The following is a 57329-nucleotide window of genomic DNA, read 5'->3' as shown; positions in this document are numbered from 1 at the left end:
CGAATTTCCCGTCCCCCCTGGTTCTGGTCCAGCACATGCCCGCGAGCTTCACTCCGGCCTTTGCGGATCGACTCAACAAGCTTTGTCAGATCGAAGTTCGGGAAGCTGTGGAGGGCGATATGCTCAGGCCCGGGCTTGCCCTGCTGGCACCTGGCGGTAAACAGATGATGATCGAAAACCGCGGTGGCCAGGGCCGGGTGCGTATTTTGCCCGGTGACGAACGGCTCAATTACAAGCCCTGTGCTGATGTCACGTTTGGCTCCCTGGCTCGCAGTTTTCCCGGCAAGACCCTCGGCGTTATATTGACGGGCATGGGAGCGGACGGTAAAGAGGGCTGCCGGATGATGAAGGAATCCGGCTCCGTGGTCTGGTCCCAGGATGAAAAAACGTCCGTCATCTACGGTATGCCGATGGCGGTAGCCAGGGCGGGGCTTTCCGATGAAGTGCTTCCTCTGCAGGAAATTGGCAAGCGGCTGGTGGAAGGCGTCAGCTGATGGATATCCTGAGTCTGCTTGGCATCATTCTGGCTTTCGCGGCCATTCTGGGCGGCAACCTTCTGGAAGGTGGCGCCCTCGGATCACTGTTTAACGGCCCAGCGGCACTCATCGTCATCGGCGGTACTCTGGCGGCTACCTCACTCCAGACCTCCTGGCCGGTGCTTCGCCTTGCGTTTGCGCAGATGCGCTGGGTCTTCCTGCCGCCCTATGTGGGCCTTGAGGATGGCATTGGCAAGGTTATCGACTGGAGCGTTAAAGCCCGGAAACAGGGCTTGCTTGGGCTGGAAGGTCTGGCGGAGCGAGAGCCGGAACGCTTCGCGAGAAAGGGCCTGCAACTGCTGGTGGATGGCGCCGAACCGGAGTCGATACGCAGTATCATGGAGGTCGATCTGGATTCCCGGGAACAGCGGGACCTTGATGCCGCCCGGGTCTTCGAGGCCATGGGTGGCTATTCGCCCACAATTGGCATTATCGGGGCGGTGATGGGACTGATCCAGGTGATGACCAATCTTGAAGACCCGGCCAGTCTCGGCAGTGGCATCGCCACGGCGTTTGTCGCCACCATCTACGGCGTCGCGCTGGCCAACCTGTTGTTCTTCCCCGTAGCCAATAAACTTCGGGGCCTGGTCAGGGTGCGCTCCCGTTATGAAGACATGATGATTGACGGCCTGATTGCCATTGCGGAAGGCGAAAATCCACGTTCCATTGAGTTGCGCCTGCGTGGTTTCCTGCACTGATGCTCCAGGGAATCGACAACGGAACGGGCAAGAGGTGACATGATGCGACGTCGGCGACAATCTGAGGAGGATCTCCATAACAAGGAGCGCTGGCTGATTTCCTATGCCGATTTCATCACGCTGCTGTTTGCCTTTTTCGTCGTGATGTATTCCGTCTCTTCCGTAAATGAAGGCAAGTACAAGGTGTTGTCGGAGACCCTGACCGGGGTATTCAATGCGCCTCAACGAACTGTTAATCCCATTGACGTAGGAGAGCTGCCTTCTGCCAGTGGGACAGGTCAGGGGGACGGCGTTATCCTGCTGCCGGTGATCGAGGCACACCGCAGCCCTGAAAGTGCTCAGCAGGCCAGAAGCGATGCTCTCAGGGTGATGGCGGATCAGCTTGCCCTGGAGTTTGAGGAGTTTATCGAACAGGGCGTGGTCACTCTGGAAACCAGTGATGAGTGGATCGAGCTCAGCCTGAGCAACAGTCTGCTGTTCGGAAGTGGTGATGCAGAACCGCACTTTGATGCCTTTACCGTTCTCGAAACCATAGCCAGGGTGCTCGAAAATGGGGACAACGCCTTACGGGTGGAAGGCTTTACCGACAACCGCCCGATCCGGACTGCAGCCTTTCCTTCCAACTGGGAGCTATCCACCGCAAGAGCGGCAGCGGTGGTGCGGGTGCTGGCAATAGAAGGTATTGAGCCGGCACGAATGGCGGCCATCGGTTACGGCGAATTCCAGCCGGTTGCCCGCAACGACACCGAAGCGGGTCGCAGCCGCAACCGCCGGGTGGTGCTGTTGATATCCCGGGATGCCAGCATTCGCGGCGTCATGCGCTAGAAAAATTCCAAACTGGCATGGATCCTGTACTGCTCTGAATTCAGTGCTGTGCTCGGGCAATAGTTTGCCACCCGGCTATCAAGATAATGCCAGCCGTGCCGATACAGAAAGACAGTGTGTTTTATCAGTCGGAGAACCAGAGTGCGAATTTGGGCAGTAGCCAATCAGAAAGGTGGTGTCGGTAAAACAACGACCGTGGTTACGCTCGGTGGGCTTCTGGCTGCCCGTGGAAAGCGCGTGCTGGTGGTGGATCTGGACCCTCACGGCTCGCTCACGAGCTGGTTTGGCTATGATCCCGATACCCTGCAACACAGTGTCTTTGATTTGTTTCAGCACCAGGGCAAAGTCCCGGATGGCCTGCCTGCCCAGCTGATTACGGAGACGGCCTGTACCGGCATGTCCCTGCTACCGGCGAGTACGGCCCTGGCAACGCTCGAGCGCCGGATGGTGGGTGTAGAGGGCATGGGGCTGATAATTTCCCGGGCGCTGGCGCAGCTGTGGGATGATTTTGACTATGTACTACTGGATAACACCCCGTCCCTGGGCGTGCTGATGGTCAACGCCCTGGCTGCTGCCCAGCATCTGATAGTACCGGTTCAGACTGAATTTCTCGCTATCAAGGGGCTGGAGAGAATGTTGCACACGCTTGAAATGATCATGCGTTCCCAAAAAAGCCAGCTCACCTACACCATCGTACCGACCCTGTTTGACCGGCGTACCCAGGCGTCGGTCAAAAGTCTCAATGCCCTTCGCAAGAGTTATCCGGACACCTTGTGGCGTTTTGCCATTCCGGTTGATACCAAATTCCGGGACGCCAGCCAGGCCGGTGTCGTTCCCTCCGCCCTTGACAACGAAACCCATGGGGTGAGGGCATACCGGCGTTTGTTGGATGACCTGATTGAGCGTGTCAGTGCCCCGGGGAGCCAGTGATGGCAGTCGTCAGATTTTTGACAGCTGCCGGAGGCTTGGCGCCACGGTGCGGCACCAAGCGGGAGACCGGATAGTGAAACCGGGCCGCGACACACAGTTTGCTGATCCGACCACGGCATTGGCCAGCTATCTTGACGATTTGCTACACACAGCCACCAGCGCCGCCCGGGACACTGACTGCTCGGCCGCAGAACCCGCTCGCACCGAATCGCTGACCGCGCCCCCCGCACTGACAACGGTGCTGGCCGAGCCCGAGGTGCGCCTCAGGCCCGAGCCCGCGGTGGCGCCCGCGCCGGTGCAGCGTTCCGAGGAGCCACCCGCAGAATCGCCGCCACTGGAGCGTCCGCTCTGGTCCCAAAAGCCATTCGAGTGTTTGATTTTCCGTGTCGCCGGGCTGCAGCTGGCGGTGCCGCTGGTGTTATTGGGGGCGATCCACAAGATCGAACGCAAGGTCAAACCCATACCCGGGCGGCCGCCATGGTATATGGGTATGCTGCCGGACCGGGATCAGAACCTCCGGATCGTGGATACGGCGGAGTGGATCATGGCCGGACGCGTGCCTGCGGGTGCCCGGGACGGCTACCGCTTTGTCATTCGGCTGGACAACAGTGAATGGGCACTGGCCTGTGACGAGGTTGCACAATCTTTTACGCTGGACCCTGACGAAGTACGCTGGCGCTCTACCCGGAGTAAGCGGCCCTGGCTGGCGGGCACGGTCATAAAACATATGTGCGCACTGATTGACGTTGGCACCATGGCCTCTCTGCTCGCGCGGGCGGAGAGTGAACACCGGTTGGCGCTGGACTAGGCGCCCGGAATTTCGTGTGCCAGCTTCGATTCCGAATGTCGGGATGGGAGGCTGGCACGGTTTGTGCCCTGAACTCTAGTGAAGGGCACTGATGATGGTTTTTTGACGATCAGGTTGCCCCGTTCGGGCAGCCTGCCTAGGAGACAGTGCAATATGGCAGCCCAGAGCGGACAAAAGAAGCAGAGCCAGGACGATCAGGTTCTTCAGTATGTGACTTTCCGGCTTGATGACGAGACCTACGGTATCGGCGTCATGCAGATTCAGGAGGTCTTGAGGTATACCGAAATAGCTCCGGTTCCCGGAGCCCCGGATTACGTTCTGGGTATCATTAACCTGCGCGGCAACGTCGTTACGGTCATCGATACCCGCCGACGGTTCGGCCTTGCGGATCTGGAAGTGACCGACGCCACCCGGATCGTGGTGATGGAATCCGCCAATCAGGTGATGGGTATTCTGGTGGATTCGGTGGCAGAAGTGGTTTACCTGAAGTCCAGTGAAATTGAAACGGCACCGAACGTGGGTAACGAGGAAAGCGCAAAATTTATCCAGGGCGTGTGCAACAAGAACGGCGAACTCATCATTCTGGTTGAGTTCGACAAGATGCTGACAGACCACGAATGGGCTGAAGTTTCATCACTCTGATCTGAGCAAGCGATAGCGCAGACGGAATGAGCGTGATGGCAGCCAGCCAGTGGTCAGAGTGATGAGGAAACCCGATCATGACGGATTTGACCACGCTGGCTCCCTGGGCACTGACCACCGGTGCACTGGTTTTATTATTTATTCAATCCCTGATGTCGCGCCGGGAGGTCGGTCGTCTCAAAGCTCAGCTCAAAGAGCGCTGTGACGCCCTCGGCCGTGAAATTCATGCGACTGGTAGCGGCAGTATGGGTGTCGGGCACCGGGTGGTGGCCTGTGAGCGCCAGCTCCATGAACTGCGAGGTCTGATGGACGAGATGCGGCAGAATGACCCGCTCCGGGTATCCTATGACGAGGCTTCCCGCCTGGTCGATTTGGGTGCCGATATCGATGATCTGATGAACACCTGCGGCATTTCACGACCCGAAGCGGAGCTGGTTTCGGCTTTGAAAAATCGCCGCGCCGCCTGACCCGTCCCCGAGTTCAGCTATCTGATGACTTCACTCCCGCATCTGCGGGAGTTTTACCTTGCAGATTGAAGGCAAACGCCAGAATTTCGGCAATGACCCGATACAGGGTGTCCGGTATTTCCTCATCCAGTTCCAGCCGTGCCAGGATCGTGGCCAGCTCCGGATTCTCATAAAGTGGAACGCCATGCTCGCGGGCAATCCGGATGATTTCATCGGCAATATCGTCAAGCCCGCTTGCGGCTACCGTGGGAGCCCGCTTGCCATCGTACTTGAGCGCCACCGCGGTTTGTCGGAGTGCGTCGTGGGCATCAGCCATGAGAGATATTTTCCCTTGTAATGGTTCCGTTGGATCGTCAGGCACGGGTATCCACCAAACGGTGTTCGAGTTTCGTGGTGGCTGCCTGGGGGTTGCCGCGGCGGCATTCCAGATCCACCACGTCCAGTCCGAGCTCTGTCAGGCGGGTGCGCAGGTCGGTAAGTTCGGTCTGCACCTGCCGAAGGGTGTCTTGCTGCTCGGCCCAAACTCTTGCTGAAACCTGCAGTTCCCGAAGCGAGACTTCGAAGTAAACCAGGCCGGCAGCATCGAGATCCAGCGCCAGGGCGAAACGCCATTCGGCGACTGGCGAAGCTTTCCGATGCCGGTTTTCTTCGCTGTCACCTTTAGTGTAATGCTCCAACCTGAGCTGCGCGATTCTTGGCTCGTTTTGCGGGGTGACCCAGGGCAGCTCGATCAGCCAGGTGGAGGGGGCCGGTGCATCCGCTGTACCCCGGTTAGAGAGCATCTGGCTGTGAAGCTGATTCACTGAAATCCGGTTCAGCATACCGGCCAGCAACCGTAACATCTGGCCGACGGTCACCGGTTCCGTTTGTGATGCTGGCGGTGGAGGCGACAGCTGGTTGGGAAACTGCAACGGCGCCTGCACCAGTTCATGGCTGGCCAGCGGGGTGTAACGGTTGAACTGCTCGGGGCCTGCATTCTGTTGCGACAGCAGAGCAGTGACAATCCGGGTGAGAGCGAGTTTGAGATCGGGCAGGGCGGCATCCGGGGCTCGTGCCAGGCGGGATTCGGCAAACAGCCCGCTTTCATGGATCCAGGCTTTTACCTGGCCAGCGAGATTGCCCGGCAGCGCAGCACGGCTAATGCCAGGGGTGTTGCCAACACCGCCAGCACTGCTGGATTGCGCCGTGATGCCCGGCACAAACACGTCGCTGGCAGGGAGCCGGCTGAACAATTGCTGGATAGCTGCCTGAGCGGCCGCGGATAGCGGCTGGGCCGGAGCGATCGGGTTGCTGGCCTTCGCCCCGGTCGACAAGGCGATCATCAACTGGCCCAGACCGGTATCGAGTCGTTGTTGCCAGGGCAGTCGTTGGGCCAGGGCCTGGGCAATCCGGGACTCCAGAGCCGGCGCCAGCTTTGACATTAACTGAAGCTCGTTACCCGCCCGCATCACCTTGATCCAGTCACCGGGCTCGAGTTTGGCATCGCCCTGGGCCGGCTGAACCAACAGGTTGCGGCCCCTGAGCTCCAACAGCAGACTGTCGGCCTGGCCCTTTTGATTGGTCACCACCTGAGCCACCCGGGCCATTACCGCCTGACGGTTTTCAAGTTCAAGCCGGTCAAGCAACGCGCCGGTGGCTAGTGCGGGTTCCGTTCGTGCGCCGGAGCTGACCGTCGAGCCCTCGTTTTTAGCTGCGCGGGGCGGGTCGGAGGGCGTTGGTGACTGGCCGCTATCGGGAACTTTCATACCGCTCCTTAGCCCATGGTGAGTTCGAAACTCAGGGTGCCAGAGTTGAAACACAACTCTGATGTTTCCAGACAGTAATTCTGTCACGGTTTCGTTATAATACGGCTCGCTGGAGGCTTCTGTCCTCCCCCGTACCCGGTGGTTTGTTGCCGGGAGACCGTTATTCCTGATCCAGGCCAGTGTTTGCCAGGTATTGTCAGCGTTTGGGGCCCCGATGTCAGAGCCACTACAGTCCGCTTCGTTACTTGAGGCAAGGGATTTGTCATGCGAACGTGACGGCAGAGTTTTGTTCCAAGGCCTTGATTTCTCCATAGTGCCCGGCTCCCTGACCCGTGTCGAGGGCCCCAATGGCTCTGGCAAGACGACCTTGTTACGTATTCTGGCAGGACTCCATGACGGGTTTGAAGGGCAAGTGCTTTGGCAGGGCCGGCCCCGGAATGATGACCGTGAATCGTTTTTGCGGAACCTGTTGTTCATGGGGCACCGACCCGGTGTCAAACCCTTGCTGACACCGCTGGAAAATCTCCGGTTTCTGATTTCCGGCCGCCAGGCCATCACCGATGGCCAGCTTTCAGAGGCGCTTGCCCGTGCTGGCCTCGCCGGTTTTGAGGAGGTTTCCTGCCAGCACCTGTCGGCCGGTCAGACCCGCCGCGTTGCGCTTGCCAGGTTGCTGCTGTCCGACGAGCCGTTGTGGATACTGGACGAAGTGTTTACGGCGATTGACCAGCAAGGTGTGGAGGGGTTGGAGCAATTGCTGGTAAACCGTGCCGCCATGGGGGGCGCGGTGATTCTCACCACCCACCATGAACCGGAACTGCCAGGCATGGACCGCCTTCGCCTGGGGCAAGGAGGTGGCCGTGAATTCTGAAGCCCGGCCTGTCATCCGCCCGATGGTGCGGGCGGTTCCGATTTTGCCCGCTATGTGGGCGGTTCTGAAGCGGGATCTGCAGGTTAATTTCCGACAGCTGCAGGATACCCTCAACCCGTTACTGTTTTTCGTCATGGTGGTGTCGCTTTTCCCCCTGGGAGTCAGTCCGGAAGTATCGTTTCTTCAGGTGGCGGGAGCCGGTATCCTTTGGGTGGCAGCGTTGCTTTCGACGTTGCTGTCGCTGGATCATCTTTACCGGCATGATTTTGACGATGGCACCCTTGAGCAGCTGGCTCTGCAGCCTCAGCCACTATACTGGCTGGTACTTGCGAAAACGGTGGCGCACTGGCTGGTAACCGGCTTGCCATTGGTGTTACTGGCCCCGATATTGGGTGTGATGGTGCATCTGGACGGGAACTCTATCGCTGTTCTGTGTCTAACGTTGCTGGTCGGGACCCCGGTGTTGAGCTTTATCGGCTCTATCGGTGCGGCGCTGACTCTGGGCTTGAGGTCGGGCGGGGTGTTGTTGTCGTTGCTGATTATTCCGTTGTATATACCGGTGCTTATATTCGGCACCGGCACCGTGGCCGCCGCGGCAGAGGGCGCCCCGGTTGGTGGTTATCTGGCCCTGATGGGCGCGTTTCTGGTGCTGGCCATCACGCTGGCCCCGTTTGCTTCAGCCGCTGCGTTACGGATCAGTCTGTCCAATAATTGATAAAACGTTGAAAAAGGTATTCGCCTGATGTGGCAATTTTTTCACAAGCTTGGGTCACCAAAGTGGTTTTACGGCATTGCCGGTCGCTGGATGCCCTGGTTGCTCTGGAGCGGACTGGTTCTGGCTCTGGTGGGGATTGTCTGGGGGCTGGCCTTCGCCCCGAAAGATTATCTGCAGGGCAACAGTTACCGGATTATCTTTATCCACGTTCCGACTGCTTTCCTGGCGCAGTCCGTCTATATCATGATGGCGTCCGCCGCGATTGTGACGCTTGTGTGGCGAATGAAGCTGGCGGATGTTTTTGTTAAGTCGGTTGCGCCGGTGGGTGCGGTACTGACATTTCTGGCCCTGTTTACCGGCGCCGTCTGGGGCAAGCCGACCTGGGGAACCTGGTGGATCTGGGACGCCCGGTTGACGTCGATGCTGATTCTGCTATTTCTCTACTTCGGCGTGATTGCCCTGGGTGCAGCGATTTCCGACGAGAAATCCTCGGCCCGGGCGGTTGCGGTGCTGGTGCTTGTCGGCGCCGTGAATATTCCGATTATCAAGTATTCGGTGGAGTGGTGGAATACGCTGCATCAACCCGCCACGTTCAAGCTGACTGAAAAACCCAGCATGCCGGTGGAAATGTGGTTGCCGCTTTTGCTGGTGGTGCTTGGACTGTATTTGCTGTTTGGTTGGCTGGCTTTTGTCAGGATGCAGACTGAAATTCTTTACCGCGAACGCAAGACTCACTGGGTGAAAACACTGATCCGGCCGGAAGGAGCAGCGTGACCATGGCCTTTGATTCTCTTCAGGCTTTTATGGTGATGGAAGGCCACGGCCCTTATGTATGGACCTGTTATATCTCATTTTTTTTATTGTTGGGCTGGCTGGTAGCCTGGTCCTTCAGTCAGCGTCGCCGACTTGAAGCGGATCAGCGCCGTCAGTGGCAACTGGAAGCCCGAAACCGGCAACCGGGAGAACCTGACGGCGGTTCGCAGCGTAAAGTTTCCGGGTTCAACCCGTTAAATTGACATCGAACTTCATCTGTCTGAGTGGACTATGCATCCGAAACGAAAGAAACGATTAACGCTGATTCTGTTTTTGATGGCCGGGCTGAGCATCGCTATCGGTCTCACCACCTATGCGTTGAGGCAGAACATCAGCCTGTTTTACGATCCGAGCCAGATTGCTTCCGGTGAGGCGCCGGGCGACGTGCGTATCCGGGCCGGTGGTATGGTGGAAGAAGGTTCGGTGCAGCGTGACCCGGACTCGCTTCGGGTGACCTTTCGGGTAACGGATTTCGAATCCTCGGTGACCATGGAATACACTGGAATTCTGCCAGATCTCTTTGCGGAGGGGCAGGGCGTGGTGGCAACCGGCAGGCTCAATGGAGACCGACTGTTTGTGGCGGACCAGGTACTGGCGAAGCACGATGAGAACTACATGCCGCCGGAAGTCATGGACTCCCTTGAAAAGGCAGCGGCCCGGGCTGAGAGCAATACTGCCCAGAGCATACCCGAGTACTGATACAGACAAGCATTTAAATCCAGATCCCCTGGGGAGAATTCGATGTTTCCGGAGTTCGGACAGTTTTCGCTGATACTTTCGCTGCTGCTGGCCATCCTGCTGGCGACCGTGCCGCTGGCAGGCTCGCTCGCCGGGCGTGCCAGCCTGCAGGCTTTTGCGCGTCCGCTGGCGGCGGGGCAGTTTGTGTTTGTTGCCATCGCCTTTGGGGTGCTGACCTATGCCTTTATGGTGGATGACTTCTCGGTGGCCTATGTGGCCAACAACAGTAACAGTCTGCTGCCCTGGTATTTCAAGTTCAGTGCAGTATGGGGGGCCCATGAAGGCTCCTTGTTGCTCTGGATGCTGATCCTCGCGGGCTGGACGCTGGCCGTCGCAATATTCAGCCGGCGCCTGCCAGCCGTAATGACTTCCCAGGTGTTGTCGGTGATGGGCATGGTCAGCGTCGGTTTCCTGCTGTTTCTCTTGATGACGTCCAACCCCTTTGACCGCATTCTCCCCAACGTGCCAACCAATGGCGCGGACCTGAACCCGCTGTTGCAGGACTTCGGGCTGATCGTGCACCCGCCCATGCTCTATATGGGCTACGTCGGTTTCTCTGTGGCGTTCGCCTTTGCTATCGCGGCCTTGATCAACGGCCGCCTGGATGCTGCCTGGGCGCGCTGGTCACGGCCGTGGACCACGGTTGCCTGGGCTTTTCTCTCGGTTGGCATCGCGCTTGGCAGCTGGTGGGCCTATTACGAGCTTGGCTGGGGCGGTTGGTGGTTCTGGGACCCGGTCGAAAATGCGTCCTTGCTGCCATGGCTTGCAGGCACGGCACTGATGCACTCATTGGCGGTGACCGAGAAGCGGGGGGTGTTCAAGAGCTGGACGGTGTTATTGGCTATCCTGACTTTCTCGCTCAGCCTGTTGGGCGCTTTTCTTGTGCGCTCGGGCGTCCTGACGTCCGTGCATGCGTTCGCCTCTGACCCCACCCGGGGCCAGTTTCTGCTGGCTCTGCTGGCTATAACCATAGTGTCCAGCCTTACACTTTATGCGTTCCGCGCGCCGGTGGTGCACAGTCGAATTCGCTATGGCTCCGCCTCCCGTGAAATATTCCTGTTGCTGAATAATGTGCTTTTGATGGCCGCCATGCTGCTGGTGCTGGTGGGCACGCTGTATCCGTTGATTCTGGATTATCTCGACATGGGGCGTCTGTCCATTGGTGAGCCTTTTTACAACCTGACCTTCTCGCCGGTGGCGATTGCGGTTGGCCTGTTATTGGGTGCCGGTATCTTCTCCCGCTGGAAGAAAACCGATGGTGGCTGGCTCGCCCGAAAACTGCTCTGGCCAGCGGCCGTAAGTCTGATTGTCGCGGTGCTGGTACCGCTGTGGATGGGCAAATTTGAACCCTGGGCCTTTGCCGGCTGCTTCTCTGCGGCCTGGATCGTGTCGGCAACTGCCCGTGACCTGTTGGACAAATCCGCTTCCCGGCAGGGCCGCTGGCATGGTCTTCGTCGTCAGTCACGGAGCTACTACGGCATGGTCCTCGGGCACCTCGGGCTGGCATTGACCATGGCCGGTGCAACGGTCGTATCCAATTACGGGGTCGAGCGCGACGTGCGGATGTCACCGGGAGACACCGTCAGCATCGAGAATATCGACTTTGCGTTTGTACAGATCGGTGAGCGCCAGGGCGCCAATTTCAGGGCCGAAACCGCCCAGGTCGATATTTCCCGTGATGGCCGCAAAATTGCCACCTTGTATCCTGAGAAGCGCCAATACACTGTTCAGAGAAGCGTGATGACAGAAGCTGGTATCGACGCCGGGCTGGCCAGAGACCTGTTTGTTGCACTCGGCGAGCAGGTGGGTGACAACGCCTGGGCGATGCGGATTCAGTACAAACCACTGATTAGGTGGATCTGGCTGGGGTCCCTGTTTATGGCAGCGGGGGGCATACTGGCCATCGCTGACCGGAGATATCGCATCAGGGAAAAAGTTCCGGTAAAACCGGCAGCGCTCCCGGACCGGGAACCTGACGCCGGCAGAGCGGTTCCTGAGGCCATGTCATGAAACGGCTGTTTCTGTTTATCCCGGTTATGCTGGCGATTACGCTGGGCGTGGTGATGTACGCGGGTATTGGCAAAGACCCGATGCACCTCGAATCAGCCCTTATCGGGAAACCGGTGCCCGCGTTCGAGCTTGCCCAACTGGAAAACCCGGATGTGATGCTCCGGAAGGACATCTTCAATGGCCAGGTGTCGCTGCTGAATGTCTGGGGCACCTGGTGTCCTGCCTGTCGGGATGAGCACCCCGACCTGGTCTGGCTGGCGGAAGAAAAAGGCGTCCCTATTGTCGGCCTCAACTACAAGGACAATCGGGATCAGGCGCTGCAATGGCTTCAGAGCCTTGGTGATCCTTACACCGTCAATCTGTTTGATCCTTCAGGGTCCCTCGGGTTTGATCTGGGGGTTTACGGTGCCCCGGAGACCTACGTGGTGGACGCCGAGGGCATCGTGCGCTACCGGCACGTCGGTGTTGTGAACGAGAAAGTCTGGTATGAGACTCTTGAACCGCTCATTCGCAAATACAGCCGGGAGGGTTGATCAACATGCTACGTCTGCTGACACTCGCACTGCTGTTGACCGGTTCGCTGCTCGCTCAGGCTGCAACGAATGATCTGTACCCGCTGGATTCAGAGGCGGATCGGGAACGTTTCCGTAACCTCACCAAAGAGTTGCGGTGCCCGAAATGCCAGAACCAGAACATTGCTGACTCCAATGCGCCCATTGCCGAGGACATGAAGGACGAAGTTTATCGAATGGTGCGGGAAGGCGCCACAGAGGAGGAGGTGTTTGAGGCCCTGGTCGGGCGCTTCGGAGAGTTTGTACGCTACCGTCCGCAACTGGAGCCCCGCACGGTGATGCTGTGGGCTACCCCTGCCATCGTTGTCTTTGGTGGCGTGCTGATGGTTATTGGTGTTGTCGTCCGCTCCCGCCGCAACACCGAGGGTGCTTCGTCCCTGAGTGATGAGCAGCGGCGGCGCGCAGAGAAAATACTTCAAACCGACGAGCCTGATACCACCGGTGGTTCCGGAACAGGAACCTGATGGTTCCTGCCGGGGCTCTCGCCCGGGTAAGTTCTACCAAACGACATTTACTTCACTGACGACGGGATCGCCGTGTTATGACGACCACCTTCTGGCTTGCTGCGACCGCATTGATGGGTCTGGCCCTGGCTTTTGTTCTGTTCCCCCTGTTTTTCAGCCGGCCCCGGGAGCGTGCTGAAACGGACCTGCGGAATCAGAACCTGCTGGCCTACAGAGGCCGTATGGCCGAACTGGAGGCAGAGCACAAGGCAGGCATTCTGGACGATGAAAACTATCGCCAACTGCGGGACGAGCTTGCAGGCAGTCTGCTGGACGATGTGTCTGAAGAGCCCGTGGCCCCCCCCACCGTAAAAGCGGATTCCCGGCGCACCGGTGCCTGGGTCATCGCCCTGGGCAGCGTGGTTTTGATACCGGCACTGGCCGTGTTTCTCTACCAGCACTGGGGCGCGATGGACGATGTTGAACAGTGGGTAGCTATGAAGGATCTGGCATCCGGCGATGACAGGACGGGACAACTGAATCAGCTCACCACACAGCTGCGGGAACGTCTGGAAGCGAGCCCCGAGAACCCGGAGGGCTGGGCGATGCTGGCCCGGACTTACATGAGCCTGGAGCGTTACCCGGATGCTGCCTGGGCCTTTGAAAGGCTGGCAGAGCAGATGTCGGAGTCGCCGGGGCAAGCCGCCACCGCGCTGGGACTGGCCGCCCAGGCCCGCTTTTTCGAGAGTAAAGGTGACATGAATGCCACTGTGACCGCCGCCATTGAGGCCGCCCGTGCGCTCAACCCGGATGAAGTTAATGCTCTCGGTTTATTGGGTATTCATGCCTTCGATCAGGAGCAGTTTGAACAGGCCATTGGTTACTGGGAGCGCATTGCAGAGGTAGCCCCGAACCATCCGCAACTGCCTTCCCTCCGGCAGGGTATCGAACAGGCCTACCAGCGGCTTGGCCGGGCCGCCCCCGCCGTCGGTGAGGCAGAGGCGGTATCGGAGCGGGGTGTGACGGTGCGCATCGAACTCAGTCCGGCGTTTGACGGCCAGGTGCCGGCCGATACCACGTTGTTCATATATGCCCGCCGACCCGGCGAGCGGTCGGCACCGCTTGCGGTCGCCCGTCGCACCGCCGGTGAGCTGCCCCTGGAGCTGCGGTTAACCGATGCGTTGTCCATGGCGCCGTCGGCAAAAATCTCCGACGCCGAGGAAGTGGTCATTGCCGCCCGGCTTTCAACCGGTGGCACCGCTATGCCACGTCCGGGCGATTGGCAAGGTGTTCTGGAGGTACCCGTGGCAGTAACCGACGTACCTGATGGTCAGCCCATTGAGCTGGTGATTGACCAGCAACTGCGCTAACGGACACCGGGGTTCAGACCGTCGGGATAAAATGGTGGCAGGTCCCCGTCACCTTCATCTTTTGCGGCTGCGTTTTTCCTGAGTTGGCGAAGACGCGCCACGAGTTCACGGCCATCCCAGGGAGAGGATTCGTTGCGCGCTTGTTTGGCACCGAACAAGCGGCTTTCCAGTCGATTAATCTGGGCTTTCAGTTCCGGGTCACCCGCCTTGCGCAGAGCCTCGGAGGCACTGCCGAACACTTCGCCGGGATATCTTGCCGACATCCAGCGCGGCAACAGGTCCAGAGTAGCTGCCTGGCCTTTGTCAGCAGCGTGAACCAAGGCCTCAAACAGGTCTTTTTCCGCTCCGGCAAAGGGATTCTGGGTACCACTCTTGTCGGCGGCTACCCGCTTACGCTGTTGCCGCCAGAGCAGCAACGTAATAATCCAACCCGCTGCCAGCAGGGCTGTCACCCAGGGCCAGTAACGACTTTGATTTTGGTCCGGGTAATCTTGCGGTGGTGTGGTGGCTTCGGCCTCCACAGGCTCGGACTGGACCGACGATGGCGCGGCTGTAACACTGCCGTCTACCGGTAATACCGTGAGGGTGTGGGCGGGAATAACCGCAATCCGTTCGCGGTCTGCCTCGGTGTCCCACCAGGGCACGCGCACTTCCGGTATGGTGAAGGTGCCGGCTTGCACGCCCACCAGCGCAGTGGTTTGGGTCAGGGACCCGATAAGCGTCTCATTGCTGACGGCGGTTTCAGTTACCGGTTGTTCGGGATAGCTGCGCAAGCCGTCTGGTATGCCCGGTGTGAGGGGCGGCAGCGCACTCGCTGGCAGCCCCTCCGCGGTCAGTGCGATGGTTCGGGTCATGCTCTGGCCAATGCTGACCTCGGTGATGTTATCCAGCCCGCGTTCGTCCAGCGTGAGCTCCCGGGCGGGCAGCCAGACATTGCCACTGAACCGGGTGGGTGGTGCCTTGACCGGAACTTCAAAAAGCTGGGCACTGTCACGGAGAAATACCATCTGGCCGCGGGTGCTTCGGGTTTGGCCTTCAAACCGTATCGGGTCGATAGACAACGCTCCCGGGCTTTGGGGGTAGATGGCGTAACGGCGTTCAACGACCCGATAGCGCTGACCGTCGCGGAAGCGGCTGTAATCGGTTTGTTTGCCCAGGGATTCGATGATCGCATCGGGATGCTCCGGCTCCGTAAGGTCGCCGCGAATCAGGTTGCCTGTGTAAAACAGTTTGACGGTCAGGACCAGTTGCTCCTGCACGTAGACCTGGTCCTTGTCAGCGGCCAGTTCGATAAAGGCGTCCCGGGACTCACCTGCCTCATCGCGGGCGCTGCCGGCCTCGACGGTGATGGTAATCGGCTCAGAGCGGGCCGCGTTGAAACTCAGCTCCGGAATGGTCAGTGAACCGGTACGACGGGGTGCCAGTTGGTAGATCCAGGTAATCTCGGCCTGGGTTTCCCCGTTGACGGTGCGCACGCTGTATTTCTGAGTTTTCCCGAGGATCTTGAAGTCGATTTCCAGCCTTTTGATGTCCTGTGCCGGTAACTCCAGGCTGCCGGGATTGAGCAGGGTGTCGAGATTGATAGACAGCTCCATTTCACCCACAACGGTAAGGTTGAAGGCTTCGTTCTCATGCAGGCTTATGCGGTCCGGTTCCACCCGCAAGGTCTGCTGTGCCATCGCTTGCGTGGCAAGGATCGACAGCAGCGCTAGAACCGTTATGAGTCGGGCTACCATGGGGTATCACTCTCGCTGGGTTGAGTTTCGCGTTCACGGTATTGCTGAAGAAACTTGCGCCTTAGCAATCCACCCGGATCATCCGGAATTCGCCTGAGCCAGCGTTCCTGACCCTGGGACAGGGGTGATGTCTCCAGCTCCGGAAGGGCTGGGGTCTGGTTTGCGGACCGGTCCTGCCCGGTTTCGCTTCCGGCAGCGGATGGGGGGTCAGTAGACTCCTGTTCCCGGGGTCTGGCTGCTGCCTCGCTCTCGGCCTGACTTTCGACCTGACCTTCGACCTGACCTGCGCCCTCACTTTCACCCTCGTCTGGCTGGCTTTCGCCGCCCTGTTCACGCTGGTCAGACTCACTGTCTTCGCCCGGGAGTTGTTGGCCGTCTGACGGGCTTTGGCCCCCTGGCTCCTGTGACGGGTTTTGCTGGTTGCTTTCAGCGCTTTCTCCGTCGCTGTTTTCACCCCCTGATTGCTGATTGTTCTGCTGCTGTTCCTGCTGTTGATCCAGCAACTGCTTCACAAGTTCGAGGTTATGGATGGCATCTTCGTGGCCCGGTTGTATCTGCAGGGTTTGCTCGTAGGCGGCAATGGCCGCTTCCAGATCGCCAGCCCGGGCCAGCGCATTGCCCCGGTTATAGGCCGCATCGGCCCCGGCGGATTCGCTGAAGCTACTGGCGGCGGATTCGTAGTCACCGGCGCGATACTGCGCGCTGCCTCGCCAGTCAGGGCGATCAAGTTGTTCAGCCGCGCGCTGGGGGTCTTCTGCAATCAGCGCTTCGCCTCGTTGATCCGGGCGGGACCAGAGATCGTCCCAGCCCAATGCCATGGCCGGGCTAGGAACCATGGGTGCCACCAGCAGCAATACCACCAGTAAAGCTCCCCGTCGCCAGCAGATCAGAAGCAGAGGCAGCGCCAGCCAGAGCAGCCAATAGCCGTCGTCCTGCCAGCGGCTGACAGTAAGCTCCCGGTCGCTGTCCTGCCAGTCATCACTGTCTGCCGCACGAAGGTCCAGGGCCCTGAGGTCGCGGCTGTCGAAGGTCAGACGGTGGCTCTTGCCGCCGGTCCGCTCCGCCACCCAGGTAAGGGCTTCCGGGTCCGTCCGGGTGATCACCACCTCGCCGTTATCACGGATGAAACCGCGTTTTGGCAGTGGGATGGGTCCGCCTTCGGGGGTGCCGACCGCAAGGGTGCTGAGGCTGAAGTTGCTGTCCATCAATGTGTCGCGTATGGCGTACTGATGTTCAGCCCGCACATCGTCACTGATTAGCAAAATCCGCCCGGCGCCGGGTGCGCCCTGGTCCAGCAAGGATTTGGCCAATGTAATCCCAAGGTCAGGGCGGTTGCCCGCGGCCGGCATAATAAGAGGGTCCAACACCCCGAGCAAGCCCAGTACGGTGTCGGTGTCATCGGTCAACGGCGTCACAACATGAGCATCCGCTGCGTAGACCACCAGCCCGGTAAAGGCGCCCTCCCGCTCTTTAAGCAGGTCCCGGATCTTACGTTTGGCGAGCGTCAGGCGATCAGGCTCGACGTCGGTTGCCAGCATGGACAGCGAGAGATCGAGCACGATAACCAGGCTGTCATTCTGCTGCTGCAAGGGCGTTGGCGCCTCTCGCCAGGCCGGCCCCGCCAGGATAACCGCCATCAGGGCAAGCGCCAGGGAAAGCATCACCAGAGGCGATTTACCCGACTCCTTCAAGGCACCGGTTTGGCTGATCAGCGGTCGGAGAAGTGTCTCTGGCATAACTTTCAGCCAGCCGTTCTGTCCTTGCCGGGCGTGCCGGGCAATCAACGGAAGCAGTGGTATGGCGAACAGTAGCAATAGCCAGACTGGGCGGAGAAAGTGGAACTCAGACACGGACCACCTCCTTGCGACCATTAGCTCTCAGGCGAAGCAGCTGCAACATCGCCCACAGGGCCACCGCTGACCCCACAGGCCACACATATAGCTCCCGCACGGGCCGGTAACGCTGGCCCTCCAGTTCAATGGTTTCCAGTTGGTTGATGCTTTCGTAAATCATTTCCAGTTCCGGCAGGCTGCGGGCCCGGAAAAAACGCCCACCGGTCTGTTCGGCGATCCGGGTGAGCAGCGCTTCGTCCAGATCCCGGGACGGGTTGATCCGGCGTGACCCCAGTAAGCCGCCCTGCACCATGGATTCAGCACCAATGCCGATGGTGTAAAAGCGGACTCCGGCGGCTTTGGCAATTTCAGTGGCTTTGTCCGGTGTGACTTCCCCGGCGGTGTTGGCGCCATCGGTTAGCAGGATGACTACCCGTTGTTCCTGGGGCCGGTCGCGCAGACGTTTCACTGCCAGGCCCATGGCATCACCGATGGCCGTCGCCCGTCCGGCCATGCCGATGCCCGCTTCCTCAAGCAGTGTCTGAATAGTTTTATGATCGAACGACAGCGGTGCCTGAATGTAGGGTTGGCTGCCGAACAGCAGTAGCCCCAGGCGGTCGCCGGAGCGCTGATCGATAAAGTCCGAGACCACTCGTTTCACCGCTTGCAGACGATTGATACTGCGGCCGTTAAGGACCATGTCCTGCTCATCCATGCTGGGGGAAATATCGACCGCCAGCAACAGATCACGACCGGTGACAGGTACATTGACCGCCTCTCCAACATGTTGTGGACGCGCCAGGGCTACCACCAGCAACAGCCAGGCAATGGTCAAAAGCAGTGTTTGCCAACGGGGCACAGCGCTGCCGGACTTGCTCACTCCGGGCAGGTCCTGAAGCCAGTGTCCGATCGGTATGACAGGCGCCTCAACCCGGGCGCTGATCCGGCGTTTTAACCCGATCAGGAGCGGCAGCAAAGCAAGCAGCAGGAGCCAGGGATAAGCAAGGTTCAGCATCGTTGCGCCTCAAGCCAGCGCCGTGCTGCACCAAGGGCCTGGCATGGGTCACCGCCCGGATCCGGGCGCCAGCAACTCTCAACCAGCGACCGAAACAGCGCCTGATCCTCGGTGGCCTGTCCGGGTGAGGTTTCCGTCAGGAAACGGACCCAGGCTTCTCCGGACAGGCTCTCTGGTCGCTGCTGCGGAAACTTTACCCGGGCTGCCCGTTTCAGTAACCGGTTCAGTTCGTTAAACCATCCCGGGCCGCGCTGCTCCGCCGCCGCAAGGGTCGTCAATTCAGCAAGGGCGGTCTTTAGCCAGCGATTACGACGGCGTTTTTGGAGTATCGCCAGGGTTCCCCAGACAGTCAGCCCGATCACCAGCGCAAACACTATCCACCAGCCCGGTGCGGGCGGCCAGAAACCACCGGGTTCCGGCAGGTGAATATCCCGCAGTGCGCTGAGAGGGTCCTGTTCCATATTGCTCATTCCGGTTATCCGATCCGGCCGCGCGGGCCGAGGATCAGTCTTAAACTTTGGGCCGGGTCGTCCGCGGTACTGACCACCTGATCAAGCACCCCTGCCATTCTGAAGCATCGCTCAACGGATTGTTCGTGGGCCCTTACCCGAGCCTGGAATGCCTCCTGAAACCGGCGATCGGCACCATTGAACCATACCGGGCCATCTGGCCCCGCCACTGCAAATTGACCGCTGGCGGGTAGCTTTTGTTCCAGTGGATCGACAATTCTCAGAGTGCTGACACTGTTGTGTCGGGTAAGGGCCCCCAATAATCGGGAGGTTTCATCGGTCAGCGCCAGGAAGTCACTGAGAACAAAGATCCGGCTGCCGGTATGGGCGACCCGGCGAGCTTCCTGCATTGCTATATCAAGGTTATGGGAGCGCTCCCTCTGTAAGCTCGCGCGGGTTTGGGGCGAGTGCTGAAACCGCGCGAGGGCATCGAGCAGTTGCAGGACCGCTTTCTTGCGCCGGGCGGGCCGCTGCACCAGGAAACCTTGTTCCGAGAATACAATACCACCCACCTGATCTCCCGCGGCCAGCGCCAGCCAGGCGAGAATGCCTGCCAGTTGGGCACAGCGTACCTGCTTGTAGGCACCCTGACTGCCGAAGAACAGCGTCGGTCCGAGATCACAGATCAACAGCACCGGCCGTTCGCGCTCTTCTTCATAAAGTTTCGTGTGGGGGCTCTGGCGCCGGGCGGTAACGCGCCAGTCGATACTCCGGATGTCGTCGCCGGGCTGGTACAGTCGCACCTCGGCAAACGCCATGCCCCGGCCACGTTGGGGTGATCGTTGCAGACCAGCCTGGCGGGTGCGCACAGGCCGGGCGCCGGGCAGGCGCAGTGCCCGGGCGTCGGCCTGCAAACGGATCAACCCGGGCAGTCCGATCTGGATTGCAGTGTCATCGGTTTCCATCATGGGTTCAAGGTCAGTCTCAAGCGGACACCGGCACGCAATCGATCAGCCGTTGGATGATCGCATCCGGTGTCATGCCTTCGGCTTCCGCTTCGAAGGTCAGCAGTAACCGGTGCCGAAGCACGTCAAAAGCAATGGCCCGAACATCGTCTGGGCTGACAAAATCGCGGCCGTCGAGCCAGGCCATGGCTCTGGCACAGCGATCCAGTGCAATAGTACCACGGGGGCTGGCGCCGAAAGCCATCCAGCGGCCCAGTTCCGGGTCCAGTTTGCCAGCATCACGGCTGGCTAACACCAGTGCCAGTAAATACTCCTCGACTGGTTCTGCCATATAGATTTCGCTAATCGCCTGGCGGGCTTCGAACACTTGCGCTGCGGTGACTTTGATGGCGATTTCGGGCTGGCCCTGCCGGTAATCGTTCCGCGCCAGATGAAGAATGTCACGCTCCGCGCCGGCAGAAGGGTAGTCGATGGTCACGTGCATCAGAAAGCGGTCAAGCTGGGCTTCTGGTAACGGGTAAGTGCCTTCCTGCTCGATCGGATTCTGGGTAGCCATCACCATGAACAACCGGTCAAGGGGGAAGGTTCGCATGCCTACACTGACCTGGCGTTCGCCCATGGCTTCGAGCAGGGCGGACTGAACTTTGGCCGGCGCCCGGTTGATTTCATCCGCCAACACCAGGTTATGGAAAATCGGGCCTTTCTGGAAATCGAACTGACCGGTTTCCGGGCGGTAGATCTCGCTGCCGGTAACGTCGGAAGGTAACAGGTCGGGCGTAAACTGGATGCGGTGAAAGTCGCCTTCCAGGTGGTCTGCCAGGGCTTTGACGGCGGTGGTTTTTGCAAGGCCCGGAGCACCCTCCACCAACAGGTGGCCATCGGCCAATAAGGTAATCAGCAAACGCTCAACCAGTTTTTCCTGACCAATTATCCGTTTCGCTAACTGAGCTTTTAGTTCACCAAACGTATGCTGTAGGGACATTGGCAGATACTGCTCCTGAACTGGGGCTGTTGTAAGTAATTACCGGCCCAGTTTTTGTGTCAGAGGGACAAAAATCAAGGGTTTGACTATGCTGGTGTGATAGTAACTGCGTTTAGCGCGACCGATGTAACTTAAAGAAAGACTCAAAGGGCCTGCGGTGACCGGAACAATGTCCCAACCCGCCTTTTTTATTACGATTATTTCACACAGATAGAGGGTGTCTATGAATGCGCTGACAGTGTCCAGCAAGGACCAGTTTTTCGAACAGCTGGCGGAAGCGTTTGGCCAGAAGATCGAAAAAACCGAAGCTAAAAAAATCAGCGATTTTGCGGTTCAGCATTTTACCCATCTTCCGTTGGATGAGCTTCTGAGTCGTCGCTTTTCCGATGTCTACGGTTCGGCACTGGCCGCCTGGCAGTTTATACAGAAACGCCGGGCGGAGGAGACCCCGGTCTCCGTGTTCAATGCCGATCTGGAAAGTGACGGCTGGCAATCGACGCACTCCGTGATATTCATTCTGCATCCGGACATACCGTTCCTGATCGATTCTATCCGCATTGCCATTAACCAGATGGAGATTGGTACTCACACAATTCACCACTCCATCCTGCCGATCGAGCGGGACCGCTCCGGCAAATTGAAAAAACTTTACGCCAGTAATAGCAAGTCCTCCAAGGCGTCGCCGGAAGCGTTGATTGTGATGGAAATCGACCGTCACAGTGACGACAAAGATCTCAAACATCTGGAGGAAGTGCTGCAGGAAGTACTCCATGAAGTCCGGATAGCGGTGGCGGATTTCCCCGTTATGAAGGGCAAAGCAGAAGAAATTGTCAACGAACTCACTGAGTCCAAGGCTAATATCAGTGAAGCAGATGTCGCCGAGGCACTCAAGTTCGTGGGCTGGCTTCAGGAAGATAACTTTACCTTTCTGGGGTACGACGAATACAATTTCGTAAAAACCAAGCAGGGCATACTGGTACAGCGGGTTGCCGGCTCCGAGCTCGGCATTCTCCGGGTGAACAACGAGCGGCCTGACAAGGTCCGGCTGAATGAGCTGCCGCAGCGCACGCGGCAGGAAATGACCCGCACTGATGAAGTGTTCATTTTTGCCAAATCGGCCCAGCGGTCCCGGGTACACCGGCCGGCTTATCCGGACTACATCGCGGTCAAGAGGTTCAACGAAAGGGGCGAGGTGGTCGGTGAGCGGCGTTTCCTCGGTTTGTATACCGCCCGGGTTTACCATGAACATCCGGGTAAGATTCCGTTGTTGCGCAGAAAAGTGCGTTCGGTGCTCGAGCGTTCAGGCTTTATCGAAGACGATTATGCTGGCAAGGCTCTGGATCAGATTCTGGCAGTTTACCCCCGCGATGAATTGTTCCAGATCGATTCGGAGGAACTGCTCCGCACCGCCCTGGATATTCTCTACATCCAGGAACGGCGAAAAATCCGTCTCTTCATGCGAGAAGACGTCTATGGCGAGTTTGTGACTTGCCTGGCGTTTTTCCCCCGTGACATCTACAACACCGAACTGCGCCTGAAGGTAGAGCGGGTGTTGGTGAGCAGGCTGATGGCGGAAGATGTCGAGTTTGTGACGCACTTTTCCGAGTCCGTACTGGCCCGGGTGCAGTTCACCATCCGCGTGCCTCAAGCCGAAAATCGCCAACTACCGGTTTCTGAGATTCAGGAACAGATCATCGAGCTGGCGCAATCCTGGCGCGACGGCCTGGAAGAAGCCCTGCACGAAAGCTTTGGCGAAGAGCGGGGCAACGATATTTTACGGCTGTACGAAACTGCATTTCCGGCCAGCTATAAGGAAATATTCTCACCCCGGCTTGCTGCAATTGATCTTCATCACATCATTGAGGTAGCGCGCTCGGGCCGGCTCGCCATGAGCTTTTATCGGGCCCTGGAGGAAGATGAAAACACACTTCACTTCAAGTTATTCCACCCGGACGAGCAGTTGCCGTTATCCGATGTGATGCCGATTTTCGATAAGCTCGGTTTTCGTGTCATCGGCGAGCACCCGTTTGAAGTCAAAGACCGGAACGGTAAAACGGTCTGGATTCATGATTTCTCGCTTCAGGCCGCCAGTGGCAAAATTATTGACATCCACCGTCTCAAGCCCATCTTTGAGGAACTGTTCCAGCGGGTCTGGTATGGCGAGGCCGAGAACGACAGTTTCAACCGGCTGGTGCTGGCCTCCTATCTGAGCTGGCGTCAGATTGCTGTGCTGCGGACTTATGCCCGGTACATGCGGCAGATCCGCATTTCCAACAGCCAGACGTTTATTTCCAATACCCTGGTCAACCATGTGGCGCTGGCGCATTTGCTGCTCGATTTTTTCGAAGCCCGTTTCAATCCGACCCGCGCAAAGAGTGAGGGCAAAAGCAGGGCAGCCCAGCAAAAGCTTGAAATCGAGTTCAATGCCGGCCTGGATGCCGTTGAAAATCTCAGCGAAGACCGGGTTCTGCGGCTTTATCTGGAACTTATGCAGGCGACCCTGCGGACCAACTACCACCAGCCTGATGTGAACGGGGATGCGAAACCCTACATCAGTCTGAAGTTCGATCCGGCCCGTATCCCAGAAATGCCGCTTCCGAAACCGATGTTTGAAATATTTGTGTATTCTCCACGGGTGGAGGGTGTGCACCTGCGAGGCGGCAGGGTTGCCCGGGGTGGTCTGCGGTGGTCAGACCGGTTCGAGGATTACCGCACGGAGATCCTGGGCCTCGTCAAGGCCCAACAGGTCAAGAATGCGGTGATTGTGCCGGTGGGTGCAAAGGGTGGTTTTGTTGCCAAGCGACTACCGGACGGCTCTGATCGGGAGGCTTTCCAGAAGGAGGGTATTGCTGCCTATAAAACCTTTATCTGCGGTTTGCTGGATATTACCGATAATCTGGTGGAAGGCCTGATCAAGCCGCCGGAAAATGTGGTTCGTCACGACGATGACGATCATTACCTGGTGGTGGCTGCCGACAAGGGCACCGCGACTTTCTCCGACATAGCCAACGGATTATCCGCCGAGTACGGCTTCTGGATGGGGGATGCCTTCGCCTCCGGGGGCAGCAATGGGTATGACCATAAAAAGATGGGGATCACCGCAAAAGGTGCCTGGGTGTCGGTGGAACGGCACTTCCGGGAGCTGGGCATTAACCCGGCGAAGGATGAGTTCTCGGTGATTGGCGTCGGGGATATGGCCGGCGACGTGTTCGGAAATGGCTTGTTGCGCTCGGCTAAAGCGCGCCTGGTGGCGGTATTCAACCACCTGCATATTTTCATCGATCCGACACCTGACCCGGCTAAAAGTTTTGCCGAGCGGCAGCGGCTGTTTGATTTACCGCGCTCTTCCTGGTCGGACTATAACGCTGATCTGATCTCAGCCGGTGGTGGCGTTTTCAGCCGCAGTGCCAAGTCGATTCCTGTCAGTGCGGAGATGAAAAAACTGTTGGGCATCAAATCGGACAGGGTGCCGCCCAATATGCTGATTTCCCATATCCTCAAGACCCAGGCGGACCTGATGTGGTTCGGGGGCATCGGAACCTACGTCAAGGCCGCCAGCGAATCTCATGCCGATGTGGGGGACAAGACCAATGACGGCTTACGCATAGATGGCAAGGACCTGCGCTGCAAAGTGCTGGGTGAGGGTGCGAACCTCGGGATTACCCAGCTGGGTCGCATCGAATATGCCCTGGCGGGTGGTCGCCTGAATACCGACTTCATCGACAATGCCGGCGGGGTCGATTGCTCTGATCACGAAGTCAATATGAAAATCCTGCTCAACCGGGTGGTCGCCTCCGGGGACCTTACCGAGAAGCAGCGCAATATTATGCTGGAGGAAATGACGGACGAGGTTTCCGAGCTGGTGCTCAAGAACAATTACCGTCAGACCCAGGCGATCAGCATAGCCAGTGTGGACACAGCCACTCGCATTGAAGAGTACCGCCGTCTGATGAATACCTTCGAAAGCGAGGGCAAGCTCAATCGGCAACTGGAGTTCCTGCCCGATGAGGAAATTCTGGCCGAGCGTAAACTGAAGAAACAGGGCCTCACCCGGCCGGAATTGTCGGTATTGATCTCATACGTCAAAGGCGATCTCAAGCAAGTATTGATCGAAAGCGATTTACCTGACGATCCGAGCCTTGCGGGTGAAATCCATAAGGTATTCCCCGACGCTCTGAACAAGAAGTTTACAGCGGAGTTGAATAATCATCAGCTGCGGCGTGAAATCATTGCGACCCAGGTGGCTAACGATCTCGTTAACCACATGGGAATTACCTTCGTTGAGCGCCTGTCCCAGTCTACCGGGGCCTCGTCCGCAGCCATTGCCCTGGCCTGGATCATCGCGCGGGAGGTGTTCCGGCTTGATGTCTGGTGGGACAAGATTGAAGCACTTGACTACAAGGTGCCGGCTCAGCTGCAAATACAGTTAATGAATGATTTGATGAGGCTGATACGCAGGGCCGTGCGATGGTTGTTGCGCAATCGCCGCAGTGAACTCAACGTTCAATCCCACATGGAGCGCTTTGTGGACAGTATCGGCCGCATCACCGCTAATCTTCCAGACTATCTGGGCGCTCAGGCAGAAGCGGAGTGGCAGAAGAACTACGATGAAATGCGCGAGAAAAACGTGCCGGATGATTTGGCCGCCGTTGTCAGCGGAACCTCACACCTCTACTCGGCCTTGGGCATTATCGAGGCTCACGAATCCACAGGCATGCCGTTGAAGACGGTGGCAAACCTCTACTACACTCTGGGTGATCGGCTGGAACTCAACTGGTTTGCGACTGCCATTGCCAAGCTTACACCCTCCTCCCACTGGCAAGCATTGGCAAGGGAGAGCTTCCGGGAAGATCTCGACTGGCAACAGCGCGCCCTGACGACGGGGGTGCTAAAGCTTGCAGGGAGTCCGGGCGATGTGGGTGCCTGTGTCGAGAGCTGGATGGACCAGTACGAGCCAATGATTTTGCGCTGGAAATCCATGCTGTCTGAACTTCGTGGGGTTCGCGCGCCGGAATACGCCATGTTCTCGGTAGCACTCCGTGAGCTTTTGGACCTGGCTCAGACCACGTTATATAACCCGTTGATTCCGTCAGAGACCGCAATGCCCTGATCGGTGTCCCAGCGGCGATTGCGCCCTCCCGGATATCAGGCATCGGGCGGGCGATTTTCTTTCAAACCGGTATAATCATCCCGGTATTTGTGGTCTGGGATTAACGTCAGGGATCTGTTTATGCGAGTACTGAAGCAACTGCTTGAGAACAATGAAAATTGGGCCGCGGGAATCAAGAAGCAGGACCCCGAGTTCTTCAGGCGTCTGTCCAATCAACAAGCTCCGGAATATCTGTGGATTGGCTGTGCCGATAGCCGGGTGCCCGCCAACCAGATTGTTGATTTGTTGCCCGGTGAATTGTTTGTCCACCGCAACGTCGCCAATGTTGTTGTCCACACCGATTTCAACTGCTTGTCGGTGCTGCAATTTGCGGTGGATGTGCTCAAGGTCAAACACATCATGGTGGTTGGCCATTACGGCTGTGGCGGCGTCAAGGCTGCCCTGACGAACAGTGGCTTTGGCCTGATCAGTAACTGGCTGCGTCATGTGCAGGATGTGCGGGACAAGTACGCCAGTGTGTTAGACGCGCTGCCCTCTGACGCTGACAGGATCGACCGTCTGTGTGAGTTGAATGTTGTTGAGCAGGTTGGCCATGTGTGCCAGAACTCCATCGTTCAGGAGGCCTGGGCGAGGGGGCAATCCCTGTCGGTTCATGGTTGGGTGTATGACGTGGCTGATGGTCTGCTGCGTGATTTCGGCCTCTGTATTACCAGTGACGCCGAACGCCTGCCGATTCAGGAAGCCAGTGTCGCCGAGTTGATTGAACGGCCGGTGCGTACCGGTCGGGTTAAAGGTTAGCGCCAGCGGATGTCGACATTAAGCAACGCATACGAGGCGCTACTCCGTAACCGCCATCTCGTCACCGGTCGTCCGGTGTTGGTGGGGATTCGCGATGCCAACCTGTTAAACCATTGGCCCGATGGCGGGCTGGCAATAACCGATCATTTCGGCGTGTTCGAACAGTTACAACAGGTAGCCAACTGGCAGAGTGTTTTTGGAACACCCGCAAACGGGCCTGTTTCTGATCCCTGCAATACTGCTGTGGTTTTCCTGCCCAAAGCCCGGGAAGAACTGACGTTCCGGTTGAGACTGGCAGCATCACTGCTGAAGCCAGGGGGGCATTTGCTGCTCATTGGCGAAAAGCGGGAAGGCATTGCTGGTGCGGTTAAACAACTGAAGGCAATTGCGCCGGAGTCCGAAAAAATGGACAGTGCCCGGCATTGCCAGGTCTGGCTGGGCAAGCCCGACCAGGCTGACACTGACTTCGATGAGGCCGCCTGGGTTAGCTGGCACACGGTGGACTCTGCTGGCATTTCGTTGGAGGTAGCTGGCCTGCCCGGCATTTTCAGTGATGGCCGGCTGGATGAGGGCACGGCGTTATTGCTGGCGTCGCTGGATACTGTCGCCCCCAGGGGGCCGGTACTGGATTTTGCATGCGGGGCCGGTGTGATGGGAGCCTGGCTGCAGAAACGTTGGGGCCTGGCGGTTGACGGTGTTGATGTGCAGGCGCAAGCGGTGACCTGCGCTGGTCTGACCTATGACAGGGCGAAGGTTTCCGGCGTAATCCTGCCATCTGACGGCCTCAATGGAGTGACTGGCCGCTATCAGACCATTATAACCAATCCACCCTTTCATTCCGGCGTCGCCACTGACACCTCAATGACGGAAGATTTTCTCAAACAGGCGGCGAAACATTTGAATCCGGGCGGCGAATTGCGTCTGGTGGCTAACGGCTTCCTGCCTTATCCTCGTCTGATCAAGCAGTACATCGGCAACTGTCGTGTACTCATGAAAACCCCCCGATTTTCTGTCTACAGCGCCAATCGTCACTGAATTGACCATTGCCTGTCACATCTCCGTCGTGATGGTTTTCTGAACAAAAAAAAAGCCCCTGGGGTCAGGGGCAAAGAACGTCATGCTACCAACCTGGGAAGCACAACCTGAAATCAATTCCTAGGCGAGTACAATAGAGTTAATTTCTAGAATAAACAGCCTAGAATGACGGCCTTCTTCATAAAACACTGATTCAACCGGTTGACTGATGTGATAACGAACGTAGTTGAACTGTCCGGGTCAGTTCTGAAACTGACCCGCCCGGGTGCTTCGGACCGCCAGCTCAAACCCTGGGATGCTGCGGACGAACAGTTGATCGAGACAGCAACCTCTGCCTTGAGCGACGGGCAGCGAGTGCTGGTGATCGATGACAATTTCGGGGCCCTGGCTCTGGCGCTCGGAGCATTCAGCCCGGATGTGTTGGCAGATAGCGCGCTGGCCCATGCCGCCATCGTCGATAACGCAGCGGTGAATCAACAATCACCGGTCAATCTGTTCAGTTGGCTGAACCCTCCGGAAGGCGTGTATGACCTGGCGATCATGCGTATTCCACGGCAATTGGCTTACCTGACTTACATCCTGCGCTGGCTCAGTACCGGTTTGAGCCCCCAGGGGATGCTTTTCGCCGGCGGTATGATCAAACATTTACCCGCCCGAAGTGTGGAAGTCTTCAATGAGCTGATGAATCCTGAGCAGGTGTATCCTGCCCGGAAAAAGTCACGAGTGGTGAGTTGTCGACCCGGTACCCGTGGCCTCGATGATTGGCCCGATCTTTGGCGCGGCTATACGTTGCCTGACAGTGACCTTGTCATAGAATCCTTGCCTGCAGTCTTCGCAAGGGACCACCTTGATATTGGCACCCGTTTGCTGCTGCCCCATGTCTATCAGATCACCGGAAACCTTCCGGGCAGGGCCCGGGTGCTTGATCTTGCCTGCGGTAACGGTGTGCTGGGTCTTGCGGCGCTGACCGCAAACCCGGCTCTGGATCTGACCTTTACCGATGTGTCCAGCCAGGCGGTTGCCAGCGTGGCCCGGCTGATTGAAGAAAATTCGTTCAGTGCTGACACGCAACTGCGTTTTGCGGACGGGATTCCGGCGGATGCGGGTCTGTTTGACCTGATTTTGTGCAACCCGCCGTTTCATGAAGGTGGCGTGGTCGGTGATCACATTGCTTTGCGGCTGTTTGACCAGGCGAGCTATCATCTGAAACCGGGGGGCAGGTTGCTGATTGTGGGGAACCGGCACCTGGGCTACCACCGCAGTCTGAGACGCTTTTTCCCCCTGGTGAACCAGCTTGATGCCAACCCTAAATTCGTGGTGCTCGCAGCGACGGCCGGTCAGGATTTCCGTCGGTCGTAACCCATACGGGCCAGAGTATCGACAATGGTCTGGGTCTGGCTGTCGATTTCAATGTTAATCCGGTCCCCGACTTTGAGGTCGGAAAACGTGGTAGCTCGCAGGGTTTCCGGAATCAGGTAAACGTTGAACGTGTCGTCGGTGACCTCCCCGATGGTGAGACTGGCCCCGTTGATGGCTATATAGCCCTTGGGAAAAATATAACGCATCCAGGAAGAGGGTACGCGGAAGTAAAGCACGCAATTGTTTTCCGGGCGCTCAATCGCATTCACTACCGCCGTGGTATGAATATGGCCTGAAAGCAGATGGCCGCCAATCTCGTCTCCGATACGGGCGGCCCGTTCGAAGTTGATCGCACTGCCGGCCTGCAAATCCCCCAGCGTCGTCAGGCGCAAGGTTTCCTGCATGGCATCAAAACTCAAGCAGTCGCCTTGCTGGCGGGTGACTGTCAGACAAGTACCGTTGAGTGCCACCGATGCACCAATGGTGATGTTATCCAGGTGTTCTGGCGGAAACTTCACGTGAAAAGTCGTCAGCCCGGGCCGGGACTCCAGTGACTCGACGTGGGCGATGCCCTGGACGATGCCTGTAAACATGCCTGCTCCTCGATTAGTGGCTTGAGATCAGACAGTGGCTTGAGATCAACTCAACAGTGGTCCGCCTGCAATCTGGTGGCCCCAGAATAAACCTCGCATCTGCCAGTGCCAAGCAGGTTAAACATCGGATTCAAGAAAACCCGGCAGCGGGCGATACACCAGTGTCCCGTCAGGCTAATTCGCAGTAGCTTAACGAATTAGCCAGACGGGGCACTAGCTAATAACAGGCGCCAAATACGATCGTTTTTGGCTTTTGGGTTACGGCACGCACTTGGATATACCATGGCGCAGGGCAACGACAGTCAGCTAAGGCCATCCGGGACTCTGGATAGGGAACCGGTGCTGCGTCCTGGCCGGCCGGCTGATCCGCTGCCTGTGCCTGAAGTTTCTGTCACCCCGACTGCGCCGGATGCTCATGAAGCCACTGCTGAGCCGGACAATCGAAATTCTGAAGACGCTGCACCAGTGGCCGATGTTATATCAGACACAGACATGGCAGAAGCCCGTCAGCGTCGCTTGCGTCGTCTGCTGAAACAATGCGAGCGGGTGCTGTTGCTGGATTTTTCCACGTTGTCGATGCAAGGCTGGCCAGATAACTTTGCTCTGGCCGGGGCTCGCCGCAAGCGGGACATCTGGTTATTCTGCGCCATCCTGGCAGCACTGGTTTTTTTAAGCGGTATGACGGGGTTTGTGCCAGCCTGGATTGCGGGCGGCGGGTTTGGAGTCTTTGTGCTGGTGGTCATTGCCGGCATTCCGACCGTGAGGCGGCTCTACGCCTCCAAACCTTCCTGTCTGGATCTACTGATGCTTCGCCAAAGCCTGATGAAAGATGCCCGTAAGCATGTGGCGCACCTCGAAGGTGAGGTAGGGTTGCTGTGGCAATGTGCCCAGATGGCCGAATTCAATCCAACACTCAAATCGATCCGGTTCAGCGGGCTGGTGCGACTGTCGGAGAAACGGATTCTTGCCCGCTCGCTGGTGAAACGGGAGCACATCCGGCTCTACCTGATTTATCTGCTGGAAGCGGAAAAGGCATATGACCGCCTGCAGCATGCTTACTTTGAAGGCCATCAAACCGCTATTGACCGTGGGTGGCAAACAGTTACCGCCGTCCCCGACGTACGGGAGTGAGACCTTACCACTGCTGGACCTGTAACCTTTGATGGGTTGCACATTGACGGAGTCTGCATTTTAATAGTGCATCTATCTGCGCCATTCTTGACAATGCTACCTGTCAAACGTATGTTTCAAACAACTGTTTGGCAATTTGGGTGGATGAGATGGCGCAATCCGATACGGTTGATCGTATTCTCGATGCGGCGGAAGTATTGTTCGCCGAACGGGGGTTTTCCGAGACGTCACTTCGCATGATCACCAGTAAAGCCGGTGTGAACCTGGCCGCCGTGAATTATCACTTCGGTTCCAAGAACGCCCTTATCCACGCGGTTTTTGCCCGTTTCCTGACCCCGTTTTCAGATACCTTAGAGCGGGCGTTCGATGATCTCGAGCAACGCTGCAATGGCAAGCCGCCTACCCTTGACCAGACTCTGCGAGCGCTGACGGAAAGCGCGGTGCGCATGCCCCAGCGAAATGACCGGGGTATCTCGATTTTCATGAGACTGCTGGGTCTGGCCTACACCCAGTCCCAGGGTCATCTGCGCAAATTTCTTGAGCAGGAATACAGTCAGCCGTTTGGTCGTTTCATGCGGTTGTTGAAGGAAGCGACGCCGCAACTCACGGCGGTGGACCGTTACTGGCGGATTCAGTTCATGCTGGGTGCCACCGCCTTCACCATGTCCAGCAGTGACGCCCTGCGGGATATTCTGCAAAACAAATTGGGCGTTGCAACCACCGTGCAGGAAATGGTTGCCCGTTTAGTGCCGTTTCTGGCGGCCGGTATGCAGGCCACTGACCCGATGCAACTGGCGGTCAGCAAACCCTCGGTTGCCTGACTCCCGCCGGTCGGTTACGCTCTTGTGCGCAAACCACAGGTAACGCAACGAGAGCTGCAGTCATGCTACCCGACGTCGACCATTTTCCCCGTATCGAAATAGACCTTTCATCGCAGATTCTGCAATTATATGACGCGCCCGATTCGGGGCCTCGTGTCTACCCGGTTTCGTCAGCACTGCAAGGCCCGGGTGAGCGTCAGGATTCCGGCTGCACCCCCAGGGGCAGGCACTACATCCGCGCCTGCATTGGTGCTGACCTGCCACCGGGCACTGTTTTTGTGGCGCGACGTCCCACCGGTGAGATCTATTCCGCCGATCTTGCCCGCAAGCATCCCCATCGTGACTGGATTCTGACACGCATACTCTGGTTGTGTGGTCGGGAATCCGGACGTAACCGCGGTGTGGGTGTCGACAGTTTTCGCCGTTTTATCTATATCCACGGAACCCCCGATACCGAGCCCATGGGGGAGCCAATGTCACACGGTTGTATTCGCATGCGAAATGCGGATGTGCTTGACCTGTTCGAGCGCGTGACCGCCGGCGTACCGGTGAATATCGTCACCAGCCAATTCGATGCTGCCTGACCAGCCAGTTTCCATATAAATCAGAGAACATCAATGAACGAGCAATTACCGGCAAAGTTGACGGAGTGGATCAGTAACTGGGGCGTTTTGTCAGAAGGCCTGCGGGCCAGCATCGGTATATTTACCCTGGTGTTGATGACGGCGATAGTCGCGTTCATTGCGAGCAGGGTTATTTACCGGCTGGAGAAGAAATGCCAGGCCACCTCCAACCTTTGGGACAATGCCTTTCTGCACGCAGTGCGCAAACCTGCCATCGTGTTTGTCTGGTTACAGGGCGTGTTCTGGGCTGCCGAAATCGCCTACCGGTATTCGGAAGCGGAAGTGTTCTCCTATAACGACAAGGTGCTCGAATTCGGATTCATCTGGCTGATGGTCTGGACCTTGCTGGGGGTGATCAAGGAAGCTGAAAAGATCCTGGCGTCACCGGTCAAGATGAAAAAGCCGATGGATTACACCACGGTCAACGCCATCAGCAAGCTCGTCCGTGCGGTGGTTCTGATTACCGCGGTGCTGATTGCGATGCAATCCCTTGGTTACAGTATTTCCGGTGTGCTTGCCCTTGGTGGTATGGGCGGCATTGCCGTTGGTTTTGCCGCCAAGGACCTGCTGGCCAACTTTTTCGGCGGCTTTGTGATTCACATGGACCGGCCCTTTAAAGTAGGGGATTGGGTGCGCTCACCGGACCGGAACATCGAAGGTACCGTTGAACACATTGGCTGGCGGATTACGACCGTGCGAACCTTTGACAAACGGCCGCTATATATACCGAATGCAACCTTTACCACGATTGCCGTTGAAAACCCGTCCCGGATGACCAACCGCAGAATATCGGAGACCATTGGCATCCGGTATGCGGATGTCAGCCAGATGGCGACAATAGTCGATGATATCCGCGAAATGCTGGTGTCCCACGACGACATTGATGCCGACCAGACCCTGATCGTAAATTTCCTGAGCTTCAATGCGTCGTCTCTGGACATCATGGTGTATACCTTCACCAAAACAACGAACTGGGTTGAATTCCATAAAGTAAAGCAGGATGTACTGCTCAAGATCAGTGACATCATAGAAGGCTTTGATGCAGAGGTGGCCTTCCCGACTCGCACCTTGCATTTACCGGATGGTATTCGGGTAGCAGCGAAAGACGCAGACCAGTCCGGAAAAAATGCTGAGGATGAGCCGGCGGCGCGGGAAGAGACCGCATCCGTCACGGATTCGTCAGCGTCCGTTCATTCTGAACACGGTGCCGGGGAGGCAGATTAATGGCTATTGAAATCCCATCTAACGGTCGAAGCGTTGGTATTATTGGCGGCACAGGGTTGACCACCCTGTCAGGGCTGGAAATCAGCGGCGAGAAGGTTGTTGATACGCCCTGGGGTAAGCCCTCGGCGCCTCTGGTGTTCGGAAGCCTGCAGGGTCAGCGGGTGGTGTTTCTGGCCCGGCATGGTCATCCCCACAGTATTCCGCCCCACCAGGTAAACTATCGGGCCAATATGTGGGCGCTTCAGCAAGCCGGGGTTAACACGGTGGTCGGAGTCAATGCGGTGGGGGGGATTCATCCGGATATGGTGCCAGCGCATATTGTCATCCCGGACCAGCTTATTGATTACACCTGGGGGCGGGGGCACACTTTTTTTGAAGAGGGTGCTGAGGGCGTCACCCACATCGACTTCACGTTTCCCTACACGGATGCTGTCCGTCACGCACTGATTCAGGCAGCGGAATCCTTGGGTCTGGCCCATTCCAGGGTTGGTGTTTATGCCGCAACGCAGGGGCCCAGGCTGGAAACCGCCGCAGAAGTTCTGAGACTCGAGCGGGATGGTTGCGATATTGTCGGGATGACCGGTATGCCGGAGGCAGCATTGGCGGCTGAGCTGAACATGAGTTACGGCTGCCTTGGCCTTGTCGTGAACTGGGCCGCCGGTAAATCCGCTCACATCATTACCATGGAAGAAATTGAAGCGGCCATCGATCAGGGCATGGCCGGTGTCAAAGCGGTGCTTGAGCGGGCAGTCAGTTCACTGGGCCGTTAGCGCTCTCACTAGCACCCTCATTATTAGCACTCTCGTCATCTTCAATCTTTTTAAAGAAGATCAGCACGCCCAGAGTGGGGGAATCCATGAAGTGGATTTCCTCACTGCGCATCCGCCGGGTTTCGCGGATCCAGGTTACCAGCTCTTTGCGGGTCTGCTGCGGCATCCTATTGGCTGCCAGCGCATGCTCTGCCATGACGCTTCCTTCCGTGGTGCGGCCATCCATGGCACCCCCATTAATGGCACCCTCTGCAATGGCACCCTCTGCAGGCGGGGTGTTGCCCGGCCCGGTTGCCTCGGAACCGGTGCCGTCACCCGCCGGCACACCGTTGGCCTGGTCTGGTTTTCGTTGCGCAAGCTCACTGGTCTCATCGGTGGCAGGCTGCCAATGGTTCAGCTCGGCTGAGACGTGCAGGAATCGCAGGCGTTCAATCCGGATATTGCCTTCAATTTCGCGATGGCCGGCCTCTTCGAGCCAGTCTCCGACTTCAATCCGTAGGGGCTCGCCCTTGTAATCCGGTGGAAATGATTCATACCAGCCAGCGCTTGCCAATACCCGATAGCGACCACTTTGCTCTAGGCGCTGAGCGGCGTTGTTCAGGGACAACTCACTTGTTGGTACCAGCTTCAGGTCACTCCGGCGTTGGCCATCCTGACCAACAACCCAGAGCCGCATTTCCGCATCCCCGACCTCTGGATACCTGCTGGCCATCTGCTCTTCGATTGAATCACTGTCAATCTTGCGTTCGAGCAGCACGATTTCCGCCCGGTAGGCGTTGCTGTCCTGTGCCAGGGCGGGAGATGAGATCAGTGCGACGGTAACAAGTGCGCCGAGGATCTGACTGGGGTGCATAAAGCCGAAGAATCGCAAAGGTGTTCTCCAAATAAAAGTCGCCCGGGATGCCGGTGTTCAGCAAAAGTATGGCGGTATTTTCGAAATTCGCGGGCTGGCGGTTCAGTTCGGTGCCAGTTGCCCCAGCATGTTTGCAACGCCGTCGAGTTTACCATCGGTCGACGTATCCTTCAGCCGGAACCTGAAGCTGTTTGCTCCCTCAAGGCGATATTGGTCCGGTGAGTGTTGCACTTTTTTTACCAGTATCAGCGGGTCCACCGGCGTTGCACTGCCAAATTCAAGCCGTGCCCATTCCTTGCCAGCGTCTATTTTCGTGATGCCAAGGCTTTCAGCCTGCAAGCGCAGTTCGGCCTGGCGCATCATATTCTTGGCAGGCACCGGCAGCAGCCCGAAGCGATCAATCATCTCTACCTGAAGTTCTTTTAATGCATCTTTGGTGTCGACACTGGCGATACGCTTGTAAAGCATCAGGCGATTATGGACGTCCGGCAGGTAGTCGTCCGGAATGAGGGCAGGAATACGCAGGTTGATTTCGGTGCCGTGGCTGAGCGGAAGCTCGGCGTTGGGCGTCCTGCCTCCACGGATGGCGGTCACCGCCTCGTCCAGCAATTGCATGTAGAGCGTGAACCCGATGCTTTCGATCTGGCCGCTTTGCTCTTCGCCCAGAAGCTCCCCCGCGCCCCGTATTTCAAGGTCATGGGAGGCCAGCATAAACCCGGCGCCCAGGTCCTGGGCTTCGGAAATGGCTTCCAGACGCTTTTTGGCATCAGAGGTGATGCTTTTGGGCGGCGGTGTCAGCAGATAGGCGTAGGCCTGGTGGTGGGATCGCCCGACCCGGCCCCGGAGCTGGTGGAGTTGGGCTAACCCGAATTTGTCCGCCCGTTCGATAATGATGGTGTTGGCGCTGGGAATGTCGATACCGGTTTCGATGATGGTTGTACAGACCAGAACGTTGAAGCGTTTGTGGTAAAAGTCCGACATGATCTGTTCCAGTTCGCGCTCCCGCATCTGGCCGTGGGCCACTCCGATCCGCGCCTCGGGAATGAGCCGGCGTAGATCTTCGGCGGTTTTCTGGATGGTGTTGACCTCGTTGTGGAGGAAATACACTTGACCTCCCCGGAGGATCTCCCGGAGGATCGCCTCTTTTACCATCGGTTCTTCCCGTTGACGCACAAACGTCTTGACGGACAAGCGTCGGGCTGGCGGTGTGGCGATGATAGACAGATCCCGCAGGTGTCCCATGGCCATGTTCAGGGTTCTCGGGATCGGTGTCGCCGTCAGGGTCAGCAGGTCCACCTCGGCCCGCAACGCCTTGAATTTTTCCTTCTGCTGAACCCCGAACCGGTGTTCCTCATCAATGATAACCAGCCCCAGGTTCTTGAAAGACACGTCTCCCTGGATCAGCTTGTGGGTGCCGATCACGATGTCTGCCTTGCCTTCATGGATGCGCTGCAGGGCGGTTTTGGTCTGGGCCGCGCTCCGAAAACGGCTCAACAATTCCACTGTCACTGCGGTGTCTGAGAAGCGGTCTCTGAACGATTCATAATGCTGTTGCGCCAGCAGGGTAGTGGGCACCAGCACGGCGACCTGCTTACCGGAAAAGGTCGCAATAAAGGCTGCCCGCATGGCAACTTCGGTCTTGCCAAAGCCCACATCACCGCAGACCAGGCGGTCCATCGGGCGTTCGCCGGTCATGTCGTCGAGCACAGCTTCGATGGCGGCCTGCTGATCAGGGGTTTCCTCAAACGGGAAGCCGGCTGCAAAGGCGCGATAGGCTTCCTCGGGGTTATCAAACTGGAAGCCTTTCCGGGCTTCGCGACGGGCATAGACATCCAGCAGCTCGGCTGCGGTGTCGCGAATTTTCTCCAGCGCTTTCTGTTTTGACTGACTCCAGCGTTCGGTGCCGAGCTTGTGCAGCGGTGCGTGCTCGGTGTCGTTGCCCGCGTACCGGGAGATCAGGTGCAGGCTGGACACCGGCACATAGAGTTTCGAGCCGCCGGCGTATTCCAGCATCAGAAATTCGGCAGCGTCGCCCTCGACCGTGATGGTCTCAAGGCCCCGGTAACGTCCGACACCGTGGTCAATGTGGACCACTGGCGCACCGATGCGCAGTTCCGATAGATCCCGGTAGCCGGAATCGTTCAACTCGGTGGGTTTGTCCCGGCGCCGGCGCTGCAGTACCCGCTCACCAAAGAGCGCGGTCTCGGTGATCAGCGCAAGTCCGTGTTCGGTCAGCAGCAGCCCCTCTTCCATCGGCCCTATGGTGATGCCGAGTGCGCATTCCGGGTCATTCCGGAAGGCTTGCCAGCTGTCAACGGTATGGGCCTTGAGCCGATTTTCCTGCAAGCTTTCAATCAGGGCCTCACGACGGCCGGAGGATTCGGCGCATATCAGCACCCGTCCGGTAAAGTCATTGATGAAGCTGCGCAGTCGTCGGGCCGGGTCACTCGCTCGGCCATCCATGGAAACATCGGGTAGCGGGGCGGTTTTGCAGGAGATTTCCCGTCCGCCAGCCGCATCCTGGGCCTGCTCGCAAGGGGTGACCCGGGGGAAGTGTTTTAACAGACCAAACAGCTCTTCCTTCAGCAGGAACAGTTGCCCCGGCGCCAGAATCGGCCGGAACCGGTCATGGCGCCGCTCTTCATAGCGGTTAGCGGTGTCGGCCTGGAACTGATCAATGGCAGTCTCAAGTTCTGGCTCGGTAAACAACTGGGTCTCGCCGGGCAGGTAATCGAACAGGGTAGCCGTGTTATCGAAAAACAACGGCAGGTAGTACTCGACCCCGGGCGGTGTGATGCCATGGGAGACATCCTGATAGATCGGCGCGTCTTTGTCGGCATTGGGGAAGTGCTCGAACCAGCGGTTGCGAAAACCGGAGCGGGCTTCCTTGTGCCAGGGAAACTCATTGGCGGGCAGCAGTTCGATCCGTTCTATACGGTCAACGGAGCGCTGGGTTTCCGGATCAAAGGTGCGCAGGGTTTCGATTTCGTCATCGAACAGATCAATCCGGTAGGGCAGTGACGCACCCATGGGATAAATATCCAGTATCGCGCCCCGGACCGCGTACTCCCCGTGTTCGTAGACATTGTCCGCATGACGATAGCCGGCGGCTTCAAGTTGCATGCGCCAACTGTCAATGTTCAGGGACTGGCCTGTTTCCAGCAACAGCGTGTTGCCTTGCAGGTAATCCACCGGCGGCAGGCGGTGCATCAGGGTACGGGCGGGCACCACCAGCAGACCATGACGGGTCCGGGGCAACCGGTGCAGGGTGCGTATCCGCCTTGAGCTGATGTCCTGATGGGGCGAGAACATGTCGTAGGGCAGCGTTTCCCAGTCCGGCAGCGAAAGCAGCTCCAGGCCATCTGGCGTGATCGCGGGCTGATCTTCGTCAAATGACAGGCCGAGATAGAATCGCATGGCCTGCTCAAGCCGAATGGCTTCATCGGTGCTGCGCGTGATCACCAGCGTCAGACCATGGTGCTGGCGGGCACTCTCGCAGAACGCCAGGGCCTCGCTGCTACCGTAAAGGCTGCTCCATATCCGGTGATCCGCCGCCTTGGCCGGGAATGGCGGCGCCAGCAGCGAATGCTGCGCGGAGCCCGGCCGGGCGGCGGGTTCATTCCGGGCAGGGTTCGTGAGATTACCCTTGAGATTACCGTTGAGAGTGTCTTGAGGCATGGGCGACGGCGGGCTCCTGGGACTGCATTCGGTTGAGTAAGGTTGCGATCAGGTCGCTCATTCTAGCGGCCGATTGTGGCCGTGTCATGGCGGGCGCTTAATTTGCGATTGTAGGGATTAAATAAGATAATATGCGACCAATTTCGAGTGCTAACTGCAGAGGTCTAAGCGTGAGTCATGAACAGATGAATGAGCACCTGTCCGACTGGACGGAAAGGGAATCCACCGCCGAAGCGATGATCCCCCTGATTGGTCGCCTGTACCGTAAAAACAACGTAGTTACCTCGATCTACGGGCGCGCTGTGATCAATCAGTCTGTTATCGGCATTCTGCGGTCACACCGGTTTGTCCGGCAAGTAGAACAGACCGAACTGTCAGTACAGGATACCCTGCCGCTGCTGGAGGCCATGGACAGGCTTGAGTTGGGGCGTGCCCATGTGGATGTCGGCAAGCTCGCGGTCAAGTATATCAACGGTGGCCGTCAGGGTACGATCGAGGATTTCCTGAAGTCCGAAATCGGCGACATAGTAGGCCTGTACAGCACACAGTCCCGGGAAGATGCTGAAAACGGCACCAAGGATATCGTGCTATATGGCTTTGGCCGTATCGGCCGTCTGCTGGCCCGAATCCTGATTGAAAAGGCGGGCGGCGGTAACAATCTGCGCTTGCGCGCTATCGTGGTTCGCCAGGGCGGCGCCGAGAATGACCTCGAAAAGCGGGCGAGCCTCCTGCGCCGGGACTCAGTGCACGGCGCTTTCAATGGCACCATCACCATTGATCAGGAAGACTCTGCGATCATTGCCAACGGCAATTACATCAAGGTGATCTACTCCGATGGCCCGGATAAGGTGGATTACACCAGCTATGGCATCAACAACGCGATTGTCATCGACAACACCGGTATCTGGCGTGATGAAGAGGGCCTAGGGCTGCATCTGAAGTCGAAAGGTGTCAGCCGCGTTATGTTGACCGCTCCCGGCAAGGGCGATATCAAGAACATTGTTCACGGTATCAACAATGACTGGATTACCGCTGACGACCGTATCTTGTCTGCGGCCTCCTGTACCACCAACGCTATCACCCCCATTCTCAAAGCCATTTATGACGAGTACGGGATTGAGGATGGTCACGTTGAGACGGTTCATTCCTACACCAACGACCAGAACCTGATCGATAACTACCATAAAGGCAGCCGTCGTGGACGCAGTGCGCCGCTCAACATGGTGATTACTGAAACCGGCGCTGCCAAGGCAGTCGCCAAGGCGCTGCCGGAGTTGAAAGGCAAGCTGACCGGCAACGCGATCAGGGTGCCCACCCCCAACGTATCCATGGCAATTCTCAACCTGAACGTGAAAAAAGAGGTTACGGTTGAGGCAGTGAATGAATATCTGCGTGAGATGGCGTTGCACTCCGAGTTGCAGAAACAGATCGATTTCGTCAACTCGCCGGAAGTGGTGTCGACCGATTTTGTCGGCTCCCGGCATGCTGGTATTGTGGATGCCCAGGCGACCATTGCCAGCGGTCATCGCCTGATTCTGTACGTCTGGTACGACAACGAGGCGGGCTATAGCGCTCAGGTTATTCGCGTGGTCAATCAGATGGCAGGTGTCGACTATCCTGTTTTCCCACCACGGGCACGGTGATCCTGGCGGGCATCATGTCACCGTGGTGACGTCGACCCCCGGTGGCTGCGAGCTGCCGGGGGTTTTCTTGTTTGCGCCTGATCCCTTGTAGTCCCCGCCCTCTGTCCGTTACTTTAAGGTACAAACTCTGGGTGGTTCTGGTGGAAATAGATGCCCCGAGTCTCTATAATTGGCGCGATTTTGGGTGCGTCTGCCATCTGCCTCTCATTGCTTCTTGTTGGCGCAGGAATTGACCGTGTAAACAATCATCTGGATCAGGTGTAGTTCGGGCAAGGTCGGTTATATCGCCACGTAAGGAAGTTCTGGCCGTTGTGTCAGCACGCGAAAATCCATCGTAAAGTTTCTGATGACTGGGTACGGCTAATGATCAAAATCAAGAAAGGCCTGGATCTTCCCATCAGCGGCGCTCCTGAGCAGACCATTTCAGATGGTAAGACCGTTCGCCACGTGGCATTGATCGGTTTTGACTATATCGGCATGAAGCCGACCATGGCTGTACAAGAAGGAGATCGCGTCAAGCGCGGTACGCTGCTGTTTACGGATAAGAAGACCGAGGGCGTACGGTATACCTCACCCGCAGCGGGTGTGGTCAAAGAAATCAATCGCGGTGAGCGTCGCATCTTTCAGTCGATTGTTGTCGAGATTGATGGCGATGAAGCTGAATCCTTTGCCCGCTATTCCGAGGCTGATTTAGAGGGTCTCGAACGGCAGCAGGTGGTTGACAACCTGATTGACTCCGGCCTTTGGGCCGCTTTCAAGACCCGACCTTACAGCAAGATTCCGCAGATTGATTCGGCGCCACACTCCATTTTTGTTTCAGTGATGGATACCAACCCCCTCGCCGCTGACCCGACCGTTATCATTGCCGAGAACCAAAAAGCGTTTGCGCAGGGTCTTCAACTGTTGACCAAGTTGACGACCGGTAAGGTCTTTGTTACTGGCAAGCCCGGCTCCGATGTCTCGGTGCCAGAGTCCGATGCCGTGGAAGTTCACCAGTTCGATGGTGTTCATCCGGCCGGCAATGTCGGGACCCATATCCACTATCTCGACCCGATCGCTGGTCACAAAGTGGTTTGGAGCATCGGTTATCAGGACGTCATCGACATCGCCAAACTGTTTGAAACCGGTGAATTACCGGTTGACCGTATTGTCGCGGTGGGTGGCCCGAAAGCTCTGAAGCCGCGACTGCTTCGTACCCGCATAGGCGCCAGCCTGACAGAACTGCTTGAGGGCGAGGTCGCAACCGATTGTTCCGTTCGTGTGATTTCGGGCTCGGTTTTTGGTGGCCGTCGTGGCGATGGCCCCTGCGCCTATCTGGGACGTTTCTCCAATCAGATAAGCATCCTGGAGGAAGGCCACAAGCGTGAGTTCATGGGATGGTTGTCGCCGGGAACCAAGCGTTTCTCGGTATTGAACATCTACCTGTCCAGACTCACCAGAGGCAGGCTGTTTGATTTCACCACCACGACTAACGGAAGCGAACGGGCGATGGTGCCGGTCGGTGCCTACGAGCAGGTCATGCCGCTGGACATCTTGCCGACACAGTTGCTGCGTTCATTGATTGTTGGGGACACCGAGGCTGCCCAGAAGCTGGGCGCGCTGGAGCTGGACGAAGAAGATCTCGCACTCTGCACTTTCGTGTGTCCGGGTAAATATGAATACGGTCCGATTCTTCGCGAGAATCTGACCCGTATCGAAATCGAGGGCTAAACCGATGGCTATCCGACAGTTTCTCGATGGCATTGAGCATCACTTTGAAAAAGGCGGCAAGTACGAGCGTTGGTACGCCCTGTTCGAAGCCGTTGACACGATTTTCTACACGCCGGGTAAAGTAACGTCTACTACTTCTCATGTTCGCGATGGCGTTGACCTGAAACGCATCATGATTACGGTGTGGCTGTGTACGTTCCCCGCCATTTTCTTCGGAATGTGGAATATTGGCTTCCAGGCCAACAGTTTCCTGGCCTCCAATCCGGATGCCGTGATGGGCGATGGCGCCTTGCGCTCCGCGTTTATTGGTGCCCTGGCGGGTAACGATGCCGGCAGTATCTGGGACAACATGATCTATGGCGCCGCTTACTTTGTGCCGATCTATTTTGTCACATTTGTAGTGGGCGGCTTCTGGGAAGTCATGTTTGCCACGGTCAGGCGACACGAAGTGAATGAAGGCTTCTTCGTCACCTCCATTCTGTTCGCACTGATCTGTCCTCCGACCATACCGCTTTGGCAGGTTGCGTTGGGTATCACCTTCGGTATCGTTATCGGCAAGGAAGTGTTCGGTGGTACCGGCAAGAACTTCCTGAATCCGGCGCTTACCGGTCGTGCGTTTCTGTACTTTGCTTATCCTGCCCAGATTTCAGGCGATACCGTCTGGACCGCTGTTGATGGGTTCAGTGGCGCAACAGCCCTGAGCTGGGCCGCCAGCGGCGGTGTTGAAGCGCTGGAACAGCAGATTGGCTGGCTGTCAGCGTTCATGGGGTCTATCCAGGGCTCGATGGGTGAGACCTCAACCCTGGCGGTGTTGGCCGGTGGTATCGTGTTGGTTGTCATGAAGATAGCGTCTTATCGCATCGTGGGCGGGGTTCTGCTCGGCATGATCGGAATGAGTCTGCTGCTGAATATTGTCGGTTCAGAGACCAACCCGATGTTTGACGTGCCAGCCCACTGGCATCTTGTCATCGGTGGCTTTGCGTTTGGCATGATGTTTATGGCAACCGATCCGGTATCAGCCGCAATGACAAACACCGGCCGTTGGTGCTTCGGTATCCTGGTCGGGGTCATGACTGTTCTGATACGGGTTATCAATCCGGCGTTCCCGGAAGGCATCATGCTGGCAATTCTTTTTGCCAACCTTTTCGCACCGCTGATGGATCACTACGTGGTCCAGGCCAACATCAAACGGAGGCTTGCACGTGGCTAAAGCTAAAGAAACCGTCTCCAGAACCGTTATGGTGGCGCTGGCGCTGTGCATCGTATGTTCGGTTATTGTCTCGGCCGCGGCGGTGATGCTTCGCCCGGCCCAGATTACCAACCAGAACCTCGATATCAAGAGCAATATTCTGTCCGCTGCTGGTATGTATGAGCAGGGTATGAGTGCGGACGAGATCGAGTCTGTGTTCAGCCAGTTTGAAGTGAAACTGGTTGACCTGGACACCGGTGAATACGTTGAGCCGTCCGCCGTTGGTGTCAACGACCCGATGAAATACGATCAGTACAAGGCTGCTTCCAACCCGGAGTTATCAGAAAATATTCCGGCGACACAGGATAAAGCCGGAATCAAGCGCCGTCCGAAGGTCGCCAAGATATACCTGTTAGCGGAAGGCGATGACTTCAAACGCGTTGTGCTGCCGATTCACGGCTATGGCTTATGGTCCACACTGTATGGCTTCATGTCCCTGGAGGGTGATGCGAATACCATTGAGGGCATAGGTTTTTATGACCATGCCGAAACACCGGGCCTGGGTGGTGAGGTTGACAACCCACGCTGGAAATCCCAATGGGTGGGTAAAGAGCTTTACGATGAGGGTGAGCAGGCAGAACCAAAAATTCAGCTTGTCAAAGGCGGTGTCGACGCCAATGCACAGGCAAAAGAGCACAAGGTTGACGCGCTTTCTGGTGCCACACTGACCAGCCGGGGTGTTCAACAACTCGTGAACTACTGGATGGGTGATCGTGGTTTTGCACCCTATCTGAAAAAACTTCGCCAAGGGGAGGTCTGATATGGCCGACGCATCAGCCAAACAGGTTCTCTTTGAACCGATTTTTAGCAACAACCCCATTGCGCTGCAGATCCTGGGCATTTGCTCCGCGCTGGCGGTGACGACCAGTGTTAACGTCACGCTGGTTATGTGCGCCTCAGTTATTGCCGTGACGGCGTTTTCCAACCTGGCGGTATCCCTGGTTCGTACCCAGATTCCGAACAGCATCCGTATTATTGTTCAGATGACCATCATCGCATCGCTGGTTATCGTGGTGGATCAGATACTGAAAGCCTACGCCTATGAGATCAGCAAACAGCTGTCGGTGTTTGTTGGCCTCATCATCACCAACTGCATTGTCATGGGTCGCGCCGAAGGCTTTGCCATGAAGAACGGCCCCTGGCTGAGCTTTCTGGACGGTATCGGTAACGGTATGGGGTACTCCGTGCTGTTGTTGATTGTTGCGTTCTGCCGCGAGCTGCTTGGTTCCGGGTCCCTGATGGGCTTCAGTCTGATGCCGGTCGTCAACGAGGGCGGCTGGTACGTGCCTAATGGTCTGCTGCTGTTGCCGCCAAGTGCGTTCTTCATCATCGGGCTTATTATCTGGGGCCTTCGCGCCTGGAAACCGGAGCAGGTTGAAGCACCGGACTATAAAATGTCACGCCATAAGACCAAGGAGGCCTTCTGATGGAGCACTATATCAGCCTGTTGCTGAAGGCAATCTTTGTTGAAAACATGGCTCTGGCCTTCTTTCTGGGGATGTGTACCTTCCTGGCGATCTCCAAGAAAATTGAGGCCGCCGCAGGCCTCGGCATTGCCGTCGTGGTCGTGTTGACCATTACGGTGCCGGTAAACAACCTGATCTACAACTACGTGCTTCGTGAAGGTGCCCTGAGTTGGGCGGGCCTGCCTGAGGTGGACCTGAGCTTTCTGGGTTTGCTGACGTATATCGGGGTGATTGCGGCCTTGATCCAGATCATGGAAATGATTCTGGATAAATACATACCGGCCCTGTACGCAGCGCTGGGGGTTTTTCTGCCATTGATCACGGTGAACTGCGCCATTATGGGCGCGTCACTGTTCATGGTTGAGCGTGACTACAATTTTGGCGAGAGCGTTGTTTACGGTTTCGGTGCCGGTGTTGGCTGGGCGCTGGCTATTCTGGCGCTGGCCGGAATCCGTGAGAAGCTCAAATACAGCGATGTGCCGGAAGGGCTGCGTGGTCTGGGCATCACCTTTATCACGGTTGGCCTGATGTCCCTTGGCTTCATGTCCTTTTCGGGCATCTCCCTGTAATCAACCCGGTGATTCGGTTTAAGGAAAAGGCGAGACCATGAATATAGAAATCATTCTCGGCGTGGTCATGTTCACCGTTATCGTGCTGTCGCTGGTAGCGGTTATCCTGGCGGCACGCTCGAAGCTGGTTAGCACCGGTGACGTGAAAATTGAAATCAACGACGATCCGGAACATACCGTAACCACCGAAGCTGGTGGGAAGTTGCTGAACACACTGGCGAGCAATGGCATCTTCCTGTCCTCTGCCTGTGGTGGTGGCGGTACCTGTGCCCAGTGCAAGTGCAAGGTGCTGGAAGGCGGCGGCTCCATGCTGGCGACCGAGAAAACCCACTTCACCAATCGTGAAGAGAAAGAAGGGTGGCGTCTGTCGTGCCAAGTTCCGGTCAAGCAGGACATGAAAGTCGAGGTGCCGGAAGAGTTCTTCGGCGTCAAGAAGTGGGAATGCACCGTCGAGTCCAACCATAACGTCGCGACCTTCATCAAGGAGCTGGTACTCAAGCTTCCGGAAGGTGAAGAAGTGGATTTCCGCGCCGGTGGTTATGTACAGCTTGAATGCCCGCCTTATGATATCGATTTCAAGAATTTCGATATCGAAGAGGAATTCCACGAAGACTGGGACAAGCATGATATCTGGCGCTTCCGGGGTGTGAACAAGGAAGAGGTTATTCGGGCCTACTCGATGGCGAATTACCCGGATGAGAAAGGGGTTCTCAAGTTCAACATCCGGATCGCTACGCCACCTCCGGGTACCGATCATCCGCCCGGACTGATGTCGACGTTTGTCTTCAACCTCAAGCCGGGAGACAAAATCACCGTTTTCGGACCTTTCGGCGAGTTTTTTGCCAAGAAGACCGAAGCGGAAATGGTCTTTATCGGCGGTGGTGCGGGCATGGCCCCGATGCGGTCCCACATTTTCGACCAGCTCAAGCGCCTGAACTCCAAGCGTAAGATCAGTTTCTGGTACGGTGCCCGTAGCGTCCGGGAAATGTTCTACGTAGAGGACTTCGACAAGCTGGCCGAAGAGAATGAAAATTTTGAATGGCACGTGGCCTTGTCGGATGCGCTGCCGGCGGATAACTGGACAGGCCCTACCGGCTTTATCCACAACGTGCTGTACGAACAGTATCTGAAGGACCATCCGGCGCCGGAAGACTGTGAGTATTACATGTGCGGGCCCCCGATCATGAACGCATCGGTGATCAAGATGCTGAAAGACATGGGCGTGGAAGACGAAAACATCATGCTGGATGACTTTGGAGGCTAGTTCCAAGCCATGATATCCCGCATGACCCGGCCCGCCCTGGTTGCGATGATTTTGCTCATCGCGGCCTTGGCGGGCTGTTCATTTGAGCCAGAACAAGAGATATGGGAAATAGCCGGACCGGTTTTTGGCACCGAGTATCATATCAAGGTGGTATTGACCGAGGATCCGGAGCAACTGGATACTCTGGCGACAGGTATAACATCGGTGCTGGAGTCTGTCGATGCCTCCATGTCGACCTGGCGGGAGGATTCCGAGCTGTCCAGGTTCAACAGGGCCGAGGACCAGTCCCGGTGGTTTGAGATATCACCACCGCTATACCAGGTGCTTACCGCTGCCCGTGAAGTGTCCGAGCTCAGTGATGGCGCTTTTGATATTACCGTAGGGCCGGTGGTAAACCTGTGGGGGTTCGGCCCGGAGGCGCGGCCTGAACAGGTGCCTGAAGCGGCCCTGTTGCAGCAACGGCTTGACGGGATTGGCTACGAAAAACTGGAGCTCAGGGCTGAGCCCCCGGCGATAAGAGCGGATATAAAGCAATATCTGGATCTGTCTGCTATTGCCAAAGGCTATGCTGTTGATGCGGTGGCGGAGTATCTGTTGGCTACCGGAATTGAGGCCTATCTGGTTGAAATCGGTGGTGAGGTCCGGGTGAGCGGGCGCAAGCCCGGTGACGAGGCCTGGCGGCTGGCGATTGAAGAGCCGGTGCCGGGCAGGCGGGAGGTTAACCGGGTAGTGGCGCTCGATAGTCAGGCCATGGCGACGTCGGGCGACTATCGGAACTATTACGAATCGGCAGGCCAGCGTTTTTCCCATACCATTGATCCTGAAAGCGGTAAACCGATCGCCCATAATCTGGCGTCGGTGACGGTTATCGCTGACACCACCATGGGGGCAGATGCACTGGCCACGGCGTTCAATGTGATGGGGTATGAACGCGCCAACGAGCTGGCAATTCGCAAAAACATGGCCGTTTACTTTATTATTAGACAAGAGAATGGTTTTGAGGCGCACTACACGCCTGCCTTCTCGTCTTATTTGGCAAATTAGGAGGTGCTATGGGTACCTTTCTGTTGGTTTTACTGATTGTGGGTTTTCTGCTGGCCGCTATGTCGGTCGGAGTGATTATGGGCCGTAAACCCATCAGTGGCACCTGTGGCGGTATAGGCGCGCTGGGACTGGATCAGGCCTGTGATATCTGTGGTGGTAACACCAAAAAGTGTGAAGAAGAGAATGACCGTATTGCCACTGAGGCCACCCAGACCAAAACCCTGGCTTACGACGCGACCAGAAAGTAACCCGTCGCTCTGGTGGTCCGCTCCCGCTCATTGTTCGGAGGTGTGATGTTTTGCCGCCTCCTTTCTTGTTTTTTAAAAACGACGTAGATAAGGAGTCACTGCACTAATGGCAGACCATCATTACGACGTCGTCGTTATCGGTGCCGGTCCTTCAGGTGAAGGCGCGGCCATGAATGCGACGAAGAGCGGTAAACGAGTCGCAATTATTGAAGACAAACAGACAGTGGGTGGCAACTGCACCCATTGGGGCACGATCCCGTCAAAGGCATTGCGCCATTCCGTTAAACAGATTATTACCTTCAACACCAATGTCATGTTCCGTGATATCGGTGAGCCGCGCTGGTTTTCATTCCCCCATGTCCTTCAAAATGCCCAGAAAGTCATTGGTAAACAGGTCAAGTTGCGGACCCAGTTCTACTCCCGTAACCGGGTAGATATCCATAATGGCCGTGCCTATTTCCTGGATGCCAACCGCATTGAAGTCCGGGGCCAGAAATCGACTGATATACTCAATACCAAGAGCGTTGTTATCGCGACGGGCTCGCGCCCGTATCTGCCGCCGGACATCAATTTCCGCCATCGCAGAATCTATAACAGCGATACCATCCTGAATCTGTCACACACCCCCCGCACGTTAATCATCTACGGTGCCGGTGTTATTGGTTCGGAATATGCCTCTATCTTTGCCGGGCTGGGGGTAAAGGTTGATCTGATCAATCCCGGTAGCCGACTCCTGAATTTTCTTGATGATGAAATTTCCGATGCGCTGAGCTACCACCTGCGTAATAACGGAGTGCTGGTTCGTCATAATGAGACATACGAGTCTGTTGAAGGTGATGAGCAGGGCGTCGTGCTGTCATTGCAATCCGGCAAGAAAATCCGTGCTGATGCGTTCCTGTGGTGCAATGGCCGGACTGGCAACACCGACAAGCTTGGGCTCGAAAATGTCGGGCTGGAGCCAAATGGCAGGGGCCAGTTGGCGGTTGATGATCATTACCGGACCGAGATCTCCAATGTTTATGCAGCCGGGGATGTGATTGGTTGGCCGAGTCTGGCCAGTGCGGCCTATGACCAGGGACGCTCCGCCTCCTCGGATATCGTCAAGGACGATTATTTCCGTTACGTGTCTGACGTGCCCACCGGTATCTACACCATCCCGGAGATCAGTTCGGTTGGTAAAACGGAGCGAGAGCTCACCGAAGCGAAAGTGCCCTATGAAGTCGGGCAGGCCTTTTTCAAGGACCTGGCTCGGGCTCAGATTACCGGTGATGCCGTCGGCATGCTGAAAATACTGTTTCACCGGGAGAGCCGCGAGATCCTCGGGATTCACTGTTTCGGGGATCAGGCCGCTGAGATTGTCCACATCGGGCAGGCTATTATGAACCAGAAGGGCGAGGCGAATTCGCTCAACTACTTCATCAACACCACGTTTAACTATCCCACCATGGCAGAAGCCTACCGTGTGGCAGCACTTAACGGCCTCAATCGTATATTCTGAGGTTCTTGAACATCAAAAAACCGAGCTCATGGGCCAAGCCGTTCAGCTATAGGGGGGATCTGGCTTGGCCCGGTCGGGCAGCAAACAAGGCTTGCCTAGGGACAGGCCATGCTTTCAGGCACTCAAATGGGAAAACCGTGGTCTGTCCCTGTATATCCCGCCTCAACCAGCAACCATTCTCGAAACAACCCAGCAATCGAACGCTCGAGGCCTGGGCCCGTGCTGACCACGTAGTACGCCTGGTCGCAGTTCAGCGGGCTTTCGAACGCTACCACCAGTTTTCCTACGCGCAATTCCGCCTGGTGGAGATCCCGACTGCCGAGCAGGATGCCCTGACCAGCTATGGCCGCCTCCAGCGCCAGCAGTCCGTTGCCAAATCGCAGCTCCCGAAACCCTCCGACTTTACATCCCTGCTGCTTGAACCACTCTTTCCAGCCGCAGGGCTCGTCGAAGCGGGTGAGGGTGCTGTCACACAGCAACGGCAGCCCACGCAGTGTATCGACACCGTCCACGGTGGCGGCCAGTTCCGGTGCGCACATGGGCACCAGCTCGAGACCCATCAGCCGCTGCGACTCAATGCCGGTGTATTGACCGTAACCGAGGCGCACGGAGACGTCGATGCCAGCGCGCTTGAGGTCGGTCACACCGAAGGCGCTATCACGGGAGGGGTCCACCGTATGCAGGCTCGCCTGCAGCCGCACTTCGGCCTCCGGGCAACGTACGTAGAAACGGTGCAGGCGCGGCACGATCCATTTGGTGGCGAACAGGGGTTCGGAGCAGACGGTGACAATCAGGCGCTCTTCGCCATGGGAGCGGATTTTGTCTACCGCACGACCCAGAGCCTGAAACCCCTCATGCAGCTCCGGCAGGGCCACATACGCGGCCGGAGTCAGGCTGACTCGCCGGTGGTGGCGGACGAACAGTTCAACACCGAGATGCTCCTCCAGCGCCTTGATCTGGTGGCTAATCGCCGCCGGTGTGACGTTGAGCTCTTTGGCGGCTGCAGCGAAACTTTTGGTTCGCGCCGCGACCTCGAAATAGGAAAGTGCGATCAGGGGTGGGAGTCGTGACATGATCAATACTCGCAAGAACGGCGGTGAGAGTCTGCGTGACTATAGTGACCCGTTTAATGGTCACTATAGTCGCTGCCTTTGTAAAAAACAGGCAGCTACCGCAGAATTGGTCCCGCTTCTCGTTCCCGATCGACTCAGGCTGACAGGCTGGTGTCAAGCTGCTGGCGCAGCAGGAACTTCTGGATTTTCCCCGTCGAGGTGGTTGGTAGCCGGCCGAAGATGATCTTCTTGGGCGCCTTGAAGCGGCTGATATTCTCCTTGCAGAAGCTGATCAACGCGTCCTCGCTCAGCTCACTGCCGGGGCGGAGTTGGACGAAAGCAGCGGGGACTTCGCCCCACTTTTCATCCGCCATCGCGACGACCGCCGCAATTTCCACATCTTCATGGCGCTGAATAATTTCCTCAACCTCCAGTGAAGAGATGTTTTCCCCGCCCGAGATAATCACGTCTTTCAGCCGGTCGCGAATCTTGACATAGCCGTCCGGTTCCATCACCGCCAGGTCACCGGAGTGAAACCAGCCACCGGCAAGGGCTTCACGGGTGGCTGCTTCGTTGCGCAAATAACCCTTCATGACGATATTGCCGCGGAACATGATCTCGCCCTGGGTCTTGCCGTCCGCAGGGACCGGGAGCATCGTGATCGGGTCCAGTACCGCGATGCTTTCCTGTAGTGGATAGGTGACGCCCTGGCGTCCATTGAGCCGGACCCGTTCATCCAGAGGCTTTTGATCCCAGTCATCCTGTTTGGCGCAAACCGTGGCGGGGCCATAGGTTTCGGTCAGCCCGTAAACGTGGGTGAGCTCGACGCCGATCTTTTCCATCCGCTCCAGCACCGACGCCGGCGGCGCAGCACCTGCGATCAGCCCCGAAACCTTGTGCTCAATCGGCTCCCGCGCGGCAACGGCAGCGTCGGCGATCATAGAGTGGACGATGGGGGCACCGCAGTAATGGCTTACCCGGTGCTGCCTGATCAGCTTGAGAATCTGCTCAGGATCCACGCGCCGCAGGCAGACGCTGGTGCCACCGATGGCCGCCAGTGTCCACGGGAAGCACCAGCCGTTGCAATGAAACATCGGCAGGGTCCACAGATAGACCACAGTGGGAGGCAGGGTCCAGGACAGAACGTTGCTGATCGCGTTCAGGTAGGCACCCCGGTGATGGGTAACAACCCCCTTGGGGTTACCGGTCGTGCCTGAGGTGTAGCCCAGCGCAATCGCATCCCACTCGTCTTCGGGCAAGGGCCAGTCGTCCCCCGTCGGCTGATCGGCGAGCAGCGTTTCGTACTCAAGGTCGCCGATAAAGCGTTCTGCGCCCTGGCTGGGGTCCGATACGTTGATAATGATGGGTGACGGCCCTTTCAGCCGGCCAAGGGCCTTTTCCACCACATCCGCGTATTCGGGGTCGATCAGCAACAGGCGCGTACGGCTGTGATCAAGAATAAAGGCCACTGCCTCCGGATCGAGACGGATATTGATGGCATTGAGCACAGCCCCCACCATCGGTATGCCAAAGTGCGCTTCGTAAAGGGCCGGGACATTCGGCAACAGGGTGGCCACCACATCGCCCCGTGCAACGCCGGAACTCTGTAGCAAGGAAGCCAGGCGGCGGCTGCGAGCGTAGGTCTGTTGCCAGCTATAGCGAGTCTCATTGTAGATCAACGCTGTCCTGTCAGGGTAAACGCTGGCAGCTCGTTTGATAAAACTCAAAGGTGACAGCGGAACATAATTGGCTGTTGTCTTTTCGAGGGCCTGATTGAAATCGCAGATATCATTCATGATCTTTTTCCTGTTATTTTTTTATCGTGCGAAATGCTCATTCGCTGCCAGGTTGCGCCCAGGCGGGTTTCCGCTTCCCGAGAAAAGCATCGATGCCTTCTCCCGCGTCAGGGTTCATCATGTTCTCGGCCATCACCTTGCCGGCAAAGTCGTAGGCGTCGGCCAAAACCATTTGACGCTGGGGATGGAACATGGACTTTCCAAAGCGCACGGCCGCCGGACTCTTGCTCAGGATCTGTTCCACCTTATCGGCCACGACCCTATCCAGCTCGGAATCAGGGGCGACGGCACTCAGTAGCCCCCACTCCAGGGCCGTATCCGCATCAATGAAGCTGCCTGATACCAGCATGTCGAACGCCCGCTTGGCAGAGATGTTGCGTGACAGCGCCACGGCGGGTGTAGAGCAGAACAGACCCACGTTGATGCCTGACACCGCAAAACTGGCCGATTGGGCGGCAATGGCCAGGTCACAGCTGGCCACCAGCTGGCATCCTGCAGCCGTGGCCATACCCTGGACCTTGGCGATGACCGGCACCGGCAGCGCGACGACGCTCTGCATCAGCCGGCTGCAACGGCGGAATAACGCCTGGTAATAGGACTGGTCGGGATTTGCCCGCATTTCCTGCAGGTCGTGACCGGCGCAGAATCCTCGCCCGGTGGCACCGATGACCACACATCGGACGGCGGGGTCGGCTGCGATCGCATCCAACTCCTGCTGCAAGGCGTCCATCATTGATTCGGAAAGGGTGTTGAATTTATCCGGCCGATTCAATGTGAGGTAGACGGACCCGTTTACATCCTCCCTGAGAAGAATGTCTACATCCGTCTTGAGAAGAACGTCGTCCGAAGATTGGCTGTGATTCATAACTTTCTCCCGCCAGAGCTGGCTAATTAAACCTGATTGACCGTTACCTCGGTAGTGATCGAGTTGCGGATAAAACAGTTTTTGTGGGCGTTGGTGTGGATTCTGGATATGGTTTTCTGGTCCGGTACCTTATCGCCGCGGAAGGTGATGCGCGGCGACAGCTCGATACGCGTCATCTCCTTGCCTTTTCTATCGTTACTCTCCAGATAGCCGACCGGATTGTCCTCATAGGAGTCGACCTGATAACCCTGAAAATCAGCGATGGCCAGGAAAAACAGCATATGACAGCTGGCCACCGAGCTGATAAACAGCTGTTCCGGGTCGGCGCAGTTTGGATCGCCTTTGAATTCTTCTGACGCGGAAACCTTGACCTGCTGGCCACCATTCAGCGTAATGCGATGGTTGCGTGAGTAGGTTTTTGCCTCGGATTCGTGAGGCGCGCGCTGCCAATTGATGACTGCTTGATGGATTGACATAGCTACGTCTCCTGTGAGTTTAAGAGCTTCCATCGTAAAAACAGGGCAGGGCCGTGTAAAACGACAATTACTAAACGGAAGGGTTAGCCAGGCTAAGTCAAGGCCTCTGAATTGCGCCTCTGCCTGTTGGCGACCAGCGTTGGGAAAGGTCGGTTACCGCAACTGGATCTCCAGGACCATGAATTACAAATAGTAGGCCTCACGGTTAGAAACTATCGTTTTAATGCGCCAATTTTCCAACGTAGCCTTACCTGGCACCGCTGATAAAACTTCCGCAACGTGGGGCAGGAGCGAATCCACTATGAAGACCATGAATGTTGAATACGCGATCATCGGCGCCGGCACCTCCGGGTTGGGCGCCTACTCGAAGATCAGCCGCAAGACCGACAGCCTGGTGATGATTCAGGACGGTCCCTACGGCACCACTTGTGCACGGGTCGGCTGCATGCCCAGCAAGCTGCTGATTACCGCTGCTGATTACGCCCACCACTTGATCACCAGCGAATTTTTCGGGGTGACAGCCTCGGGTCGCGTGGATGGCCGCAAAGTTCTCGAACGGTTACGCCGAGAGCGCGACCATCGATTTGTCGCCAACAATCTCCGCTACGTCGCCAAGATTCCGGCCCACCACAAGCTTGAAGGTCGCGCCCGGTTTGTCGGACCAGGCCAACTCATGGTGGGCGAATCGGTTGAGGTCAATGCAAAAAAATTCGTCCTCGCCTGCGGCTCCAGGCCAGCGGTCAGTGAGGTATTCGAGCCAGTAATGGCCCGCGTCCTCACCAGCGACACGGTTTTTGAACTGGAGGACTTGCCCCGCTCGATAGCAGTGATCGGTATGGGAATTATTGCGCTGGAACTTGGGCAGGCATTCCATCGACTGGGAGTCGAAACGACAATTTACGGCCGTTCCGGAAAGATCAACGCCCTCACTCACCCTGCCATGCAGCAGCAAGCGCTCGATATCCTCGGCGCTGAATTGGATATCTACCCCAGCGGGCAGGTGGTGAGCACCCGGGAAGACGCTGAAGGCGCCTGGATCGAGTATGAGCAGTCGAACGGACAGCGGGTCACTAAGGTGTTCGACAGGGTACTGGTGGCCACGGGGAGGGTCTCCAACGTAGACCGATTGGGAATGGAGCATACGGGCATGGAGTTGGCCGAAGTCGGCCGGGTGGCAGTCGATCCACAGACGATGCGCTGCTTCGCCTATCCCATTTTTATTGCCGGGGATGCAACCGACCACCTGCCGGTGTGGCACGAAGCCTTCGATGAGGGGCGTATCGCCGCTGATAATGCGTTGAGCTACCCGGAACCAGTGCCAGCAGATCGCAGACCGCCGTTGATGGTGTTCTTTACTGATCCTCAGATCGCCATCATCGGCCAGAACTTTCAGCAACTGGAAGGTCGGGAGATTGTTATCGGCGACCTGCCGTTTACCAGTCCGCGTCATGTGGTCTGGAACAAGGTCGAGGGGCGTATTCAAGTCTATCTGGACGCGCGAACCGGCGTAATTCTGGGCGCCGAGTTGCTTGGGTACCAGGCCGAACACCTGGCACATCTGCTTGCTCTGGCCATTACACACGGCATGACGGCGGAGCAGGTACTGTTGATGCCTGTCTACCACCCCAGCGCCGAAGAACTGTTACGCGATGTTTTGATCGATGCTCGGGAAAAGTACAGAAGGTACGAGGCTGAGAATATAAGCCAGTCAGATTCAATGGCCTAGTCTAAACCTCAGTACCACGCCAGCACCCGGGGCGTGGATATTGAACTGGTGCGCAACGGCTCGCGAGGATTGTTCTGGCTGGAGCCACTGGTGGAAATTGGGACTGCCACCGACAGGATTGGTTATGGCCCGGTTGAACTGGATGACGTGCAGGGGCTGATGGCCGCGGGCCTTTGATGGCCTACCTGCATGAGTGATCAACTGCTGCAGAACCTGATCAAGATGATCAATCAGATCAGCATCAACAACCTCCATCACGGTGACTAAGACCAGGCTGCCGAGGTGGTTGACTGCGCTGAATCCACCGGCCTTGAGCTTTCCATGGTTTCCCCGTCCGGCGGTCAAGCGTCTGGCGGATCGCCTGGTTTACCAGGCTGATCCGCATGCGATTCTAGTGGCACATCATACTGCAGCGATGGTTAGTGTCCCGGGAAGACAACGGTTTTGTTGCCGTTGAGGAAACAACGTTTTTCGACATGCAACTTGATCGCCCTTGCCAGCACCAGGCGTTCGGTATCACGTCCTTTTGACACGAGAAGCTCAGGGGTATAGGTGTGATCCACTGGCTCCACTCCCTGGCTGATGATCGGACCTTCATCGAGAACTTCGCTAATGTAGTGTGCGGTAGCCCCTACCAGCTTCACACCTTTCTCGTAAGCCTGATGGTAGGGCTTGGCGCCTTTGAAGCCCGGCAGCAGGGAATGGTGGATGTTGATAGCCCGCCCGTGGAGCTTTTTGCACATATCCTCGGACAGTACCTGCATGTAGCGCGCCAGCACAACGAGGTCAGCTTCGACTTGTTGAATAATCTCCCACATCTGTGCCTCCTGCTGCGCCTTGGTTTCCGCACTAATCGGCAGGTGGTAGTAGGGGATTCCGTACCAGTCGGCCAGCCTTTTCAGGTCGGGGTGATTGGAGATGATCGCCGGAATTTTGATATTAAGTGCCCCGGTACTACTGCGATGGAGTATATCCTGCAGACAGTGATCATACTGGGATACCAGAATAACCACTTTCTCTGGAGTCGACAGCTCGCTCAGATCCCATCTCATTTCAAAGGTCTCAGCCTTATGGGTAAACTGGTTACGCAGCTCCTCTTCAGCAAACTCACCGTTGCCGATGAAATTGAACTCCACACGAAAGAAAAACCGCCCGGTCTTGGCGTCATCAAAAGTGTGCATCTCGTACGCATAGCACTCGCTTCGATACAAAGTATTAATGATCAGATCGAGCACACCAAGTTTGGTGAGAGAGCTCCCGGTAAGGACATAGGTTTTTTTATCTGGGTTCATTTTGCTGGTCCTTTAATCTTTTTTTGTTTGCCATACTGGCGTTGTAAGAGAAGTGGATTTCAGGTGACCCTCTTCTCAAATTACCTTTTTTAGTGCCCTTAGCTGGTTGGTTTATTTAAAAACCGATTACCGCTCAGCTGATCGCGCTTTGGGCATAAGTTGCCGCGATTTTCTTGTTAGGATCAAAGAACGGTTTTTGGACAACGGTGGCCGTTGTTTTTCCGCCAGGAGTAACGACGTCGAAACGTGTGCCAAGGGCCGCGTGGTCTGCCTCAAC

Annotated in this window: 53 protein-coding genes (1 of these 53 running past the window's edge); 37 read left to right on the top strand and 16 right to left on the bottom strand. The window is 57.2% G+C overall.

All coding sequences use genetic code 11. The features are described from left to right. The 7 genes from F6Y09_RS13720 to F6Y09_RS13690 all read left to right on the top strand — a co-directional run. Positions 1-494, top strand: partial view of a protein-glutamate methylesterase/protein-glutamine glutaminase gene (locus F6Y09_RS13720; protein WP_152207510.1) — the final stretch only. Its footprint begins 652 nt before the window's first position; only the last 494 of its 1146 coding nucleotides appear in the window; its start codon lies off the left edge, out of view; it ends in the stop codon at positions 492-494. Next, on the top strand, positions 494-1234 hold the full coding sequence (locus tag F6Y09_RS13715; protein WP_152207509.1) for a flagellar motor protein: 741 nt from the start codon (positions 494-496) through the stop codon (positions 1232-1234). The genes F6Y09_RS13720 and F6Y09_RS13715 overlap by 1 nt, the downstream gene beginning before the upstream one ends. A 42-nt stretch (positions 1235-1276) precedes the next feature. After that, entirely contained in the window at positions 1277-2059 is a 783-nt protein-coding gene (motD, locus tag F6Y09_RS13710) for a flagellar motor protein MotD (RefSeq protein ID WP_152207876.1), read from the top strand. 141 nt (positions 2060-2200) lie between these two features. Beyond that, positions 2201-2989, top strand: coding sequence for a ParA family protein (locus F6Y09_RS13705; protein ID WP_152207508.1), 789 nt, complete (start codon positions 2201-2203; stop codon positions 2987-2989). Positions 2990-3062: 73 nt separating this feature from the next. Beyond that, entirely contained in the window at positions 3063-3797 is a 735-nt protein-coding gene (locus F6Y09_RS13700) for a chemotaxis protein CheW (protein WP_152207507.1), read from the top strand. A gap of 153 nt (positions 3798-3950) precedes the next feature. After that, on the top strand, positions 3951-4439 hold the full coding sequence (locus F6Y09_RS13695) for a chemotaxis protein CheW (protein ID WP_152207506.1): 489 nt from the start codon (positions 3951-3953) through the stop codon (positions 4437-4439). A gap of 77 nt (positions 4440-4516) precedes the next feature. Next, entirely contained in the window at positions 4517-4906 is a 390-nt protein-coding gene (locus F6Y09_RS13690; RefSeq protein ID WP_179959423.1) for a DUF2802 domain-containing protein, read from the top strand. A 13-nt stretch (positions 4907-4919) separates the two neighbouring features. Here the strand turns inward: F6Y09_RS13690 and F6Y09_RS13685 are convergent, their stop codons facing one another. Both F6Y09_RS13685 and fliK read right to left on the bottom strand, forming a co-directional pair. Beyond that, complete coding sequence (locus F6Y09_RS13685) at positions 4920-5222, bottom strand: EscU/YscU/HrcU family type III secretion system export apparatus switch protein (protein WP_152207504.1); 303 nt, start codon at positions 5220-5222, stop codon at positions 4920-4922. A gap of 37 nt (positions 5223-5259) precedes the next feature. After that, positions 5260-6651 carry a flagellar hook-length control protein FliK gene (gene fliK / locus F6Y09_RS13680; RefSeq protein WP_152207503.1) on the bottom strand — a complete coding sequence of 464 codons (1392 nt, stop codon included), beginning with the start codon at positions 6649-6651 and terminating at the stop codon, positions 5260-5262. A 214-nt stretch (positions 6652-6865) separates the two neighbouring features. Here fliK and ccmA point away from each other — a divergent pair, with 214 nt between their 5' ends. The 9 genes from ccmA to ccmI all read left to right on the top strand — a co-directional run bounded on the left by ccmA (position 6866) and on the right by ccmI (position 14180). Next, the gene (gene ccmA / locus F6Y09_RS13675) at positions 6866-7519 is read left to right on the top strand and encodes a cytochrome c biogenesis heme-transporting ATPase CcmA (RefSeq protein WP_152207502.1); all 654 of its coding nucleotides are present in this window, start codon (positions 6866-6868) and stop codon (positions 7517-7519) included. Positions 7520-7541: 22 nt separating this feature from the next. Further along, entirely contained in the window at positions 7542-8234 is a 693-nt protein-coding gene (ccmB, locus tag F6Y09_RS13670) for a heme exporter protein CcmB (RefSeq protein ID WP_152207875.1), read from the top strand. 27 nt (positions 8235-8261) lie between these two features. Continuing rightward, on the top strand, positions 8262-9008 hold the full coding sequence (gene ccmC, locus F6Y09_RS13665) for a heme ABC transporter permease CcmC (RefSeq protein ID WP_152207501.1): 747 nt from the start codon (positions 8262-8264) through the stop codon (positions 9006-9008). Positions 9009-9010: 2 nt separating this feature from the next. Then, the gene (ccmD, locus tag F6Y09_RS13660) at positions 9011-9250 is read left to right on the top strand and encodes a heme exporter protein CcmD (RefSeq protein WP_152207500.1); all 240 of its coding nucleotides are present in this window, start codon (positions 9011-9013) and stop codon (positions 9248-9250) included. Between the two features lie 28 nt (positions 9251-9278). After that, complete coding sequence (gene ccmE, locus F6Y09_RS13655) at positions 9279-9746, top strand: cytochrome c maturation protein CcmE (protein ID WP_152207499.1); 468 nt, start codon at positions 9279-9281, stop codon at positions 9744-9746. A 42-nt stretch (positions 9747-9788) separates the two neighbouring features. Beyond that, positions 9789-11795, top strand: coding sequence for a heme lyase CcmF/NrfE family subunit (locus F6Y09_RS13650; protein ID WP_152207498.1), 2007 nt, complete (start codon positions 9789-9791; stop codon positions 11793-11795). Beyond that, positions 11792-12328: a DsbE family thiol:disulfide interchange protein gene (locus tag F6Y09_RS13645; RefSeq protein ID WP_152207497.1), complete on the top strand. Its 537-nt coding sequence runs from the start codon at positions 11792-11794 to the stop codon at positions 12326-12328. The genes F6Y09_RS13650 and F6Y09_RS13645 overlap by 4 nt, the downstream gene beginning before the upstream one ends. Positions 12329-12333: 5 nt before the next feature. Beyond that, positions 12334-12831 carry a cytochrome c-type biogenesis protein gene (locus F6Y09_RS13640; RefSeq protein ID WP_152207496.1) on the top strand — a complete coding sequence of 166 codons (498 nt, stop codon included), beginning with the start codon at positions 12334-12336 and terminating at the stop codon, positions 12829-12831. Between the two features lie 77 nt (positions 12832-12908). Further along, positions 12909-14180 (top strand): c-type cytochrome biogenesis protein CcmI, encoded by a 1272-nt coding sequence (gene ccmI, locus F6Y09_RS13635; RefSeq protein ID WP_152207495.1) that lies wholly within the window; start codon positions 12909-12911, stop codon positions 14178-14180. Here the strand turns inward: ccmI and F6Y09_RS13630 are convergent. The 6 genes from F6Y09_RS13630 to F6Y09_RS13605 are packed head-to-tail and all read right to left on the bottom strand — an operon-like array spanning position 14177 to position 21159. Next, complete coding sequence (locus tag F6Y09_RS13630; RefSeq protein ID WP_152207494.1) at positions 14177-15916, bottom strand: BatD family protein; 1740 nt, start codon at positions 15914-15916, stop codon at positions 14177-14179. The two genes, ccmI and F6Y09_RS13630, sit on opposite strands and share 4 nt — an antisense overlap. Next, on the bottom strand, positions 15910-17766 hold the full coding sequence (locus tag F6Y09_RS13625; RefSeq protein ID WP_246180539.1) for a VWA domain-containing protein: 1857 nt from the start codon (positions 17764-17766) through the stop codon (positions 15910-15912). The genes F6Y09_RS13630 and F6Y09_RS13625 overlap by 7 nt, the downstream gene beginning before the upstream one ends. After that, complete coding sequence (locus tag F6Y09_RS13620; protein WP_152207492.1) at positions 17759-18763, bottom strand: vWA domain-containing protein; 1005 nt, start codon at positions 18761-18763, stop codon at positions 17759-17761. The genes F6Y09_RS13625 and F6Y09_RS13620 overlap by 8 nt, the downstream gene beginning before the upstream one ends. Beyond that, the gene (locus F6Y09_RS13615; protein WP_246180538.1) at positions 18757-19233 is read right to left on the bottom strand and encodes a DUF4381 domain-containing protein; all 477 of its coding nucleotides are present in this window, start codon (positions 19231-19233) and stop codon (positions 18757-18759) included. The genes F6Y09_RS13620 and F6Y09_RS13615 overlap by 7 nt, the downstream gene beginning before the upstream one ends. Positions 19234-19238: 5 nt before the next feature. Further along, positions 19239-20180 carry a DUF58 domain-containing protein gene (locus F6Y09_RS13610; protein WP_246180537.1) on the bottom strand — a complete coding sequence of 314 codons (942 nt, stop codon included), beginning with the start codon at positions 20178-20180 and terminating at the stop codon, positions 19239-19241. 16 nt (positions 20181-20196) lie between these two features. Next, complete coding sequence (locus tag F6Y09_RS13605) at positions 20197-21159, bottom strand: AAA family ATPase (RefSeq protein ID WP_152207491.1); 963 nt, start codon at positions 21157-21159, stop codon at positions 20197-20199. Positions 21160-21382: 223 nt separating this feature from the next. Between F6Y09_RS13605 and F6Y09_RS13600 the strand changes: the two genes are divergently transcribed. The 4 genes from F6Y09_RS13600 to F6Y09_RS13585 all read left to right on the top strand — a co-directional run bounded on the left by F6Y09_RS13600 (position 21383) and on the right by F6Y09_RS13585 (position 29461). After that, the gene (locus F6Y09_RS13600) at positions 21383-26269 is read left to right on the top strand and encodes an NAD-glutamate dehydrogenase (protein ID WP_152207490.1); all 4887 of its coding nucleotides are present in this window, start codon (positions 21383-21385) and stop codon (positions 26267-26269) included. A gap of 120 nt (positions 26270-26389) precedes the next feature. Next, complete coding sequence (can, locus tag F6Y09_RS13595; RefSeq protein WP_152207489.1) at positions 26390-27067, top strand: carbonate dehydratase; 678 nt, start codon at positions 26390-26392, stop codon at positions 27065-27067. A gap of 9 nt (positions 27068-27076) precedes the next feature. Continuing rightward, complete coding sequence (locus F6Y09_RS13590; RefSeq protein WP_152207488.1) at positions 27077-28102, top strand: methyltransferase; 1026 nt, start codon at positions 27077-27079, stop codon at positions 28100-28102. A gap of 210 nt (positions 28103-28312) precedes the next feature. Next, positions 28313-29461 (top strand): class I SAM-dependent methyltransferase, encoded by a 1149-nt coding sequence (locus F6Y09_RS13585; RefSeq protein ID WP_152207487.1) that lies wholly within the window; start codon positions 28313-28315, stop codon positions 29459-29461. Here F6Y09_RS13585 and F6Y09_RS13580 read toward each other — a convergent pair. Further along, entirely contained in the window at positions 29440-30054 is a 615-nt protein-coding gene (locus F6Y09_RS13580; RefSeq protein WP_152207486.1) for a riboflavin synthase subunit alpha, read from the bottom strand. The genes F6Y09_RS13585 and F6Y09_RS13580 overlap by 22 nt on opposite strands. A 282-nt stretch (positions 30055-30336) precedes the next feature. Here F6Y09_RS13580 and F6Y09_RS13575 point away from each other — a divergent pair, with 282 nt between their 5' ends. From F6Y09_RS13575 to F6Y09_RS13555, 5 genes are all read left to right on the top strand, one after another. Further along, positions 30337-31185 (top strand): hypothetical protein, encoded by an 849-nt coding sequence (locus F6Y09_RS13575; protein WP_152207485.1) that lies wholly within the window; start codon positions 30337-30339, stop codon positions 31183-31185. A gap of 149 nt (positions 31186-31334) precedes the next feature. Further along, positions 31335-32006 (top strand): TetR/AcrR family transcriptional regulator, encoded by a 672-nt coding sequence (locus tag F6Y09_RS13570; RefSeq protein ID WP_152207484.1) that lies wholly within the window; start codon positions 31335-31337, stop codon positions 32004-32006. Between the two features lie 62 nt (positions 32007-32068). Next, positions 32069-32590: a L,D-transpeptidase gene (locus F6Y09_RS13565; protein WP_152207483.1), complete on the top strand. Its 522-nt coding sequence runs from the start codon at positions 32069-32071 to the stop codon at positions 32588-32590. A 33-nt stretch (positions 32591-32623) separates the two neighbouring features. Next, on the top strand, positions 32624-33853 hold the full coding sequence (locus F6Y09_RS13560; protein ID WP_152207482.1) for a mechanosensitive ion channel family protein: 1230 nt from the start codon (positions 32624-32626) through the stop codon (positions 33851-33853). Continuing rightward, complete coding sequence (locus tag F6Y09_RS13555; protein ID WP_152207481.1) at positions 33853-34623, top strand: S-methyl-5'-thioinosine phosphorylase; 771 nt, start codon at positions 33853-33855, stop codon at positions 34621-34623. Before F6Y09_RS13560 ends, F6Y09_RS13555 begins: the two co-directional genes overlap by 1 nt. Here the strand turns inward: F6Y09_RS13555 and F6Y09_RS13550 are convergent. Next, entirely contained in the window at positions 34604-35494 is an 891-nt protein-coding gene (locus F6Y09_RS13550) for a CsiV family protein (protein WP_152207480.1), read from the bottom strand. The genes F6Y09_RS13555 and F6Y09_RS13550 overlap by 20 nt on opposite strands. Before the next feature lie 84 nt (positions 35495-35578). Then, positions 35579-39154 carry a transcription-repair coupling factor gene (mfd, locus tag F6Y09_RS13545; protein ID WP_152207479.1) on the bottom strand — a complete coding sequence of 1192 codons (3576 nt, stop codon included), beginning with the start codon at positions 39152-39154 and terminating at the stop codon, positions 35579-35581. Between the two features lie 185 nt (positions 39155-39339). On the opposite strand from mfd, the gene F6Y09_RS13540 reads away from it, so the two are divergent. The 10 genes from F6Y09_RS13540 to sthA all read left to right on the top strand — a co-directional run bounded on the left by F6Y09_RS13540 (position 39340) and on the right by sthA (position 49845). Then, complete coding sequence (locus F6Y09_RS13540) at positions 39340-40797, top strand: glyceraldehyde-3-phosphate dehydrogenase (protein ID WP_425481856.1); 1458 nt, start codon at positions 39340-39342, stop codon at positions 40795-40797. A 363-nt stretch (positions 40798-41160) separates the two neighbouring features. Further along, positions 41161-42507: a Na(+)-translocating NADH-quinone reductase subunit A gene (locus tag F6Y09_RS13535; RefSeq protein WP_152207477.1), complete on the top strand. Its 1347-nt coding sequence runs from the start codon at positions 41161-41163 to the stop codon at positions 42505-42507. Positions 42508-42511: 4 nt separating this feature from the next. Next, a complete protein-coding gene (locus tag F6Y09_RS13530; protein ID WP_152207476.1) occupies positions 42512-43717 on the top strand; it encodes an NADH:ubiquinone reductase (Na(+)-transporting) subunit B in 1206 nt (401 codons plus the stop codon). Next, a complete protein-coding gene (locus tag F6Y09_RS13525) occupies positions 43710-44516 on the top strand; it encodes a Na(+)-translocating NADH-quinone reductase subunit C (RefSeq protein ID WP_152207475.1) in 807 nt (268 codons plus the stop codon). Before F6Y09_RS13530 ends, F6Y09_RS13525 begins: the two co-directional genes overlap by 8 nt. 1 nt (position 44517) lies before the next feature. Next, complete coding sequence (locus tag F6Y09_RS13520) at positions 44518-45183, top strand: NADH:ubiquinone reductase (Na(+)-transporting) subunit D (protein ID WP_152207474.1); 666 nt, start codon at positions 44518-44520, stop codon at positions 45181-45183. Next, positions 45183-45791, top strand: coding sequence for an NADH:ubiquinone reductase (Na(+)-transporting) subunit E (gene nqrE / locus F6Y09_RS13515; RefSeq protein ID WP_152207473.1), 609 nt, complete (start codon positions 45183-45185; stop codon positions 45789-45791). Before F6Y09_RS13520 ends, nqrE begins: the two co-directional genes overlap by 1 nt. A gap of 37 nt (positions 45792-45828) precedes the next feature. Continuing rightward, the gene (gene nqrF, locus F6Y09_RS13510; RefSeq protein WP_152207472.1) at positions 45829-47055 is read left to right on the top strand and encodes an NADH:ubiquinone reductase (Na(+)-transporting) subunit F; all 1227 of its coding nucleotides are present in this window, start codon (positions 45829-45831) and stop codon (positions 47053-47055) included. A gap of 21 nt (positions 47056-47076) precedes the next feature. Next, positions 47077-48099, top strand: a complete 1023-nt coding sequence (locus F6Y09_RS13505; protein WP_425481852.1) for an FAD:protein FMN transferase — start codon at positions 47077-47079, stop codon at positions 48097-48099. Between the two features lie 8 nt (positions 48100-48107). Then, positions 48108-48347, top strand: coding sequence for a (Na+)-NQR maturation NqrM (nqrM, locus tag F6Y09_RS13500; RefSeq protein ID WP_152207470.1), 240 nt, complete (start codon positions 48108-48110; stop codon positions 48345-48347). A gap of 106 nt (positions 48348-48453) precedes the next feature. Then, on the top strand, positions 48454-49845 hold the full coding sequence (sthA, locus tag F6Y09_RS13495; protein ID WP_152207469.1) for a Si-specific NAD(P)(+) transhydrogenase: 1392 nt from the start codon (positions 48454-48456) through the stop codon (positions 49843-49845). 122 nt (positions 49846-49967) lie between these two features. Here sthA and F6Y09_RS13490 read toward each other — a convergent pair whose 3' ends face one another. The 4 genes from F6Y09_RS13490 to F6Y09_RS13475 all read right to left on the bottom strand — a co-directional run bounded on the left by F6Y09_RS13490 (position 49968) and on the right by F6Y09_RS13475 (position 54034). Then, on the bottom strand, positions 49968-50918 hold the full coding sequence (locus F6Y09_RS13490) for a LysR family transcriptional regulator (RefSeq protein ID WP_152207468.1): 951 nt from the start codon (positions 50916-50918) through the stop codon (positions 49968-49970). A 134-nt stretch (positions 50919-51052) separates the two neighbouring features. Beyond that, positions 51053-52693 (bottom strand): acyl-CoA synthetase, encoded by a 1641-nt coding sequence (locus F6Y09_RS13485; RefSeq protein ID WP_152207467.1) that lies wholly within the window; start codon positions 52691-52693, stop codon positions 51053-51055. Between the two features lie 37 nt (positions 52694-52730). Next, positions 52731-53558: an enoyl-CoA hydratase gene (locus tag F6Y09_RS13480; RefSeq protein ID WP_152207466.1), complete on the bottom strand. Its 828-nt coding sequence runs from the start codon at positions 53556-53558 to the stop codon at positions 52731-52733. Between the two features lie 26 nt (positions 53559-53584). Beyond that, positions 53585-54034, bottom strand: a complete 450-nt coding sequence (locus F6Y09_RS13475) for an OsmC family protein (protein ID WP_152207465.1) — start codon at positions 54032-54034, stop codon at positions 53585-53587. A gap of 301 nt (positions 54035-54335) precedes the next feature. Here F6Y09_RS13475 and F6Y09_RS13470 point away from each other — a divergent pair, with 301 nt between their 5' ends. Beyond that, positions 54336-55760, top strand: coding sequence for a dihydrolipoyl dehydrogenase (locus F6Y09_RS13470; RefSeq protein ID WP_179959421.1), 1425 nt, complete (start codon positions 54336-54338; stop codon positions 55758-55760). 33 nt (positions 55761-55793) lie between these two features. Further along, on the top strand, positions 55794-55937 hold the full coding sequence (locus tag F6Y09_RS20175) for a thioredoxin domain-containing protein (RefSeq protein WP_179959420.1): 144 nt from the start codon (positions 55794-55796) through the stop codon (positions 55935-55937). A gap of 242 nt (positions 55938-56179) precedes the next feature. On the opposite strand, the gene purU is transcribed toward F6Y09_RS20175, so the two are convergent. After that, positions 56180-57052, bottom strand: coding sequence for a formyltetrahydrofolate deformylase (gene purU, locus F6Y09_RS13460; RefSeq protein ID WP_152207463.1), 873 nt, complete (start codon positions 57050-57052; stop codon positions 56180-56182). Positions 57053-57329: the final 277 nt, after the last annotated feature.

It is taken from the genome of Marinobacter changyiensis, assembly GCF_009193265.1.
Lineage (GTDB): Bacteria > Pseudomonadota > Gammaproteobacteria > Pseudomonadales > Oleiphilaceae > Marinobacter > Marinobacter changyiensis.
Note: the sequence above shows the minus strand (reverse complement) of the source record. Positions and strands in the feature narration are given on the sequence as shown.

Excerpts from the sequence above, each read along its gene's own strand:
- F6Y09_RS13715 (WP_152207509.1), top strand. The coding sequence starts at position 494 with ATGGATATCCTGAGTCTGCTTGGCATCATTCTGGCTTTCGCGGCCATT.
- motD (WP_152207876.1), top strand. The coding sequence starts at position 1,277 with ATGCGACGTCGGCGACAATCTGAGGAGGATCTCCATAACAAGGAGCGC.
- F6Y09_RS13695 (WP_152207506.1), top strand. The coding sequence starts at position 3,951 with ATGGCAGCCCAGAGCGGACAAAAGAAGCAGAGCCAGGACGATCAGGTT.
- F6Y09_RS13690 (WP_179959423.1), top strand. The coding sequence starts at position 4,517 with ATGACGGATTTGACCACGCTGGCTCCCTGGGCACTGACCACCGGTGCA.
- F6Y09_RS13685 (WP_152207504.1), bottom strand. The coding sequence starts at position 5,222 with ATGGCTGATGCCCACGACGCACTCCGACAAACCGCGGTGGCGCTCAAG.
- fliK (WP_152207503.1), bottom strand. The coding sequence starts at position 6,651 with ATGAAAGTTCCCGATAGCGGCCAGTCACCAACGCCCTCCGACCCGCCC.
- ccmA (WP_152207502.1), top strand. The coding sequence starts at position 6,866 with ATGTCAGAGCCACTACAGTCCGCTTCGTTACTTGAGGCAAGGGATTTG.
- ccmB (WP_152207875.1), top strand. The coding sequence starts at position 7,542 with ATGGTGCGGGCGGTTCCGATTTTGCCCGCTATGTGGGCGGTTCTGAAG.
- ccmC (WP_152207501.1), top strand. The coding sequence starts at position 8,262 with ATGTGGCAATTTTTTCACAAGCTTGGGTCACCAAAGTGGTTTTACGGC.
- ccmD (WP_152207500.1), top strand. The coding sequence starts at position 9,011 with ATGGCCTTTGATTCTCTTCAGGCTTTTATGGTGATGGAAGGCCACGGC.
- ccmE (WP_152207499.1), top strand. The coding sequence starts at position 9,279 with ATGCATCCGAAACGAAAGAAACGATTAACGCTGATTCTGTTTTTGATG.
- F6Y09_RS13650 (WP_152207498.1), top strand. The coding sequence starts at position 9,789 with ATGTTTCCGGAGTTCGGACAGTTTTCGCTGATACTTTCGCTGCTGCTG.
- F6Y09_RS13645 (WP_152207497.1), top strand. The coding sequence starts at position 11,792 with ATGAAACGGCTGTTTCTGTTTATCCCGGTTATGCTGGCGATTACGCTG.
- F6Y09_RS13640 (WP_152207496.1), top strand. The coding sequence starts at position 12,334 with ATGCTACGTCTGCTGACACTCGCACTGCTGTTGACCGGTTCGCTGCTC.
- ccmI (WP_152207495.1), top strand. The coding sequence starts at position 12,909 with ATGACGACCACCTTCTGGCTTGCTGCGACCGCATTGATGGGTCTGGCC.
- F6Y09_RS13630 (WP_152207494.1), bottom strand. The coding sequence starts at position 15,916 with ATGGTAGCCCGACTCATAACGGTTCTAGCGCTGCTGTCGATCCTTGCC.
- F6Y09_RS13620 (WP_152207492.1), bottom strand. The coding sequence starts at position 18,763 with ATGCTGAACCTTGCTTATCCCTGGCTCCTGCTGCTTGCTTTGCTGCCG.
- F6Y09_RS13615 (WP_246180538.1), bottom strand. The coding sequence starts at position 19,233 with ATGAGCAATATGGAACAGGACCCTCTCAGCGCACTGCGGGATATTCAC.
- F6Y09_RS13610 (WP_246180537.1), bottom strand. The coding sequence starts at position 20,180 with ATGATGGAAACCGATGACACTGCAATCCAGATCGGACTGCCCGGGTTG.
- F6Y09_RS13605 (WP_152207491.1), bottom strand. The coding sequence starts at position 21,159 with ATGTCCCTACAGCATACGTTTGGTGAACTAAAAGCTCAGTTAGCGAAA.
- F6Y09_RS13600 (WP_152207490.1), top strand. The coding sequence starts at position 21,383 with ATGAATGCGCTGACAGTGTCCAGCAAGGACCAGTTTTTCGAACAGCTG.
- can (WP_152207489.1), top strand. The coding sequence starts at position 26,390 with ATGCGAGTACTGAAGCAACTGCTTGAGAACAATGAAAATTGGGCCGCG.
- F6Y09_RS13590 (WP_152207488.1), top strand. The coding sequence starts at position 27,077 with ATGTCGACATTAAGCAACGCATACGAGGCGCTACTCCGTAACCGCCAT.
- F6Y09_RS13580 (WP_152207486.1), bottom strand. The coding sequence starts at position 30,054 with ATGTTTACAGGCATCGTCCAGGGCATCGCCCACGTCGAGTCACTGGAG.
- F6Y09_RS13575 (WP_152207485.1), top strand. The coding sequence starts at position 30,337 with ATGGCGCAGGGCAACGACAGTCAGCTAAGGCCATCCGGGACTCTGGAT.
- F6Y09_RS13570 (WP_152207484.1), top strand. The coding sequence starts at position 31,335 with ATGGCGCAATCCGATACGGTTGATCGTATTCTCGATGCGGCGGAAGTA.
- F6Y09_RS13565 (WP_152207483.1), top strand. The coding sequence starts at position 32,069 with ATGCTACCCGACGTCGACCATTTTCCCCGTATCGAAATAGACCTTTCA.
- F6Y09_RS13560 (WP_152207482.1), top strand. The coding sequence starts at position 32,624 with ATGAACGAGCAATTACCGGCAAAGTTGACGGAGTGGATCAGTAACTGG.
- F6Y09_RS13555 (WP_152207481.1), top strand. The coding sequence starts at position 33,853 with ATGGCTATTGAAATCCCATCTAACGGTCGAAGCGTTGGTATTATTGGC.
- mfd (WP_152207479.1), bottom strand. The coding sequence starts at position 39,154 with ATGCCTCAAGACACTCTCAACGGTAATCTCAAGGGTAATCTCACGAAC.
- F6Y09_RS13540 (WP_425481856.1), top strand. The coding sequence starts at position 39,340 with ATGAATGAGCACCTGTCCGACTGGACGGAAAGGGAATCCACCGCCGAA.
- F6Y09_RS13535 (WP_152207477.1), top strand. The coding sequence starts at position 41,161 with ATGATCAAAATCAAGAAAGGCCTGGATCTTCCCATCAGCGGCGCTCCT.
- F6Y09_RS13530 (WP_152207476.1), top strand. The coding sequence starts at position 42,512 with ATGGCTATCCGACAGTTTCTCGATGGCATTGAGCATCACTTTGAAAAA.
- F6Y09_RS13520 (WP_152207474.1), top strand. The coding sequence starts at position 44,518 with ATGGCCGACGCATCAGCCAAACAGGTTCTCTTTGAACCGATTTTTAGC.
- nqrE (WP_152207473.1), top strand. The coding sequence starts at position 45,183 with ATGGAGCACTATATCAGCCTGTTGCTGAAGGCAATCTTTGTTGAAAAC.
- nqrF (WP_152207472.1), top strand. The coding sequence starts at position 45,829 with ATGAATATAGAAATCATTCTCGGCGTGGTCATGTTCACCGTTATCGTG.
- F6Y09_RS13505 (WP_425481852.1), top strand. The coding sequence starts at position 47,077 with ATGACCCGGCCCGCCCTGGTTGCGATGATTTTGCTCATCGCGGCCTTG.
- nqrM (WP_152207470.1), top strand. The coding sequence starts at position 48,108 with ATGGGTACCTTTCTGTTGGTTTTACTGATTGTGGGTTTTCTGCTGGCC.
- sthA (WP_152207469.1), top strand. The coding sequence starts at position 48,454 with ATGGCAGACCATCATTACGACGTCGTCGTTATCGGTGCCGGTCCTTCA.
- F6Y09_RS13490 (WP_152207468.1), bottom strand. The coding sequence starts at position 50,918 with ATGTCACGACTCCCACCCCTGATCGCACTTTCCTATTTCGAGGTCGCG.
- F6Y09_RS13485 (WP_152207467.1), bottom strand. The coding sequence starts at position 52,693 with ATGAATGATATCTGCGATTTCAATCAGGCCCTCGAAAAGACAACAGCC.
- F6Y09_RS13480 (WP_152207466.1), bottom strand. The coding sequence starts at position 53,558 with ATGAATCACAGCCAATCTTCGGACGACGTTCTTCTCAAGACGGATGTA.
- F6Y09_RS13475 (WP_152207465.1), bottom strand. The coding sequence starts at position 54,034 with ATGTCAATCCATCAAGCAGTCATCAATTGGCAGCGCGCGCCTCACGAA.
- F6Y09_RS13470 (WP_179959421.1), top strand. The coding sequence starts at position 54,336 with ATGAAGACCATGAATGTTGAATACGCGATCATCGGCGCCGGCACCTCC.
- purU (WP_152207463.1), bottom strand. The coding sequence starts at position 57,052 with ATGAACCCAGATAAAAAAACCTATGTCCTTACCGGGAGCTCTCTCACC.